Genomic DNA, 57,671 nt, shown 5'->3' with positions numbered 1-57,671 from the left:
GCAAGACCGCCATCCACCCCGGCCAGGTGCCGGTGATCAACCAGGCGTTCTCCCCCGACGAGGACGCGCTCGCCCACGCCCGGCGTGTCGTCGAGGCGGGCGAGGCGACCGGGTTCGGCATCGGCAAGGTCGACGGGGCGATGGTCGGCGCGCCGTTCTTCGAGGCCTCGCGCCGGATGCTGGCCGAGTTCGGCGACGAGCGCGGCGCGCCGGCCTGACCCCGGGGGCTCACAGCGGCACCCGCTCCGCCGCGGTCAGCGCGGCGAGCGGGACCGCGTCCCGGGAGACCAGGAACTCCGGCCGCAGCGGGCGGGTCGCCGGGTTCGTCACCGCGTTGTAGGTCACCAGCAGGATCGCCCGCCCGCGCGCGGACAGGTTGTCCGACGACGAGTGGACGATGTTCGGGTGGAACGCCACGATCGTGCCCGCTTCGCCGGTGACCCGGACCGGGGCGTGGTCCCGGCTCAGCTCGGCGACGGTCGCCTCCGGCACGGTGTAGGTCAGCTTCGCCGAGACGTCGCGCCGCCAGTCGTGGCCGGTCGGCTCGTCGGCGCGGCCGCCCGGGTCGAGCAGGCCGAGCCGGTGCGAACCGGACAGCACGGTCAGCGGGCCGTTGGTGTCGTCGACGTCGTCCAGGAAGATCGCCAGGTTGACCGCGTCGGCCCGGCGCATCCCGTCCTCGTGGTGCCAGAACGCGTAGTCCTGGTGCCACGGCCACGCCTGTCCCGCGCGCGGGCGCTTGAGGTTCACCTTGAACTGGTAGACGTACACTTCGCCGCCGACCAGCCGGGTCGCCAGGCCGAGCAGTTCGGGCAGCCGCACCAGCCGGGCCAGGTTCGGGTCGAAGCGGTGGCAGCCGTGCAGCGCGCGCACGACGTCGGTGCCCTCTTCGTAAACCACTTCGGGCCGGCGCTGCGCACTGATCGCGGCCACGCTCTCCCGCACCGCGGCAAGCCAGTTCGCGGAGAGCGGGACGGCGGCGCGGTGAAACCCGGTCGTGGCGAAGCCGGCGGTCGGATCGGTCGTCATCAGTCCCCCTGAGCCCAGTCGAGCAGTAGCTTTTCCCGTTCCGCGGCACTCATCAGCTCGATCGCGCCCACGGCTCGTGCCGGGTCCTCGGCGACGGCGGCCAGCACCCGCCGCCAGCGATCCACCAGACCCCGCACGGTGGCCTCGTCGAACAGCTCGGTGCTGTACTCGACGGCGCCCGTGATCCCGGCGGAGGACCCGTCCCCGGCGGTCTTGCCGGTCATGCTGAAGAACAGGTCGAAGCGCGACGTGGCGGTGGGCACGGCGGACGGCCGGACGTCAAGCCCGGCGAGCCGGAACTGCGCGGCTGGGGCGTTCTGCACGGCGAAGCCGATCTGGAACAGGGGGTGGCGCCCCGGCACCCGTGGCGGGTTCAGCAGTTCCACCAGCTGTTCGAACGGCATCTCCTGGTGGGCGTACGCGGCGAGGTCGGTCTCGCGCACGCGGGCGAGCAGTTCGGTGAACGCCGGGTCGCCCGCGACCGAGGTCCGCAGGACGACCGTGTTGGCGAACAGCCCGATCACGCCGTCCAGCCGCGGGTCGCCGCGGCCGGCGATCGGCGACCCGAGCACCACGTCGGATCCGGCGCCGGCGCGCGCCAGCAGCGCGGCCAACCCGGCCTGCAGCACCATGAACAGCGTCGCGCCCTGCGCCCGCGCCAGTGCGGTCAGCCGCGCGTGCAGATCGGCGTCGAGGCTGAACGGCAGGGTTGCCCCGGCGTAGGCCGGGTCCGCCGGCCGCGGCCGGTCGGTGTGCAGGCCGTGCTCCTCCGGGAGCCCGGCGAGCGTCGCGCGCCAGAACCGGAGCCCGTCACCCAGCAGCCCGCCGGGGTCGTCGACGTCGCCGAGGCGGTCGCGCTGCCACACCGTGTGGTCGGCGTACTGCACCGGCAGCGGCGGCCACTCCGGTGCGGCCCCGGCGCGGCGAGCGTCGTAAGCCGTCATCAGGTCGTGGGCCAGCGGCGACATCGACCAGCCGTCGGCCGCGATGTGGTGCAGGCCGACGACCAGGACGTGGTCGCCGGGACCGCGGGGGAACAGCTCGAACCGCACCGGCAGATCCCGGGCCAGGTCGAAGCCGCGCCTGCCGGCCGCGCGCACGCGGGCGTCGACGTCGCCGCCGGGCTCGTGCACCCGCAGCAGGTCCCCGGGCGCGGTCAGCACGCGCTGGAAGACCTCGGATCCCTCGCTGTCGTAGATCGTGCGCAGCACCTCGTGCCGGCGCACGACGTCGGTCACCGCCACCCGCAACGCGTCGACGTCGAGCGCACCGGCCAGCTCCAGCGCCAGCGGCATGTTGTAGGTGGCACCCGGCCCTTCGAGCCGGTGCACGAACCACAGCCGCCGCTGCGCGTACGAAACCGGCAGCCGGTCCGGACGGGGGCCCGGTTCCGGCAGCCGCTCCGCGGCCGGGGCGCCGGTCACCCGCCCGGCCAGCTCCGCCACCGTCGGCGCCTCGAACACCGCGCGAACCGGGAGATCGACGCCGAAGGCCGCGCGGATCCGGCCGGTGAGCCGGGTGGCCAGCAGCGAATGGCCGCCCAGTCCGAAGAAGTCGTCGTCCGGACCGACCGCCGGGAGCCCGAGCAGGTCGGCGACGAGCCCGCAGAGCAGCTCCTCGCGCTCGCCCCGCGGCGTTCGGCCATCGGGCGCCGGGACCGCCGGCGCGGGCAGCGCCGCGCGGTCCAGCTTGCCGTGCGGGGTCAGCGGCAGGCTGTCCAACCCGGCGAAGACCGAAGGCACCAGGTACTCGGGCAGGACCTGGGTGAGCCGGACACGGAGATCGGTCGCCGCGGCGGCCGCCGGGACGACGTAGGCGGCCAGCCGGGGCTCGCCCGGCCGGTCTTCGCGCAGCACCACCGCGGCCTCGTCGACGCCGTCGAGCCGGGTGAGCGCGATTTCCAGCTCGGCGGGTTCGACTCGCACGCCGTGCACCTTGACCTGGTCGTCGGCGCGGCCGACGAACTCGAGGACCCCTGCCTGGCACCGGACCAGGTCGCCGGTGCGGTAGAGCCGGGTCCCCGCCGGGCCGAAGGGGTCGGCCACGAACCGCTCCGCGGTCCGGCCGGGCTGCCCGGCGTACCCGCGGGCGAGGCCGTCCCCGGCGAGGTAGAGCTCGCCGGTGATCCCGTCGGGAACCGGTCGCAGCCCGGCGTCCAGCACGTGGGCGCGGGTGCCCCGGACCGGACCGCCGATCACCGGGCGGTCCCCCGGTGCGAGTGGCTCGCTCAGGGTCGCGGTCACGGTGCCTTCGGCCGGCCCGTAGGCGTTGACGACGGTGCGGCCGCCTTCGGCCCACCGGGTGACCAGGTCCGCCGGGAACGCGGCGGCCCCGGCGATCACCGCGCGCAGCCCGGGCACCGCCGCGGGGTCGGCCGTGGCCAGCACCGGCACCGGCACCATCGCGTGGGTGATCGCGTGGCGGGCCAACGCCTCGTCGAGTTCGCCGCCGGCGAGCGGCCCGGGCGGCGGCAGGACCAGGGTGGCCCCCGCGACCAGGGTCTGCAGGACGTCGGCGACTCCCGCGTCGAAACCGGGCGCGATCACCTGCAGTGCGCGGGCGCCGGGGCCCAGCCCAGTGCGTTCGATGTGGGCGTCGAGCATCGCCGCGAGCCCGGTGTGCGGCACGCAGACCGCCTTGGGCGTCCCGGTCGAACCCGAGGTGTGGATGACGTAGGCCGCGCTCGACGGCCGCACGCGAGGCGCCGGGACCGCGTCGGCGCACCCGGGATCGTCGACGAGCCGGGGGTCGTCGAGCACGAGCAGCGGGCGAACCTGGTCGAACACCGCGGTGCGGCGGGCCGGCGGCAGCGCCGGATCCACCGGCAGGTACGCGGCACCGGCGCGCAAGACGGCCAGCACCGCGACGATCCACTGTGGACTCCGCGGCAGCGCCACCGCGATCACGGTTTCCGGTCCGGCGCCCTGCTTCGCCAGGTACGCGGCAAGGCGGTCGGCCCGGCGGGCGAGTTCGCCGTAGGTCAAGGACCGCCCGCCCGCCTCGACCGCGACGTGCTCCGGCCGGAGCGCCGCGGTGTGCGCGATGCGCTCGGCCACCAGGGTGAACTCCCCCGCCGCGGGACCGGCGGACCGGGCCAGCACGCCGGCCCGCTCTCCGCCGCCGAGCAGTTCGACGTCCCGGATGGACCGCGCGGGGTCGGCGGCGACGGCGGTGAGCAGCCGGCGCAACCGCGTCACGAGCTCCTGCACGGTGGGTTCGCCGAACAGGTCGGTGCGGAACTCCGCGACACCGGTGAGCCCGGCCGGGCCGCCGTCCTGGTGTTCGGTGAAGCTGAGCATCAGGTCGAAGCGCGCCGAACCGGGCGGCGCCGGCTCCGGGACGACGTCGAGGCCGGGCAGTTCCAGTCGCCCCGACGGGGCGTTCTGCACCGCGACGGCGACTTGGAACAGCGGGTGGTGCGCGGTGGATCGCGGCGGCGCCAGGTGCTCGACCAGCGCCTCGAACGGGACGTCCTGGTGCGCGTACGCGGCCAGATCCGTCTCCCGGACGCGGCCGAGGAGCTCGGTGAACGACGGGGCGCCGCTCGTGTCGGTCCGCAGGACGAGCGTGTTGACGAAGAACCCGACGAGATCGTCCAAGGCGACCTCGGTGCGCCCGGCGACCAGGGTGCCCAGCGGCACGTCGGTTCCCGCGCCCAGCCGGGTCAGCAGTGCGGCGAGACCCGCCTGCACCACCATGAACAGGGTGACGCCGTGGGCACGGGCCAGCGCGCCGAGGTCGCGGTGCAGTTCGGCCGGCCAGGCGAAGCGGGTGACCGCGCCGTCGGGCGTGGCCACCGCCGGCCGCGGCCGGTCGGCGGGCAGGTCGAGCGCGGCGGGCAGCCCGGCCAGCCGCTCCCGCCAGTACGCCAGCTGCCCGGCCAGCCGCTCCTCGCCGGAGGCCGCCCGTTGCCACAGCGCGAAATCCGCGTACTGGACCGGCAGCGGTGTCCACTCGGGACGCTCTCCCCGCAGCCGGGCCGCGTAGGCCTCGGCCAGGTCACGCGACAGCGGCGCCGAAGACCAGCCGTCCCCGGCGATGTGGTGGAGCAGCAGCACGAGCACGTGCTCGCCGGTGGCCAGCGTGAACAGCCGCAGCCGCGCGGGCGGCTCGCCGGTAAGGTCGAACGGCTCCCGGACCGCTTCGGCGACCACGGCCGCGGCTTCGCGCTCCCCGGCCGGTTCGACGGAGAAGGACGGCAGCCGGCGGCCGACGACCTGGAACGGCCCGTCGGCGTCTTCGCCGAAGGTGGTGCGCAGCACTTCGTGGCGCTCGGCGACGTCGGCCCAGGCCGCGCGCAGCGCCGCGACGTCCAGGTGCCCGGTCAGCCGCAGGACCAGCGGAAGGTGGTGGGTGGCGCCCGCCCCGTCCAAGCGGTGCAGGAACCACAGCCGCTGCTGGCCGGACGACAGCGGCAGCCGGGGCGGGCGGGGCGCGGCCCGCAGGGGCTCGCCGGCCTTCTCCGCGTCACCGAGCACGGCCGCGAGGCCGGCCACCGTCGGGCTCTCGAACACCGCCCGGATCGGCACTTCCGCCGCGAACACCGCACGGATGCGGCCGACCAGCCGCGTGGCCAGCAGCGAGTGCCCGCCGAGGTCGAAGAACCCGTCCTCGACGCCGACCGCGGCCACGCCGAGTACCTCGGCGAACAGCCCGCAGAGGATTTCTTCGCGCGGCGTCCGAGGCGGTGCGCCCGCCGCGATCGCGGCGAAGTCCGGCTCGGGCAGCCTGGCGCGGTCGAGCTTGCCGATCGGGCTCAGCGGCAGCTCCGGCAGCACCACCACCGCGGCGGGCACCAGGTAGCCGGGCAGCGACGCGGCGGCGTACCGGCGCAGGGCCGTCGGGTCGGGCTGTTCCCCGCCGGTGGGCACGACGTAGGCGACCAGCTGCCGATCACCCGTGGTCGCGGCGCCCTCGGGCAGGCGGGCGACTACGGCCGCGCCCGCGACGGACGGGTGCCGCACCAGCGCGCTCTCGACTTCGCCGGGCTCGACGCGGAACCCGCGGATCTTCACCTGGTCGTCGGCCCGTCCGAAGAACTCCAGGACGCCGTCCCGGGTCCAGCGGACGACATCGCCGGTGCGGTAGAGCCGGGAGCCCGGCGGCCCGAACGGGTCGGCGACGAACCGCGCGGCCGTCAGCCCGGGACGGCGCAGGTAACCGCGGGCGAGGCAGACACCGGCGACGTACAGCTCCCCGCGCACCCCGGGGGCGACCGGCCGCAGCCGCTCGTCGAGGACGTGGACGCGGGTGTTGGTGATCGGGCGGCCGAGCGGGGCCGGACCGGCCCAGGCGGACACGTCGGGCGGCAGCACGGCCGCGGTGACGACGTGCGTTTCCGTCGGGCCGTAGTCGTTGTGCAGCACCCGGCCGGGCACCCGGCCCCAGAACCGGGCCACCTCCGCTCCGGCGCGCAGCGCTTCGCCCGCCTGCACGATGTGCCGCAGCGACGGCAGGTCCCGGTCCAGCGCGTTCGCCGTTTCGCACAGGCCCTCGACGACCGAGTTGACCGCGAAGAGCTCGTTGACGCGGTGGGTGTCGATCCACTCGACCAGCGCACGCAGGTCCGTCCGGGCCTCGTCCGGGGCGACCACCAGGGTCTTGCCGGTGAGCAGCGCGCTGAGCAGTTCGTGCGCGGAGGCGTCGAAGCTGAGCGCGGCGAACTGGGAGGTGCGGGTGCCCGGGCCACCCGGCACGTCGTCGCGGTGCCACCGGACGAGGTTGACGAGCGCGGCCGCCGGGAACACCACGCCCTTGGGCGTGCCCGTGGAGCCGGAGGTGTAGATGACGTAGGCCGGGCTCTGCGGCAGCAGCAGCCCGGTCCGGTCTTCGTCGCGGGGGTCGGTGCCGGGCCGGCCGGCCAGTTCGGCGGGCAGGGCGGGGTCGTCCAGGGACAGCACCTCGGCGGTGCCGGAGACCGCGACGGCCGTCGCCGAGGTCGCGAGTACCAGCGCGGGCGCCGAGTCGCCCAGCATCAGCTCGACCCGCGACGGCGGGTACTCCGGGTCGACCGGCACGTACGCGGCGCCAGCCTTGAGGACGGCCAGCACGGCGACGACCCAGCCCGCCGAGCGGGGCACGGACAACGCGACGAGCGACTCCGGCCCGATCCCGCGGCCGATCAGCAGGTGCGCCAGGCGGTTGGCCCGGTCGTTCAGCTGCGCGTAGGTGAGCGTCTCGTGCTCGTCGACGACGGCTTCGGCGCCCGGCGTGGCCGCGACCTGCGCTTCGAACAACGCCGGCAGCGACCGCAGCGGCGGCTCGCCGGCGGTGTCGTTCCACGTGTGCAGGAGCCGGTCACGCTCATCGGCGGCGAGGACCTCGGCGGACCCGATCCGGGCCGCGGGCCGGTCGAGCACGCATCGCAGCAGCCGCTCCCACCGGGTCACCAGCTCCCGCACGGTGTCCTCGTCGAACAGGTCCGTGGCGTACTCGACGGCCCCGGTGAAGCCCGTGCCGGGCCGCTGCGTGAGGTTGATCATGAGGTCGAACCGGGCGGTCCCGGTGTCGGCCGGCTCGGCGGTCAGCGTGATCCCCGGCAGCGCGAGCCGGGGCGCCGGCGCGTTCTGCAGGGCCAGTGCGACCTGGAACAGCGGGTGGTGGGCGGTCGAGCGGCGCGGGTTGAGCGTCTCGACCAGCGTTTCGAACGGGACGTCCTGGTGCGCGTACGCGGCCAGGTCGGTCTCCCGGACGCGGGCGAGCAGCTCGGCGAACGTCGGGTCGCCACTGGTGTCCGTACGCAGGACGAGGGTGTTGACGAAGAACCCGACCAGCTCGTCGAGGTCTTCGTCGAGGCGCCCGGCCACCATCGTCCCCAGCGGTACGTCCTCCCCCGCGCCGAGGCGCGAGAGCGTCGCGGCGAGCGAGGCCTGCAAGACCATGAAGACGGTGACGCCGTGGGCGCGGGCGGCCTCCTCGACCCGCGCCACCACCCCGGCGTCCCACGCGAAGCGGCAGGACGCGCCGCGGTGGGAGGCCACCGAAGGGCGCGGGCGGTCGGCGGGCAGGTCGAGCTGGTCCGGCAGCGCGGCCAGGGCTTCGGTCCAGTACGCCTGCTGGGTGGCGAGGTGACCGTCGCTCAGCAGTTCCCGCTGCCACAGCGCGTAGTCCGCGTACTGGACCGGCAGGTCCGTCCACTGTGGAGCGTCGCCGGCGACGCGGGCGGTGTAGGCGGTGGCGAGGTCCCTGGTGAACGGGGCCATCGACCACCCGTCACCCGCGATGTGGTGCAGTGCGCCGGCCAGCACGTGCTCGTCCGCGGCGAGTGCGAGCAGCTCGAGCCGCACCGGCGGCTCGCCGGTGAGGTCGAACGCGTGCCGCGTCGCCCGGTGGATCCGGCCCGGCAGCTCCCCGGTGGTGACCGGGGAAGTCGCCAGGGAGACGCCCGCGTCGGCGACCGGGAGGATCCGCTGGAACGGCTCCGGCCCGTCGTCCACGATGACGGCGCGCAGGACCTCGTGCCGGCCGACGACGTCCAGGAGAGCGGCGCGCAGGGCGTCCGGGTCCAGTTTTCCCTTCAACCGCAAGGCGAGCGGCATGTTGTAGGTAGCGCTGGGGCCTTCCATCCGGTGCAGGAACCAGAGCCGCCGCTGGGCGGAGGAGAGCGGGAGGTCCGCCGGCCGCGACCGCCCGCCCGGCCGCGACCGGGAGGGCCCGCCTTCGTCCAGGCACCGGGCCAGCCCGGCCGGCGTGGGGGTGGCGAACACCGCCCGGATCGGGACCTCGACGCCGAGCACCGCACGGATCCGGCTCACCAGCCGGGTCGCCAGCAGGGAATGCCCGCCGAGGTCGAAGAACCCGTCGTCGGCGCCGACCGCGGAAACCCCCAGCACCTGCGCGAACAGGCCGCAGAGCAGCTCCTCGTGCGGGGTGCGGGCGCGCCGCCCGTCCGTGGCGGCGTACGCGGGCGCGGGCAAGGCCGCGCGGTCGAGCTTGCCGTTCGCGGTCCGGGGGAAGTCGTCGAGCTCCAGCACGGCGACCGGCACCAGGTGGCCGGGCAGCCGGCTCGCGACGAACGCGCGCACCTCCGCCGGGTCGAGTCGGCTCCTGGCCGGCGTGGTCGCCGACGCCGTGGCCCCGCCCGGCAGGCTCAACCCGCCCAGTGGCCCGGCGGCGAACACGACGTCCATCAGGTCCGGCCCGCGGTCCGACACGGTCACCCGGCCGCCCAGCCCGTACAGCCGGTCCGGGTCCACGCCGTCCCGCGGCACCTCCGGCGGCCCACCCGCCAGCTCCCGGGCGAGTGCGACCTCCCCGGTGAGGCGGGCGTTCGGGATGCCGCGGACCCGGACGTCCCGCAGCCCGGCGAGCGCCGCCACCGAGCCGAGCTCCGCCCACTCGCGACACTCCACATCGGACACGTCCCGCACGGGTCCGGTGTGCAGCACGACGTCCAGGCGGTGCGCCGAAAGCTCATTGCGGAACCCCGCCCGCGGCACCCGCACCTCGACGCCCGAAAAGCCCACCTGCCCGGCGAAGAAGTCCGGATCCAGGACCAGCTCGGGCTCGTCCTCGGCGGCTCGCGCCACCGCGGCCGCGACCACGGCGGTGGCGGCGCCCCGGCCCAGCCCGATCCCGGCGCGCAACGCCGGCAGCGTCCGCAGGTTCCGGACGTCTCCGGCGAACACCCGCCCGCCCGGCGCCAGCAGCTCCCGCGCCCCCGCCAGCACCCGCTCGAGGTAGCCGGTGTCGGGGAAGTACTGCACCACCGAATTCAGCACCACCACGTCGAACCGGCCCCGCGGCAACCCGGAGAAGTCGTCCGCGTCCTGCACCCGCAGCGTCACCCGGTCCGACCAGGCCTCGGCCGCGATCCGCTTCCGGAGGCCTTCGACGGCTTCCACCGACAGATCGGTGCCCCAGTACTCGACGGTGTGCGGCGCCGCCCCGGCCAGCACCAGGCCGCTGCCGACGCCGATCTCCAGCACCCGCCCGGGGTTGTCCTCCAGCACCTGCCGGACCCGCTCGTCCCGCCACGCCGCCATCTCGGCCACCGGGATGGGTTCGCCGTCGTAGGCCGAGTTCCAGCCTTCGAACTCGGAGCCGAGGCTCGCATACAGACTGTCGTAAGTGGACCGCCAGTCCTCGACGACGGTTCCGGGCGCGTCCGCTCGCGGCGCACCCACGACGTACCCGACCAGCCGGTCGCCGCCGTGCACGGCCACCGCCGCGCGGGCGACGGCGGGGTGTGCGGCCAGCGCCGCCTCGACCTCCCCCGGCTCGATCCGGAACCCCCGCACCTTCAGCTGGTCGTCGGTGCGGCCGAGGAACTCCAGCTGTCCTCGCCGGTTCCACCGGACGCGATCGCCGGTGCGGTACATCCGCGTGCCCGGCGAGCCGTGGGGATCGGCCGGGAACCGCGCGGCGGTGAGGGCCGTCCGGTTCAGGTAGCCGAGGGCGACCCCTTCGCCGGCGACGTAGAGCTCGCCCGCCGCGCCCGGGGGCAGCGGTCGCAACCGGTCGTCCAGCACGTAGGCGCGGGTGCCGGCGATCGGGCGGCCGATCGGCGGTGGCCCGCCGGTCAGCGGCGGGCTCATCGTCGCGCACACCGTGGTTTCGGTCGGTCCGTAGGCGTTGACCATCCGCAGCGCGCCGGCCCACCGGTCGGCCAGCGCGGGCGGGCAGGCCTCGCCCGCGACGACCAGTGTCCGCAGTGGCGCGAGCGGGTCGCCGTCGGGCACGGTGGCGAGCAACGACGGCGGGACGGTCACGTGCGTGACGCGTTCGGCGGCGACCAAGGCGGACAGCTCGACGCCGGAGGCCACCCAGCCCGGCGGCGGCAGCACCACCGCGGCGCCGGAAGCGAGCGCGACGACCAGTTCCGCGACCGCGGCGTCGAAGGTCGGGGCGGCCAGCAGGAGCACCCGCGCGTCCTCGCCGGTTTCGAACCGTTCGGCCTGCGCGGTCACGAGCGGGCCGAGTCCGCGGTGCGCGACCACGACTCCTTTGGGCGCGCCGGTCGAGCCCGAGGTGTGGATGACGTAGGCGGGCGCCGAAACCGGGACCTCGACCGGCGGCGCCGGTTCGCACGCGGCTGCTTCCGCGAGGAAGTCCGGGCCGGTGACGTCCACCGCGGCCGCCACCGCCGCACTGCCCGCGGCATCGGCGAGGACGAGCGCGGGCGCGGCTTCGGCGAGGATCGCCTGCGACCGGACGGGCGGCTGCGCCGGGTCCAGCGGGAGGAAAGCCGCGCCCGCACGGGTCACCGCGAGCGCGAGCACGACCCAGTCGGGAGAACGCGGGACCAGCAGGGCCACGACGTCGCCGACGCCGATGCCCCGGCCGGCCAGCGCCGCGGCGATCCGCGCCGCCCGCTCGTCGAGCTCACCCCGGGTCAGCACGTGGTCCCCGCACGAGAGCGCGGGCTTTTCGCGATCGTCCGCCGCACGCGCGGCGAACGAAGCCGCCCACGTGCCGATCATGGTCGGCGGGACGGACGTCATCTGCGATCCCCCAAGTTTTTTCGGCCTTCACAAGCACTTTGCGTGCGCAGTCGACGACGGCGGACGAGAGCCGGCCGGAAGTCACCCCCGGTCGATCATGCCGACCGCGCGTCCCGGCGGTCAAGTGCCCCGCTGCGGCCGAACTCCCTTTCACCGTCGCTTTTTCCGCGGCGGCGTGCGTCATTCAGCCGTCGCTTAAAGACGGTCGGAAACGCCTGCCGCCGTGCTAGCGTCCGATTCGGAGGGAAGGGGGATGGGCATGTCCACGGCCACAGCCGGGTTGTACGACCTTTTCCTGCCGCGGTGGGCCGGCGACCCCTATGCGCTGTACCGGCGGCTCGGCGAAAGCGGCCCGGTGTACCGGGACGACTGGCTGCGCAGCTGGGTCGTGCTCGGCCACCGGGAGATCGTCGCGCTCTCGCGTGACGAACGCCTTTCGGGCGCGCGCATCGCCGACGTGCACGAGAAACTCCCGGCCGCGGCGCGCCAGGACATGGCGCCGCTGGCGGCCGTGCTCTCCGACATGATGCTGTTCACCGAACCACCCCGGCACACACACCTGCGGCGGTTGCTGAAACCCGGGCTCACCCCGCGGTTCGTGCACACCTTGCGCCCGGTGGTGGAACGGCTCGCCGACGAGCTGCTCGACGCCGTCGAGCCCCGGGGCGAGATGGATGTCATCGCCGACTTCGCCGAGCCGCTCAGCCGCGGGGTGATCGCCGCGCTCGCCGGCGTGCCCGGGCACGCCGGCGAGCTTCTGGAAGACTGGCAAGGACTCCTGCACGAGTACTTCACCCAGTCCACCGCCCAGTACAAGCGCATCGAGGGGCTGCGCGCGGTCTTCGACGAAGGCGCCCGCCGGCGGCGGGAGAGCACCGCGGAAGACGCTTTCAGCAAGCTGCTCGGCGCGAGCCGGGAGACCTGCACCGACGACGAGGTGTTCGCGAACTTCCTGCTGCTCATCGACGCCGGGCAGGCCACCACCACGCACCTCGTCGGCAACGCCGTGCTGGCCCTGCTCGCGCACCCCGCCGCCGCCGCGACGCTGCGCGCCACCCCGGCCCTGATCCCGGACGTCGTGCCCGAGCTGCTGCGCTACGACAGTTCGGTCCAGTTCACCAGCCGGGTCGCCGTGTCCGATTTGGACATCGCCGGGCAGCACGTCGCGGCGGGCGAATCGGTGACCCTGGTGCTCGGCGCGGGCAACCGCGACCCGCGTGCCTACCCCGACCCCGACCGGCTCGACCTGACCCGGCGCCCGGCCGACCACCTGTCGTTCGGCCACGGCATCCACTACTGCCTCGGCGCCGCGCTGGCGAACACCGAGATCGAGGTCGCCCTGCACCGCCTGCTGACCAGGACGACCGGTTGGGAGGCCGTCCGGGCCGGGCAGAACTGGCTCGACAGCATCAACTTCCGGTTTCTCGCCGAGCTTCCGATCCGCTTCGGCGTCGCACCGCGCGCACCATCCCCTTCGATCCGAGGAGAACTCCCTTGAGCGTTAACCCGTTCGACGATCCCGATGGCCGGTTCCTGGTGCTGGTCAACGACGAAGGGCAGCACAGCCTGTGGCCGGACTTCGCGGACGTGCCCGCCGGCTGGACGGTCGCGCTCACCGCGACCGACCGGCAGAGCGCCGTGGACTTCGTCGAGCGGGAGTGGACGGACCTGCGCCCGCGCAGCCTGGTCGAGGCGATGGCCGCCGACGAGGCGGCCGGGGCCTGAGTCCGGGCGCCGCTCCCGCCACCCCACGACGCGATCGGAGAATGCCCGTGCGGCTCGACGAGGACCAGCTCGACCGGTACCACCGGAACGGGTTCCTGGTCATGCCCGCCCTGTTCGGCGCCCGGGAGATCGACGCGCTGCGGGCCGCGTTCGCGGCGGACAGCGCGCTGCCCGGTCCGCACCGGATCATGGAGCCCGGCGGAACCGAAGTGCGCTCGCTCTACGCCTCGCACCGGCGCCGGCCCGAGTTCGCCGCACTGGTGCGGTCCCCACGCCTGCTGGAGCCCGCGCGGCAGCTGGTGGGCTCGGAACTCTACGTCTACCAGTTCAAGATCAACGCGAAGCCCGCGTTCGGCGGGGACCGCTGGGCGTGGCACCAGGACTTCCCTGCCTGGCAGCAGGCCGACAACCTGCGCGCACCGCGTCTGGTCAACGCCGCCCTGTTCCTCGACGAAGTCACCGAGTTCAACGGCCCGCTGCTGTTCGTGCCGGGTTCGCACCGCGCCGGCTCGCTCGGCCGCCGCGCCGGGGCCGGGCCGGGCCACCTGGATCCCGACGACATCGCCGTCGGCAAGGCACAGCTCGCGACGCTGGTCTCCGCACACGGCATGACCGCACCGCACGGCCCGGCCGGCTCGGTCGTGTTCTTCCACCCCGAACTCGTCCACGGATCGGCGGTGAACATGTCCCCGTTCCCCCGCAAGCTCCTCCTCGTCACCTACAACGACGTGACCAACCCACCCGAACCCCGCGGCCCGGCTCGCCCGGACTACCTCGTCGGCCGGGACACCACCGCGTTGACCACCGGCGGCGAGCCGTTCGCGGAGGCCCTCGCATGAGGCCGGCCCACGCTGTCGTCCTGGAAGAATTCGGCAGGCCACCGGTGCTCCGCCGGTTCGCCGTGCCCTCGCCGGGACCCGGGGAACTCGTGGTCGCCTCCCCCTACGGCGGGATCTGCGGCACCGACCTGCACCTGGCCGCCGGACACCTGGACATCCCGGTGCCGCTGGTGCTGGGCCACGAAGGGCTCGGCGTGGTGCAGGCGTTCGGGGCCGGCGCCGAGGTGGACGCCCTCGGCCGGCCCCTCGCCGTCGGCGACGCGGTGATGTGGGCGTCCTCGATCGCCTGCGGGGTGTGCGTTCCCTGCCGCCAGCACCGCGAGCCGACGCTGTGCGAGCAGCGCCGGACGTACGGGGTGAACCGGCCGCTGGCCGACGAGCCGCCGCTGTCCGGCTCGTGGGCCGACGCGATCTGCCTGCGTCCGGGCACGACGGTGGTGCGGGTGCCCGACGGCGTCGACCACCTGGGCGCGATGGCGCTCGCCTGCGCCGGGCCGACGATGATCCACGCCCTGCACGAACGCCGGCCCGTGCGGGTCGGCGAGGTCGTCGTCGTGCAGGGCAGCGGGCCGGTCGGGCTGGCCGCCGCCGCACTGGCCCAGCTCGCCGGGGCCGGCCGGGTGATCGTCGTCGGCGGTCCGGCGGGGCGGCTGGAGCTGGCCGCTCGCCTCGGCATCGGTGACGAGCACTTCGACATCACCGGCGACGCCGACGCGGCGCGGGTGCTGTCGGAGGTCGTGGCGGCGACGGGAGGTCACGGCGCGGATCTGGTCGTCGAATGCGCCGGCGCGCCGGCCGCGGTCGGCCAGGGCCTGCGCCTGGCGCGTCGCGGCGGCGCGTACCTGATCGTCGGCCAGTACACCGACGCGGGCGACACGGCGGTCAACCCCCATCAGATCGTGTACCGCCAGCTGGATGTCGTCGGATCGTGGGCCTTCACCGGCGCCCACCTCGTCGAGTACGTCCGGTTGCTGCCCACCCTGCTCGCCCGCCACCCGCTGGCCGAGCTGGTCACCACGTTCCCGCTCGCCGAGGTCGCGCAGGCGATGAGCGCGGTGGCGGCGGGGTCCGTGGTGAAGGCGGTCCTCGTCAGCTGACCGCGGCGGCCAGTTCGCTGCCGGCGGCTGTCGAGCCCGGCGGGTACACCAGGGCCAGGCCGAGTGGCGTCAGCGAGTGCAGGACCATGTTGGCCTGGCGCTGGGTGGTGATCAGCCCAGCGCTGCGCAGCACCGCCGTGTGCTGGCTGACGGCGGCGGCGGAGACGCCGAGCCGGTTGCTCAGCTCGGTCGTGCTGCGGCGGCCGTGCAAGGTCCGCATCAGCCCCGCCCGGGTCCGTCCGACCAGCGCTTCCAGCGTCGAGTCGTCCCCGACCGTCCACAGTGACCGGGCCGTCGAGGCCTGCACCGAGGCCGGGTAGACCAGCACCGGCGACGCGGACGCCTCACTGGGCACCAGCAGCTCGGGCGCGTCGAACCGGAAGAGCGAAGGCACGAGCACCAGGCCGCGCCCCTGGAGCAGGACCGACCGGTCGACGTCCGAGGACACCCGCAGCACCGGCCGTTCCCAGGACAACGCCGGGTGCAGGTTCGACAACAGGTATTCGAATCCCCGATCCGCGATGTCCTCACTCCGGGCCCGCCGTTCGGCGTCGAGGTGGGCCCGCACCCGCGGCCAGAACGGCAGGACGGCGACCCGGTGGAGCTCACGCAGCCGGTTCTCGGCACCGGAGGCGGACCCCGCGGCCGACGGCGGCAACCCGAACGTCTCCGCCGGAGCGCCGAGCAGGTCAGGAGTGCGCCGTACATGCCCGGCAACGGCTGCGAACGTACGCGTGGTCCGGCCGAACCGGCCGCGGACCACCGCACGCCACCGGTCGAACATGGCTCCACCTGCGCGATGACCGAGCAAAGAAGCCGCGTACACGGTTTCCAGCGTCGCGTTCGGCGAACTTGACAACGTTGTCTTCAGCACGTCATTGACCGTGAAGCAAATACTGAGCACCCGATTCCCCCCGCAGCCGACTCTGCCTCCCAGAGCCATGGTACGTACGAACGGGGCCGGGTGGGAAAATATTTGCGAGGTACGGAGTCGGTGATAATCCGTCACGGCCGCGCCACGGCTTCGGCTTCGCTCGCAGCCGTGCGGGTCAGCAGTGTCGCGCCGGGAGGGGCACACCTGGAACGGCCTGGTAATCGAATTCCAGCCACGCTGGTACGGCCCGAAAACGACCGATGTGCGAACAATCCGAACCGCGGAATACGGCCGCCATCAGGACAGCACAGCGTTCGGGATCGAGTTCACAGCCCCATCGCGCTGCGTACCATCCGGTCGGGCAAGCGATCCGAGACGAGGTGGGTGAGCCGGGTCATGATCGCGGCGTCCCGTCCGACCAGGTAGCGGGCACGGGGCTGGCCGTCGGTGCCCCAAGACCGCGTGGTCGCGCGGAAAGCCTTCATGAGTCCCGCGTAGCGGGTCTGCCGCTCCGGAGTCTTGGCCTCGACCAACCGGGCCGCCGTCACGATGCCGCGTTCGGTCGGCTTCGTGCGGACCGCGCCCGAGTAGGCACCGAAGCTCGGCATCGCGACCTTCCCGCCGGTGGACCCGATGTTGACGGCCATTGCTCTGCAGCAGGGCGGGCATGAGCGCCTGCTCGAGGTGCTCAGCCCGCACATCCGCGGCGGCGGTCCCGGTTCGGACGCCGGCGAGGACGTGGAAGCCGTCGGCGGCCGGCCATGGTGCGGTGGCCCGGCCGAAACTCCGGCACGACCAACGCCCGCAGCCCCGCCCGTCGCTGACCAGCCCTCCCCACCCCACAGGCTGTCACACACAGTCCACCAACGAACGCCGACGGTAGCACCCCGCAATCTCGTCCCGCCCCCGACTCACGGCTTGACCAAACGGTCGCCGGGCCATTCGGACAGGCCCTGCCGAGTGGTTTCCCAGGCTCATTCGGGGGAGGTGGCCAAGGCGGTCACACCGTTTCGGCTTCCGAGGCGCTACAAGGAGCCGGTCGGTGTCCGGCACCTCGGCAAGTTCGGGGGGCCGATGCCTTGTCGAGTTCCGGGCACCGGCGCGTCACTCGACTCGGTGAACTCGGGTCCGGGACGTCATTCCGGCCGCAGCTGGCCCTCGTGCCTGATGCTGAGGTGATCGGTCCGGCACGCCCCCCGACCGTCCCGATCGCCGGCAGTTTGGCTCGGCGGCAACACGCCCCCCGTTTGCCGCCGAGCCCTCCCACACGACACGAGGTGCCGTGCGCACGAATCACGGTCACCGCTCGGGAGCCGTGCCCTGCTGTCGTCGAGCGCCGAGAAGGTCACGTGCTGCTGCAAGTGACCGAGACGCTCCGCGGGTTACTGGACGGGGCGGACCACCGAGCCCAGCACGTCACTTTCCCCTGAGCTGAAGGTGCGCTCTCGAACGTCAGGGCCGCTGCCGGCACGGGTCGCCTCGATGATCCGGCCGTTCCCGGTGTAGATCCCGACGTGGTAGATACCGGACGCTGAACCGTCGTCCGAGTAAAAGACAAGGTCACCCGCCTTGCGCTGCGACAGAGGCACCTTGTAGCCAGTGTTGTACTGGGTTCGAGAGTCGCCACCGATGTTCAACCGGGCCCCCTGGTAGAAGGCATACTGTGTCAGTCCGGAGCAGTCGAAGCCGACCACGTTGCTGTCGTCGTGGCCTCCGGGGCTGCAGCAAATGCCCTTGGTCGGACCGTTCTGGTTGCCGCCACCCCACGAGTACGGGTATTTGCCGAGCATGTTCCTGGCGGCCGCCAGCACCGCGGCGGCTTTGTCGCCCGGATGCGTGTAGCCCCAGCAGGTGCTGTAGCCGTTGCCATTGGGGTTCTGGCTGATGCGGCTGGAGTGCAGCCAGTAGCCGCGGGCGAAGAACCATGCATTGCTACCGTCGACCGCCTGCCCGGCCGCGGTGCACAGGATCTTGATGTTGTCGTTGGTGACGAACACGCCTGACTTGGCCGGAGACTCGAAGGAAGGCGAGGTGTAACCGTTGGCGGCCAGCGGAACGACCTGTGCGACACCACACGGCACCTTGTCCGTGGCCCCGGCGAAAGCGTAGGCCGGGTAATAAACGTGGTTGACGCGGTACCACACCGGCGTGCCACCGATCGCTTCCCTCCCTTGCGCCTGGCATTCCACCGAAACGGTTTGTCCGGCTTTGAAGGTAGAGCCGGCAACGTAGGGACTGTCCAAATAGGGCAGGTTGTGCGCGGTGATCTGCGATTGGACCTGCACGTTGACGTTGACCTCGGCAGCGGCGGCCGGCAACGCTGCCACTGCCGGCGCAGCCAGTGCGACAGCCGCCACCGCCAGCGCCGAGCCGCGTCCGATCGGACTTGAAGTCCACATGGTGTACTCCCCCGTTCGAAGAAAGTGATTTCGGAGCCGGTCGACCTGCCACGGATCCTTTCTCGGCCGGTGAGCGACCAAGTGGCCAGTGGCTCACGCCGCAGAGGATCCGTCCCCGCACGTCATCGCCTTGGAACTCCTGCGCCGGCCCCAGGCACCGCGTGGCGAAGCCAGACCCCGCCCTGGTGGAGTCCGGCTTCGCTGCTGTCAGAGGGTGACGCAGGCCGCCGCGGTCGCTCCCAACGGTGCGCCGCACAGCAGTGTCCCCTTGTTGAACTTGCCGTTCAGCGCAACCTTGTACTTCAGCACCGCCTTCGCGCTCGTCCAGTGTCGGCTGCCGGTGAAGATGTTGAGGCGGCGCGCCGTGCCGTCGGTCACCGAGACCGTCGCGTCTCGGACCAGCACCTGGGAACCGCTGTCTGTGTAGACATCGGCGGCGAAACACGTCACCGAGTTGCAGGTGCTCTTGATCGACGCGTCGGCGGGCGCCGCCGTCAGCGTCAGTGCCGCTCCGGCAGCAGCGATCGCTGTGACGGCGGACAAAATGCGCTTGCTCATTAAAGCTCCTTGGGACTCCGAATTTCCTGGCCGGCCCAATCCTGGTGACAAATCGACGGTGTGAACCAGGTGGCAAATCGGTCATTGACCGGTTCCGGCCATCGGACGCGGATAGGCCATCCCGGGAGAGTTACCGCCGTCGATCTGCGGGAAGTCGGCGATGGGCTACGCCGGACCGGCGCCTCGCGGTTGTCGAACCGGAGCACGGGGACGTCCCGTCATGCCGCCGAGAGCGCATTGCGACGAGGCCGAGCCGACTCGGGCAGACCCACGAGTCGAAGACGCGGACCTGGAACCAGCACCGTCGGGCACGCAGCGGCCTCTACAGGGGTCTGTTGCGGCGAGTCAAGATCACCGTGGACCGGAGTACCCGACCTGGTTCGTCCGAACGGAGCAGTCCGCTCGCCGGCGTCAGGCACGGCTATGATTCTGCGCGCGGGATCACCACTTCGGGGACCGATCCGCGTATCGTCCGGAAAGCAACCGCTTAGTACGCTCGCGGGCAAGTACCCGCTTCTCAACGACGAGGAGGTCCTCCGTGACCGATTCCGCTTCCCGTGTCGCCGTGGTCACCGGTGCCGGCCGAGGTATCGGTGCCGCCGTGACCGCGCGGCTGGCCGATGACGGCTTTGCCGTCGCGCTGCTCGATCTCGACGAGGCCGGCGTCAAGAAGGGCGCCGAGGCGATCGTCGCCAAGGGTGGCAAGGCTGTCGGAGTCGCGCTCGACGTCAGTGATGCCGAACAGGTCGAGGCGGCCGTCGGCCGGGTGGCCGATGAGCTCGGGCCGCCCGTGGTGCTCGTCAACAACGCCGGCATCACCCGGGACAACCTGATCTTCAAGATGACCGAGCAGGACTGGGACTCCGTCCTCGGCGTGCACCTCAAGGGCTCCTTCCTGATGACCCGCGCGGTGCAGAAGCACATGACCGAGCAGAAGTACGGCCGGATCGTCAACCTGTCGAGCACGTCCGCGCTGGGCAACCGCGGCCAGGTCAACTACTCCGCCGCCAAGGCCGGCATGCAGGGCTTCACCAAGACCCTCGCCATCGAGCTGGGCAAGTTCAACGTCACGGCGAACGCGATCGCGCCGGGGTTCATCGCCACCGACATGACCGCCGCGACCGCCGAGCGCCTCGGCATGGGCTTCGAAGACTTCAAGGCGGCCGCCGCGTCGCAGATCCCGGTGCAGCGCGTCGGCACGCCCGATGACATCGCGAACCTGGCGTCGTTCCTGGTCAGCGAAGGCGCCGGGTTCATCTCCGGCCAGGTCATCTACGCCGCCGGCGGACCGAAGGACTGAGGCCGATGCGCGAGTTCGAGAACCTCGACGCCTTCGCCGCCGCGGTCGGCGAACACCTCGGGTACAGCGAGTGGCTGAAGGTCACCCAGGACCGGGTGAACCAGTTCGCCGACGCCACCGACGACCACCAGTGGATCCACGTCGACGAGCCGATGGCGACCGCCGGCCCGTTCGGCGGCACCATCGCCCACGGCTTCCTGACGCTGTCGCTGCTTTCGGCGTTCGGCCCGAAGATCTACAAGGTCAACGGCATTAAGATGGGCATCAACTACGGCCTCAACAAGGTGCGCTTCCCCCAGCCGGTGAAGGTCGGCTCGAAGGTGCGCGCCGGCGCCGAGCTCGTCGAGATCACCGACATCCCCGGCGGCAAGCAGGCGGTGTCGAAGTGGACGGTCGAGATCGACGACGAGGCGAAGCCCGCCTGCGTCGCCGAATGGGTGACGCGGTTCCTCGCGTGACGTCCGAGGAGCGGCACTTTCCCTATGAAAGTGCCGCTCCTCACCTCTCCGTACTGCATACCGACTAGTCGGTATGCTTGCCCCCACGGAGCTTGAGGAGGCTGGATGAACCCGACCGACCCGCCGGGCCTGGACCTGGGCCGCCTGCGCGCCCACCTGGACGCGCACCGGCCCGGCCTGGTCGCCGGACAGCTGTCCGCGGACGTCGTGGAGGGCGGCCGGTCGAACCTCACCTACGTGGTCGGCGACGGCCGCTCGCGCTGGGTGGTGCGCCGCCCGCCGCTCGGGCACGTGCTGCCCACCGCGCACGACATGACCCGCGAGTTCCGGGTGATCTCGGGCCTGCGCGACACCGCCGTGCCGGTGCCCGAAGCACTACTGCTCTGCGAGGACGCCGACGTCATCGGCGCGCAGTTCTACGTCATGAGCTTCGTCGAGGGCACGCCCTACCGGACCGCGGACGAACTGGCGCAGCTCGGCGAACAGCGCACCCGCGCCATCGCCGACGCGCTGGTCGACACGCTCGTCGACCTGCACGCCGTCGACCCGGCCGCGGTCGGCCTCGGCGACTTCGGCCGGCCCGAAGGCTTCCTGGAGCGGCAGCTGCGACGGTGGAAGAAGCAGCTCGACGCCTCGCGCAGCCGCGACCTGGACGGCATCGAGGAGCTGCACGACCGGCTCGCCGCCGCGGTGCCGGTCTCCGGGAAGCCGTCGGTCATCCACGGCGACTACCGCCTGGACAACGTCCTGGTCGACGGGAACGACGAGATCTCCGCGGTGCTCGACTGGGAGATGTCGACGCTGGGCGACCCGCTGACCGACCTCGCGCTTCTGGTCGCCTACGCCGAGCGCGACAAGGTGTCGCTGCAGTTCGTCTCCAACGCCAGCTCCGCGCCGGGCTACCCGAGCACCGACGAAGTCGTGCGGCGCTACGCCGAACGTTCGGGCCGGGACGTCTCGCAGCTGAACTGGTACGTCAGCTTCGCGTTCTTCAAGCTCGCCGTGATCCTGGAGGGCATCCACTACCGCTACACGCAGGGCAAGACGGTCGGCGCGGGCTTCGAAGGCGTCGGGGCCGGTGTCCCGCTGCTCATCTCGCACGGCAACGAGATTCTCAAAGAGGAGAAGTAAATGGACTTCGCGTTCGACGAGAAGACCGAGGAGCTGCGCGGGAAGCTCCTCGAGTTCATGGACTCGCACATCCACCCCGCCGAAGGCGTCTTCGAGCAGCAGCTGGCCGAACGCGACGACCCGTGGGCCATCCCGCCGGTCATGGCCGAGCTCAAGGCCGAGGCGCGCAAGCGCGGCCTGTGGAACTTCTTCCTCCCGGGCGAGCACGGCGCGGGCCTGACGAACCTGCAGTACGCGCCGCTGGCGGAGATCACCGGCCGCAGCATCCGGCTCGCCCCGACCGCGCTCAACTGCGCCGCGCCGGACACCGGGAACATGGAAGTGCTGGCCATGTTCGGCAACGAGCAGCAGCAGAAGCAGTGGCTGGAACCGTTGCTGAACGGGGAAATCCGCTCCGCGTTCGCGATGACCGAGCCGGACGTCGCCTCCTCCGACGCCCGCAACATCGAGACCGCGATCCGCCGCGACGGCGACGAGTACGTCATCAACGGCCGCAAGTGGTACATCTCCGGCGCGATGAACCCCGCGTGCCGGATCTTCATCGTGATGGGCAAGACCGACCCGGACGGCCCGCCGCACAAGCAGCAGAGCATGATCCTCGTCCCCCGCGACACCCCGGGCCTGACGGTCAAGCGCGGCATGCACGTCTTCGGCTACGACGACAGCGACCACGGCGGCCACGCCGAAGTCCTGTTCGAGGACGTCCGCGTGCCGGTCGAGAACCTCATCGCCGGCGAGGGCGACGGCTTCGCGATCGCCCAGGCGCGTCTCGGGCCGGGCCGGATCCACCACTGCATGCGCGCCATCGGGATGGCCGAGCGCGCGCTGGAGCTCATGTGCAAGCGCGCGATCTCCCGCGAGGCGTTCGGGAAGCCGATCGCGCAGCAGGGTGTCGTGCAGGACTGGATCGCCGAGTCGCGGGTGAAGATCGAGCAGCAGCGGCTGCTGGTGCTCAAGACCGCGTGGCTGATGGACACCGTCGGCAACCAGGGCGCGCACACCGAGATCCAGGCCATCAAGATCTCGACACCGGCCGCGGTCGAGTGGATCCTCGACAAGGCCGTGCAGGTGCACGGCGCGGGTGGCGTCAGCCAGGACTTCCCGCTGGCCGCGATGTGGGCCGGCAACCGCACGCTGCGCCTGGCCGACGGGCCGGACGAAGTCCACAAGCGCTCACTCGCCCGGCGTGAGCTGAAGAAGTACCTTTCGGAGGCCGCCAAGTGAACGCCGAAGACCTGACGCGCCAGGCCCGTGAGTTCCTGGCCGCGCACGACCCCGCGACCACGGACCGGATGGACTTCCTGCGGGCCCGGTTCGACGCCGGCCTCGCCTGGATCCACTTCCCCGCCGGGCTCGGCGGGCAGGACGCGCCGCGCGCGCTGCAGTCCGCTGTGGACAGTGTGTTCACCGAGGCGGGCGCGCCGGACAACAACCCGCGCCGGATCGGCATCGGGCTCGGCATGGCCGCGCCGACCATCCTCGCCTTCGGCACGCCGGAGCAGCGCGAGCGCTACCTGCGTCCACTGTGGACCGGCGAGGAGGTGTGGTGCCAGCTGTTCTCCGAGCCGGGCGCCGGCTCCGACCTCGCCGCGCTGGGCACCCGGGCCGTGCGCGACGGCGACGACTGGATCGTCACCGGCCAGAAGGTGTGGACGTCGGGCGCGCACGAGTCGCAGTGGGCGATCCTGGTCACCCGCACCGACCCGGACGTCCCGAAGCACCAGGGCATGACGTACTTCCTGTGCGACATGACCGCGCCCGGCGTCGAAGTCCGGCCGCTGCGCCAGATCACCGGCGAGGCCGAGTTCAACGAGGTCTTCCTGACCGACGTCCGGATCCCCGACACCCAGCGCCTCGGCGCGGTCGGCGAGGGCTGGAAGGTCGCGCAGACGACGTTGATGAACGAGCGCGTCGCCATCGGCGGGCACGTCCAGCCCCGCGAAGGCGGGCTGATCGGCATCGTCACCAAGACCTGGCGCGAACGCCCCGAGCTGCGCACGCCGGAGCTGCGTGACCGCCTGGTGCAGCGCTGGGTCGAGGCCGAGACGCTGCGGCTGGCCGGCACCCGGCTGCGCCAGCAGCTGACCGCCGGCGCGCCCGGACCGGAGGGCTCGGCCATGAAGGTCGCGTTCTCCGAGCTGAACCAGGCCCTGACCGGCCTGGAGGTCGAGCTGCTCGGCGAAGAGGGCCTGGCCTACGACGACTGGACGTTCCGGCGCCCGGCGATCGTCGACTTCACCGGCCGCGAAGCCGGCTACCGCTACCTGCGCGCGAAGGGGAACTCCATCGAGGGCGGCACCTCGGAGGTCCTGCGCAACATCATCGCCGAGCGCGTGCTGGGGCTGCCCTCGGAGCCGCGCGTCGACAAGGACGTCGCCTGGAAGGACCTCCCCCGATGACCGACCTGCTGTATTCCGACGTCGAGGAAGACCTCCGGGCCTCGGTCCGGGACCTGCTGAAGGACAAGGCCTCGGCCGAGGCGCTGCTCGCGCGCGTCGAGACGGCCGAGGGCTACGACCTGAAGCTGTGGCGCACGCTGGCCGAGGAGGTCGGCGTGGCCGGGCTGGCGGTGCCCGAGGAGCTGGGCGGGCACGGCGCGTCGGCCCGCGAGGTGGCCGTGGTGGCCGAGGAGCTGGGCCGCAGCGTCGCGCCGGTGCCGTTCCTGGGCAGCGTGGTGCTGGCGACGACGGCGCTGGTGCGCGCTTCGGCGGACGAGTTCGTCCGCCGGCTGGCCTCGGGTTCGGCGATCGGCGCGCTGGCCGTGCCGCTGTCGACGGCGCCGGGCGCGGGCTTCCCGTCGTCGGTGACCGTTGCCGACGGCAAGCTCAGCGGCCGGGTCGGCACGGTGGCCGACGCGTCGGTGGCGGACCTGCTGGTCGTTCCGGCGGCGGGCCCGGACGGCCCCGAGCTGTACGTCGTCTCGGCGGCCGATGCGACGGTGACGGAGCTGGTGTCGTTCGACCTGACGCGCCGGGTGGCGGACGTAGCGCTCTCGGACGCGCCGGCTCAGCTCGTGGCGTCCGGCCCGGAAGCGGCTTCGGCGCTGGAGGAGGCGCTGCTGTTCGGGGCCGGGATCCTGGCGTCGGAGCAGACGGGCGTCGCGGAGTGGGCGTTGACGGAGACGGTGTCGTACCTGAAGGGCCGCTACCAGTTCGGGCGGCCGGTGGGCGGGTTCCAGTCGCTGAAGCACCGGCTGGCGAACCTGTACACGGACCTGGTCCTGGCCCGCGCGGCGGCTCGGTACGCGGCGGATTCCCTGGCCACGGGGACCGACGTGCCGATCGCGGTGTCGGTCGCGCAGGCCAGGGTGGCGCCGATCGCGGTGCACGCCGCGGAGGAGGCCATCCAGCTGCACGGCGGCATCGGGATGACGTGGGAGCACCCGGCGCACCTGTATGTGAAGCGGGCGAAGGCGGACGAGCTGGCGCTGGGGACACCGGGCAAGCACCGGGCCCGGCTGGCCGAGCTGGTCAACCTCCCGGCCTGACGCACCGGGCGGCCGGGGAGTTCGCGCTCCGGCCGCCGCACCGCTCGTTGGCCGGTCGCCAGCGCCCCAATGTGGCGTTCGGGGCGGCGGACGCACCCAACGCCACATTGGGGCGCTTGGGACCGGTGGGCGCACGCAGCCGCCGCGGCGCGCTCAGCCTGGCTTTCGTGAATCTCCTTCGGTTTTTGGCCGAATTTTCGCTCATCTGAGCGAAAATTCTGTGAGCCACACCACCCGCCGGGCAAAAGGGTGGGAAAAGTGCCCGCGTTCCCATGGTTTTCCCCACCCCGCAAGACCTAGCCTGGCGCCATGGAATTCGCCGTCGTGCCGACGGAAGCCGGTTCGCTCGAGGAATTGACCGTTGTCGTCGGCGGACATCGGCACAGCGCGCTCGCCGCCGGGCCCGAAAGCGGTGAGCTCGTCCTGCTCCTGCACGGCTGGCCCGAATTCGCCGAGTCCTGGACCGAGCAGCTGCACGCCCTCGGCGAGGCCGGCTACCGGGCCGTCGCCGTCGACCAGCGCGGGTACGCCCGCGAGGCGCGGCCCGAAGGCGTCGAGCACTACTCCATCGAGCACCTGGTCGGCGACGCGCTCGCCTTCGCCGGCAGCCAGGGCGCCGACCGGTTCCACCTGGTCGCCCGCGACTGGGGTGGCATGGTCGCCTGGGCGCTGGCCACCGCGCACCCGGACCGGCTGCGGTCGCTGACCGTGCTCTCCACCCCGCACCCGTCCGCCCTGCAACGCGCCGCCGCGACCGATGACGGGCAGTTCCACGACCTCGGCTACATCCGCTTCTTCCGCCGCGGTGTCGGCAAAGCCGAGAAATTCCTCTTACGCGACGAAGCCGCGCAATTACGCGCTGTCTACAACCGCCGAATCCCGGTCGAAATCGTCGAACGCACCGTCGCGCGCCTTTCCGAACCGGGTGCGCTGACCGCGACCTTGAATTGGTACCGCGGCGCCACCAACGACGTTTTCGACGTCCCGGCCGGCCGGATCACCGTCCCGACGCTCTACCTCTGGGGCAGCGAGGACCCCTACCTCGGCCAGAGCGCCGCCGAGCTGACCGTCCACCACATCGACGCCGAGTACCGCTTCCAGATCGTCGAGGGCGCGAGCCAGTGGATGGCGATGGAGGCCCCCGACGAGGTCATCGCCCTCCTCCTCGACCACCTCCGCCGCCACTAGCCGGTCTTGCGGACCAGCCCGGTGTAGCCGACGAGCGCGAGCGTCGCCAGGGCCCAGATCGCGGCCTGGACCAGCCAGATCGCCACGGTGAACACCTGGCCCGCGCCGATCCCGGTGTTGAGGTCGCACCGGCCCCGCACGCCGGGCGACAGCGGCAGCCCGCGCTCCAGGCCGACGCCGATCAGCTCGACCGGCGTGCACGGCGTGCCGGCCCGGGCGCCGAAGTCCGCCGTGCGTTCGGCGGCGAGGTGCCCGCCGGAGCCGGCGTGCCCGGCCCACAGCCCCAGTGCGCCCGCCGCGAGCACCGCCAGCAGCAACGCGGCCGCGGTCCGCCGCGCGCGATAGCCGTAGCCGGCGAAGAAGCCCCACAGCCAGTGGAACCGCCGGGCCGGCCAGCCGCCGATGGTCCGGGGCGCCCACCGCTGGAGGTCTCGTTGCTGGGCGATGAGGATCCGGCGGGCGTTGCCGTCGTGGCCGGCCGCCCGTTCCGCGGCCGCGAGCCGCTGGTACGGCCCGGGCCGGTAGGACGCCGTGTGGTCGCGGATCAGGCGCAGCCACTCGTCCCACTCGACGTCGGCGAGCGAGCCGAACCGGAAGCCGTCGACGACCACCTGACCGGCCGGGCCCACCACCTCGGCGGGGAAGAAGATCGGCCCGTCGACGACGGCGTCTTCGAGGCTCACGAGCAGCTCGTCGCGGTGGGTCAGCTCGGCGCCGGTGAAGCTCAGCTGACCGCCGACGTGGGCGCCGAGCAGGTGGATCGTCGCGTACTCGCCGGCGCCGCTCCCCCGCAGGCCGGTCACCGCGAGGCTGTCCCGGACCCGGAAGCGGTCCGCGAACAGCGCCGGGCCCGCGTCGTTGGTGACCTCGGCGCCGGTGAAGGTGGCCGAGCCGTCGACCCGGGCCGCCCGCAGGCTCAACGCGCCATGCTCGGACGAGCCGGTCGCCGTCACCCCGCTCAGGTCGAGGTAGGTGCCGACGCGCAGGTCGTCGGCGCTGAAGGCGGGCCCGGACGCGTTGGCCAGCTCCGCCCCGGGCAGCCGCAGCTGGCTGCCGATCTCGGCGTTGTGCAGCCGCAGCGCCCCGTCCGTCCCGGCGCCGGAGACCTGCGCGCCGGTCAGGTCGAAGTTGCCGCCGACGTGCAGACCGTCGGCGTGCAGTGCCGGGCTGCGGTCGTTGGTGAGCCGGGCTTCTTCGCAGTACAGCTCGCCGTCGATCCGGGCGCTGAGCAGGCGGACAGTGCCCGGCTCGCCGGACCCGGCGGCGGTCAGCTCCCGGAAGTGGACGTTGCCGCCGACGCGGAGCCGATCGCCGCTCAACGCCGCCCCGGCATCGTTGGCCAGCTCAGCGCCGTCGAGGGAGAGGTTGCCGCCCACGTGCCCGCTGAGCAGGCAGAGCGCGCCGTACTCGCCCGAGCCGCGCGCCTGCATCCCCTCGGCGGAGAAGCTGTCGTCGACCCGGATGCCGTCGGCGCTCAGCCCGCGGCCACGGCCGTTGGTGACCACGGCGCCGTCGAGGTCGACCTGGCCGCCGACGCGCGCGCTGGTCAGGTCGATCGCGGCGTCGCGGCCGGCGGTCACGACGACGCCGGCGCAGCGGAGGTCCCGGGCCTCGAGGCGGTCGGCCTCCAGGCCCGGCCCGCTCTCGTTGGTGAGCACGGCCTCGACGAGGTCCAGCGCGCCGCCGACCCGGGCGCCGAGCAGGCGGGCCGCCCCGGCTTCACCGGCCCCGGTCACCGTCGCGCCGCTCAGGCTCAGGTCGCCGTCGACGACCAGGCCGTCGGCGCTCAGGGCCGGCCCGGACACGTTGGTCAGCTCGGCGCCGGCGAAGTCGGTTTCCCGGGCGACGCGGGCGCCGGTCAGCCGGACCGTGCCGAGGGCCCGCGCACCGGACGCCCGGAGGCCGACGCCACGCAGCGCACCGCTTTCCAGCCCGTCCAGGCCGAGCGCGGGACCGTCCGCGCTGGTGACCACCGCCCCGGTGAGGAGGACCCGCCCGGTGACCCGGGCGTCGCGGAGGCTGACGACGCCGTGTTCGCCGTCGCCGCTCGCGCGCACGCCGGCGAGCACGAGGTCGTGGTCGATCCGGACGCCGTCGCCGTCGAACCCGGCGATCCGGCTGCCGGACAGCTCGAGCCACGGCAGCCGGGCCCGGCGCGCCCCGATCGGGTTCACGAGCACGCAGCCCACCAGCGCGAGGCCCGCCACAGCCTCGACGTGGTCCAAGGTCAGGGTGCCGGCGATCCGGGCACCTTCGACGCGGACGCCCGCCGGATCCACCGGACCCCGGCGGCCGAGGAGCAGCTCCCGGAGCACTTCGGCCCGGATCGGCGCGCCGGGCGCCACCGCGCGGCCGCGACGGGCCGCATCGGCCAGCTCCCGCTCGGGCTCGGTCAGCTCGTCGATCACCGGCAGCGGCGGGAAGTCGGTCACCCGCCCATTAGACCGGACCCCCGCAGCCGAGGAACAACACCCGCAGCACTACAGCCCGGACCGACGCACAGGGCGCCACCGCAACGAGCCGCCTCGGCCAGCTCATCGATCACCGGCGGCGCCGGGAAGTCGGTCACCCACCCATCAGACCGGACCCCCGCAGCCGAGGAACAACACCCACAGCACTACAGCCCGCACCGACGCGCCCGGCGCCACCCCAACGAGCCGCCTCAGCCAGCTCATCGATCACCCGCAGCGCCGAGAAGTCGGTCACCCACCCATCAGACCGGACCCCCGCAGCCGAGGAACAACACCCGCAGCACTACAGCCCGGACCGACGCACAGGGCGCCACCGCAACGGGCCACCTCGGCCAGCTCATCGATCACCGACAGCGGCGGGAAGTCGGACACCCACCCATCAGACAGGCGGGCGCAACGCGTCCAGCAGCAGGTCCGCGTAGTGGTCCCCGACCTGGCGCGCCGACAGCGTCCCGCCGCGGCGGTACCACGAACCCAGGTGGTGCACCGAGCCGAAGAAGAAGTCGACCACCACGTCCGCGGGCTTGTCCGTGCGGAACTCGCCCGAGGCCTGGCCTTCCTCGACCAGGCCGCGGAAGCGCTCGTGGTACTTGCGGCGCTCGGCGCGGACCGCCTTCTGCTTGTCCGGGGACAGCTGGTGCATCGACTGCAGGAAGATCGTGTTGTCGTCGAGGTTGTCGATGCTGGAGACCACCACGTCGGACGCGGCGGCGCCGAGCCGTTCCCGCAGCGGGGCACTCGACGACGCGACGCTCTCCAGCTGCCGGGTCTGCTCGCGCAGGACACGGGCGTAGATCTCGTAGAGCAGGTCGTCCTTCGAGCCGAAGTAGTGGTACATCGCGCCCTTGGTGACGCCCGCGGCCTCGACGATCTCCTGGACCGACGTGCGGTCGAAGCCCTTCTTCGCGAACAGCTTCGTGGCCTGCTCCAGCAGCCGCCGCGGCACGGCGGCCTGGTCGTCGCCGGAGGCCTCCCCCGGCTTGCGGGTGCTCGCTCGCGTCACGGCAGTTGCCTCCTCTCCGGGTTCGAACGCACAGGATAACGGGCTCAGGACGCCCCGGTGAGGAAGCGCCGGGGATTGTCGACGAGCATGGCCGTGATGTCCGGTTCGGACACCCCGCGTTCCCGCAGCGCGGGCAGCACGTCCCGGGTGATGTGCAGGTAGTGCCAGTTCGGCGTCAGCACCGGGAGCTGGTCCGCGGGCAGCCAGTCGATGTAGCAGCTCGCGTCGTGCGAGAGCACCATGCTGCCCGCGTAGCCGCGTTCGCACATCGCGACGACGGTGTTCACCCGCTCTTCGAACGGCAGCAGCAGGTCGAGGCCGAACCGGTCCATGCCGAGCAGCGACCCGCGGTCGGCGAGCTCGATCAGGTAGCCGAGGTCGGTCGAGTCGCCGGAGTGCCCGAGCAGCACGCGGTTCAGGTCGACGCCTTCGGACTCGAAGACGTTCTGCTGCTCCAGCCCGCGCCGCGTGCCCGCGTGCGTGTGGGTCATGATCGGCGTGCCGGTTTCCTTGTGCGCCTTGGCGACCGCGCGCAGGACGCGCTCGACCCCGGGCGTGACACCGGGTTCGTCGGTGGCGCACTTGAGCAGCCCGGCCTTGACGCCGGTGCCGGCGATGCCGTCGCGGATGTCGCCGACGAACAGCCCGACCAGCGGGTCCTCGCCCTGCAGCAGCGTGCCCGGCCCGCGGAAGTGCAGGTAGTGCGGCACGTCGTTGTAGGTGTAGAGCCCGGTCGCGACGACGATGTTGAGCTCGACCTCGGCGGCGACCCGCTGCACGCGCGGGATGTAGCGGCCCAGGCCGATCACCGTCGGATCGACGATGGTGTCGATGCCGGCGGCCTTCAGGTCCTTGAGCCGCCGGATCGCCTCGGGGACGTGCTCGTCCTCCTTGAACCCCTCGTGTTCGGGGTAGTTCTCGACGAACTCGGGGCTCAGCACGAAGAGGTGCTCGTGCATCAGCACCTTGCCCAGTGCTTCCGGCGCGATCGCGCCGCGGACGGTCTCGACCACGCCGTTACCCCCGAGCCCGCAGTTCGCGGCGCAGGATCTTGCCGCTGGTGGTCTTCGGCAGCTCGTCGAGGACTTCGACGGTGCGCGGGTACTTGTAGGCGGCGAGCCGTTCCTTGCACCACGCGACCAGCTCCGCGGGATCGGCGTTCGCGCCGGGCGCGGGGCTGACGTACGCCTTGACCGTCTCGCCGCGGTATTCGTCGGCGACCCCGACGACGGCGGCCTCGCGGACCGCCGGGTGCGTGTACAGGACGTCTTCGACCTCGCGCGGCCAGACCTTGAAGCCGGACGCGTTGATCATGTCCTTCTTGCGGTCGACGACGTAGACCCAGCCGCGCTCGTCCATGAACCCGATGTCGCCGGTGAGCAGCCGCCCGCCGGGCAGCGACTCGGCCGTCGCGTCCGGGCGGTTCCAGTAGCCGGAAACGACCATCGGGCCTTCCACGGCGATCTCGCCCGCCTGGCCGAACGGCAGCTCTTCCCCGTCCTCGCCCAGGATCCGCACGATCGTGTCCGGCACCGGGAGGCCGATGGAGATCGTGCCGGACGCCGGGTCGATCGGCGCTTCGAGCGTGCCAGGGACGACGACGCAGCCCGCGCTGGTTTCGGTGAGGCCGTAGCCGTTGTGGATGTAGTGCCCGGTCTTCGCGCGGAAGGCCTCGACGACGGCGGGCGGCAGCGCGGCGCCGCCGGAGTAGAGCAGCGCGAACGACGAGAAGTGGTCGCGGCTGAAGGACGGGTGCGCCATCAGCGCCATGTAGGCCGTCGACGGCCCGACCGTGTACGACGGCCGGTGCTCGAGGAAGGCGTCGAGCACCACCCCGGCGTCGAAGCGGTAGGCGAGGGCGAGCGTGCCCTCGATGTCGATCGCGGAGCCGAGTTCGCAGACCATGCCGGTGATGTGGAACAGCGGCGCGAGCCCGAACAGCGTCGAGCCGGCGGGCAGGCCGCTGAACGAGCCGAGCCCGGCGGCGTTGGTGCCGAGGTTGCCGTGGGTGTTGGTGGCGCCCTTCGGTGTGCCGCTGGTACCGGAGGTGTAGCTGATCAGCGCGACGTCGTCGAGCGCGAAGGCCGGCTCCGGCGGCTTCGGGCCCGGGGTGGCGGCGGCTTCGAGGAGTTCGGTCGCGCCCGGGGTCTCTTCGCGGATGACCTTGCCCAGCACGCGCTCGTCGTCGCGCGTCTGGAACTCCAGTTCGCTGGTGGTGAGCGCGATGCCGATGTCCTTCGCCGTCTCGGCGATGAAGGCGTTCCAGCCGCGCTGCGAGCACACGATCGCCTTGACCCCGGCGTCGGTGAGCACGTGGGTGAGCTCGCGGTCGCGGTACATCGGGTTGACCGGGACCACGATCCCGCCGGCCTTCCACGCGCCCAGCAGGGCGATCACGAACTGCGGGATGTTCTGCAGCACCAGCGCGAGCCGGTCGCCGCGCGCGAAGCCGTGGGCGCTCAGGTACCGCGCGACGCCGTCGGAGAGCTCGTCGACCTCGCGGTAGCTCAGCCGCGCGTCGAAGTACACGATCGCCGTCCGGTCGGGGACGTGGTCCGCGGCGCGGCGGAAGGTCTCCGGCAGGGTCGTCGGCTTCGCCGGTTCCGCGGCCCGCACGCTTTCGTCGTAGCTCGCCAGCCAGGGCTTCGCGTCGTACCAGCTCACTCCGTGACCTCCTTTGGACACCGACCGGTCGGTATGCGAACGCTAGGAGGCCGCGGCGGCCGCGTCAAGGCCCGGCTTCGCGGGAATCGCAGAAGCCGCCTTTCACCGCGTAATACGGCTGCCGGTTCGGAATGGTTCAGCTTCTCTCTTTTCCCCGCCGAACTCTGGACAACTCCCTGGTGGAGCCGCCACGATGACCTCCGCGGCCGGCTCGGCCGCACCATTCGGAAAAACCGCGCGCTGCCCGTGTGGTCCCTCTCTGTTCACGCTAACTTGGAGTGATTCATGCCTGCTACCGGTGGACGACACCGCCTCTCGCGGCGGACGAAGATCGCGACGGCGGCCCTCGGCCTCGCGATCGCGGCGGGGGCGCTGGTGATCGCGACGACCGTCGGCGACCCCGGCGCGGCGAACGCGGCGACCGGCAACCGGATCAGCTGCCCCGACGTCGCTTCGCAGCTGCCCGCCATCCCCGCGCAGGCCCAAGCCGAAGTGCAACGCAACCTGGACCTGCTGAACACCCAGATCGCCGAAGCGAACAACCGCCTGGCCACCACCGTCGGGCAGGGCGGCCCGAACTTCGTCCAGAACGCGATCCTCGGGCCGCTGGCCGACAAGCGGACGTCGACGATCGACCGGATCGCCATCGCCATCGGTCGCCGGGGCGAGAAACCGCAGAACCTCGGCGGCCTGGCGACGTGCTCGCTGGGCGGCCAAGCGGCGCCGGCGTCCTCCACTGCCCCGGCACCGGCCCAGCCGACCAGTGCCGCGGCGGGCGACGCCGGGCAGATCACCTGCCCCGACGTCGCCTCGCAGCTCCCGGCCATCCCCGCGCAGGCCCGAGCCGAGGTCGAGCGGAACCTCCAGCTGCTCGACACGCAGCTCGCCGAAGCCAACAACCGCCTGGCCACCACTGTCGGCCAGGGCGGTCCCAACTTCGTGCAGAACGCCATCCTCGGCCCGCTCGAGGACAAGCGCGTCGCGACGATCAACCGCATCGCGACCGCCATCGGCCGCACGACCGACAAACCGCAGGGCCTCGACGCGCTCGCGCCCTGCAGCCGTTAACGGGCCAAGAGGCCGCTGATCCGCAGGAACCCGCGGGTCGTCATGGAGACGAACACCTCCGTGGCGGTGACCGGGTCGAACGAGAACGTCGTCGGGTCGTTCGAACCGGTCCCCCACGAGATCTTCAGGTTGCTCACCGGCGCGGAGCCCTGAGTCCCCCGGTAGAAGACGGCGACGGTGTCCGGCAGCACCAGCGTCGCGTCCAGCACGAAGTTCGCGACGATCTCGCCGAAACGCTGCGGAGTCGGCCAGACCAGCGAAACCCAGTCCGCCGGCCGCGGCCGGCTCACCGCCGGCAGCGTCGCGGTCGCCGGCTTGAGGTAGAAGTTCGACCAGCCGGTGGCGGGGTTGCCGTCGAGCATCGCCGCCGGCAGCGTGTCCGGGGCGCCCGCATAACTCGCGTTCGCGGCCAGGACGACCGGCACCTCGGGCAGCTCCACCGCCCGCGCGCCCGGGCCGTTGCGCTGCCCGAGGTTCGTCCCCGGCACCGTGGTGCTCCCCGAGGTCAGGCCCGGCGCGCTCGCCGTCACGGTGATCGGGCCGCGGCCACCGGTCGCGGCGACGATCGCGACGGCCTGGCCGCGGAAGGTGGCGACCGTCGGCTGCTGGTAGCCCTGGGCCGACTCCTGGCGTCCGTTGTCGACCCCGGCGAGCCGGCCGGGTCCGCCGACGGTGAACCGCAGCGCCAGCTCGGCACCCGGCACCACGACCCCCTGGGCGTCCACAACGGACGCCGTCACGAACGCCATCGCGCCTTCCCCGCGTGGTGCGGCGCTGAGCGTGACCGCGCTCGGCGGCCCGGCCGTGACGAGCTCGTCGCGGGCCACTTCCCGGCCGTCGGCCCGGGCGATCGCGGTCAGCGTGCCGCGTTCGAACGGCACGGTCCAGCTCAGGTGCAGCTTGCCGGTGCCGCCGTTCGGGCTGGTGTAGCTGCCGGACGGGTCGTTCTTGTCGTCGCCGGTCGGCTCGCTCGTCTCGAGGTAGGCCCGGCCGTCCACAGTGGCCTTGCGGTCGAAGGTCTTCGTGCCCAGCGAACGGCCGTTGAGCACCAGCTCGACGGTGTCCACAGTGGAGTAGACCCAGACCGCGACGGGCTCGCCCGGGGCGTGGCCGGTCCAGTCCATCGGCGCCAGGTGCACCATCGGCGCGGTGGTCCACTGGCTGCGGAAGAGGTGGAAGGCGTCCTTGGGCAGGCCCGCGCTGTCGACCGCGCCGAAGAAGGACGTCTTGACCGGGAAGGCGTCGTAGGGGGTCGGCTCGCCGAGGTAGTCCTGCCCGGCCCAGAGGAACTGGCCCTGGCAGAACTTGCGGTCGCGGTCCTTCTTCAGCGAGTACTCGCCGCTGAACGTCCAGGAGGCCAGGTTGTTGTCGTAGGACGACGCCGCCCGCTTGCCCGGCACGTGGTTCTCGCCGGTGTTGAGCAGGTCGGGGTCCTGGTACACCCCGCGCGTCGAGGTCTCCGACGACGACTCGGACTCGAAGAAGAACTTGTCCGGGTAGGCCGCGTGCAGCCCGTCGAGCGACTGCGCGGTGTTGTAGTTGACGCCGAGGCCGTCGAGCTGCCGCAGGATGAGGTCCTGCGGCGAGCCCGGCGCGGGCACGCTCCGGTAGCGGTCCGAGCCCATGATCACCGGCCGGGTCGGGTCGATGTCACGCACGGTCTTGATGAGCGCCGCCGCGATGGCCGGGCCGCCGGCCATCGACGCGTCCGGCACCTCGTTGCCGATCGACCACAGCACGACCGACGGGGAGTTCTTGGCCGCGTGCACCATTTCGGCGATGTCGCGCCCGCTCCACTCGTCGAAGTCGCGGTGGTAGTCGAACTCGAGCTTGCCGGTCCGCCAGCAGTCGAACGCTTCGACCATCAGCAGGATCCCGAGCCGGTCGCAGAGCGTCACCAGCTGCGGGTCGGGCGGGTTGTGCGCGGTGCGCAGCGCGTTGACGCCCATCGCGAGCATCAGCCGCAGCTGGTGCTCGAGCGCGGCCGGGTCGATCACCGCGCCCAGCGCGCCCTGCGACGCGTGGAGGTTGACCCCGCGCAGCTTCGTCGGCACGCCGTTGAGCGAGAACCCGTTGTCGGGGTGGAACGTGAAGTGGCGGAAGCCGAAGTCGGTGGTGGCCGTGTCGCAGCCCGCGACTTCGGTGCGCACCCGGTAGAGCGTGGGCGTGCCGGGCGACCACCGTTGCGGATCGGGCACCGTCTGGGTCGTGACCGCGGTGGCGGTTCGTCCCGGGGCGATCGTCACGGTCGTCGCGCCCTTCGCCTTGACCCGGCCCGCCGAGTCGCTGACGGTCGTGCGCACCACGGCCGTCACCGGCGCGCGGGAGTCGTTCACGACGTCGGTGGCGACCCGGACGGTGCCGCGGCCCGCGGCGATGCCGGGGGTCGTGACGAAGGTGCCGTGCCGGGCGATGTGCACCGGCTCGGTGACGACCAGGCGGACCCGGCGGAAGATGCCGCTGCCGGAGTACCAGCGGCTGCTGGGCAGCGGGTTCACCGCGCGCACGGCGAGGACGTTCGGGGTGCGGCCGTCGGTGTGCAGCCGGCCGGTGAGGTCGAAGGCGAACCCGGTGTAGGCGTACGGGTGGTGGCCGAGCAGTTCGCCGTTCAGGTGTACGTGCGCGTCCGAATAGACGCCGTCGAACTCGACCGAAACGCGTTTGCCCGCCGCTTCGGGCGGGACGACGAACGTCTTGCGGTACCAGCCGAGACCGCCGCGGAAGAACCCGGACCCGCTGAAGGTGCCCTTTTCCACGGGCGGGAGTTCGATGCTCCAGTCGTGCGGGACGTCGACGACCTGCCACGTCGAGTCGTCGAACTTCGGCTTCGCGGCGTCGGCGAACCGGCCGCCGGGGTCGGTGACGCCGTCCGGGTTGGCGAGGGCGAACCGCCAGCCCGTGCCGAAGTCGGTGTCGCGGTCGAGCCGCGCTTCGGCTGCTTTCGCGACCGGCGCGAGGGCCGACGTGACGACGACGGCACCAGCTCCACCGAGGACCGTTCTTCGACTCAAGTCGTGCGACATCGGGCGTTCCCTCCCAGCAGCGGATTACGGCGGGGAGCACTATCGCACGAGGATTTCCCGCCCAACACGGCTTTCGACGAATTCAACCAAGGCTGACTGGCCCGTGCGCCAAGCGACCGCTTAGTCTGAACCCCGACCCGAGGAGGCGGCCATGTCCACGGTGGATGGTGTGCGGTACGCGACCGGCGGCGCGGTCGCCACGCTGACGTTCGACAAGCCGGACCGGAACAACGCGATGGACGTGCCGATGCAGGCCCGCTACGGCGCGCTGCTGCGGGAAGCCGACGCGGACCCGTCGGTGCGCGCGGTGGTCGTCACGGGGGCGGGCAAGGCGTTCTGCCCGGGCGCGGATCTGGGGCTGCTGGACGACATCGCGGCAACTCCCCCGGCCACGGGCGGCGGCCACGAGAACTTCCGCGACGTCCTGGCGGCGTCCTCGACGGGCGTCCCGGTGGTGGCGGCGATCAACGGCGGCTGCGCGGGCCTCGGGTTCGTGATCGCGTGCTCGGCGGACGTCCGCTTCGCCGCGGCGGGCGCGAAGTTCACGACCGCGTTCTCGCGCCGCGGCCTGATCGCGGAGTACGGCGTCGCGAAACTGCTGCCCACTTTGGTGGGTGGGGGCCGGGCACGGGATCTGCTGCTTTCCGGGCGGACTTTCACCGCGGAGCAGGCGTTCGACTACGGCCTGGTCCAGGAGGTGGTTCCGGCGGAGGAGCTGGGGTTGCGAGCCCACGCGTACGCGACGGAGTTGGCAACTTACAGCGCACCGCGGTCGATGGCGGTGATGAAGGCGCAGTTCGCGCGGGAGGCGCTGCTGCCGCTGGACGAAGCCGCCCGCGAGGCGACGGCGTTGATGGTCGAGTCGTTCGGCCGTCCCGAACTGGCCGAGGGACTGGCCAGCTGGAACGAACGCCGCGAACCGAAGTTCCCGCCCCACCCGGCTTCCTGACCACCCTTCAAGCGCCCCAATGTGGCCTTCGGTGCGTCTGACGCACCGAAGGCCACATTGGTTGCGTCAGACGCAACCAAGGCCACATTGGGGCGCTTGGGACCGGGTCAGCCGTGGGTCCACTTCTGGGCCGCGCTCTGGTTGCAGTCGTAGATCTGCAGCTGCGTCCCGTCGGTCGTCGTGCTGCCCGGGTCGTCCAGGCAACGGCCCGACTGGGGGTTGACCAGCGAGCCGGCCGTGCCCGGCTGCCACTTCTGGGCACCCGAGGAATTGCACTGCCACAGCTGCACCTTCGTGCCGTTCGCCGTGCCGCTGTTGCTCACGTCCAGACACCCGCCCTGGGCCTGGAAGCTGCCGTCCGGTGCCGCGAACCACTTCTGGGCGCCCGTCGCATTGCACGTGTACAGCTGGACGTGCGTGCCGTTGGCCGTTCCGCTCGTCGCCACGTCCGCGCACTTGCCCGCGACACCCGAAGACAACGCCCCCAGGTGTGGCATCGTCCCGTCGTAGGACGGCGGCGGGTTCGACGCCGCCCAGGACGTGTTCGCCGCCGTGCCCAGCGTGAAGCCCAGCGTTCCGCCCGACACCAGCGCCGAGGTGGGCACGTAAGCGTTGTTCCACGCCGAGCCGTTCCACGACGCGCTCTGGACGTACGGCGCGTTGTCCGCCGCCGCCGGGGCGTTCACCGTCAGCGTCGCGCCGCTCGGCAACGTCACCACCGCCTGCGTGAACAGCGGGCTGCCCAGCGCCAGGTCCGCCGTGCCCGGCGTCATCGGGTAGAAACCCAGCGCCGAGAACACGTACCACGCGCTCATCGCGCCCAGGTCGTCGTTGCCGGCCAGCCCGCCCGGCGCGTCCGTCCAGATCTGGTCCTGGACCTGCCGGACGACCTTCTGCGTCTGGTACGGCTGCCCGACGTAGTCGTACTCCCACGGCAGCTCCAGGCTCGGCTCGTTCCCGAGGTCGGCCTGCGATCCGCCGCTGCCGTGGAACCCGGCCAGCACGCTGTCGAGGTAGCTGATCAGCGACGCGTTGCCGCCGCGCGCGGCCGCCAGGCCCGCCACGTTGAACGGCACCATGCCGGTGTACTGCCACGACGTGCCTTCGACGAAGTTCGACCCGCTCGCCGGGTTGAAGCCGCCCGTCCAGCCACCACCGGCGTCGCGAGGCTGCATGAACCCGCTGGCACTGTTGAAGGTGTTCTTCCAGTTCTGCGCGCGCCCGGCGTAGAACGCCTGGTTCGCGGTGTCCCCCAGCGCGCCGGCGAACGCCGAGAGCGCGAAGTCGGCGGTGTCGTACTCGAGCTGCGTCGAGACCGGGCCGTAGAAGTTGCAGCACTGGTAGGTGCCGTTGGCCGGCAGGTAACCCGGCGCGTTGGTCGCGTTGAGGCCCGGCCGGACGTTGTTGAGCGTGCTCGCTTCCTTCAGCATCGCTTGCAGTGCCGCGGAAGTGTCGAAGTTCCGCGCGCCGAAGGCGTAGTAGCTCGCGAGGATCGCTGTGCCCGGGTCACCGACCATGACGTAGGTTTCGCCGTTGTTCTGCGACCACTTCGGCAGCGTGCCACCCTGCGCGTAGTCCGCGATCATCGACTGCGCGATGTCGCTGGTCTGCGCCGGCGCGACCAACGCGGAAAGCTGCGCCTGCGTGCGGTAGATGTCCCAGCCGGAGAAGTTGGCGTAGTGCGCCGAGTGTCCACTCGCGACGGTGTGCACCTGGTTGTCGAACCCGATGTACTGGCCGTTGCGGTCGGAGAAGACGTTGGGGTGCAACAGCGAGTGGTACAGCGCGGTGTAGAAGACGCGCTGCTGCGCCGCGGTGCCGCCGGCGACCTGGAGCCGGCCGAGCAGGGAGTTCCAGCTGTCGTGCGCGGCCTGCTTGGTCGCCGCGAAGTCGAACGCCGGGATGTCCGCCGCCCGGTTCGCTACCGCGTTCGCCGTCGACACGTAGGAAATGCCCACCTTGGCCTGCACCGTGCGGTTGGTGGTCGTGTCGAACCGGACGTACGCGCTGCCCGGGCCCGCGTCCGGCGCGGCCTTGGCGGTCGCGGTGCCGTGCAGCTTGCCCGGCGACGCCTTCGGGGTCACCGCGGCGGCCGCCGCCGTGCCGCTCGAGCTGAACGGCCGGTCGAACACGACGTCGAAGTAGAGCGTGTAGGTGAACCCCGCGCCGCAGAAGTGCCCCGAGGTGACCGAGCCGGAGACCTCGGTCGGGCTGACGACGGTCCAGGCCTGGTTCGACGTGCCGTTCTGGCTGCCGTTGAGCTTGAACTGCAGGTTCGCCTGCGTTGTCGAGGGGAACGTGAACCGGCCGATCCCCGACCGCAGCGCGGTGGTCAGCTCGGTGTTCACGCCGTTGGCGAGGTTCACCGAGTAGGCGCCGGGACTCGCGGATTCGTTGCTGTGGCTGAAGGAGACGCTCGCGCCGGTGTTCACGCCGCCGACCGTCGGCAGGATCGGGACGTCACCGTCGGCGCCGCAACCGGGCCCGGACAGGTGCGTCAGGCTAAAACCGGTGATGGACGAGTCCTTGTACTCGTACCCGCCGCCGTCGGGCCGGCTGGGGGTGTCGGGGCTCCACTGGAGCATGCCGAACGGGACGTCCGCGCCGGGGAAGTCGTCGGCGGCGTTGGACGTGCCGATGAACGGGTTCACGAGCGACGCCGGATCGGTGACGAGCGGCGCCGCGGACGCGGGGACGGGGATCAGCCCGGTCAATGCCAGGGCGGTGACGGCGGAAAGCCGCACGAGGGTACGCAAGACCATGTCACTTGTCCTTCGCCGTTGAGCACAAGTTCAGCCGGTTGCGAATCGGAACGGTCCTCGCGCGCTGACACCGTTGTCAACGGTCCGTGGTGATCCTGTCGCGTTCCGGACACGGCCGGGTGAAGCCGATGACTTTTCCCGGCCGCCGACGTCAGTACTGAAGTCCGCGAACCGGTTCAAAGGAGACAACCATGGCGAAACTGCTTTACGGCTTCAGCTGCTCGATCGACGGTTTCATCGCCGGCCCGGGCGGGGACATGTCCTGGCTGACCCCGTACCTCGGCCCGAACCCGCTGGTCGACGAGCTGATCCCGGAGATCGGCGCGCTGCTCGTCGGCCGCCGGACCTACGGCGGCGACGACCCGCACCGCGGCACCGAAGGCGAGGGGAAGGCGTTCGGCGGCGGCTGGGAGGGCCCGCAGTTCGTGCTGACCCACCGGCCCGCGGCTCCCGCACCGGGCGTCACGTTCGTCGACAACCTTGTCGGCGCGGCCACGGCGGCCAAAGAAGCAGCCGGCCCGAAGTACGTCAACGTGCTCGGCGCCGACGTCGCGCGGCAGTGTCTCGAGGCCGGTCTGCTCGACGAAATCCTGGCGCTGCCCGTCCCGGTCCTGCTCGGCGACGGCGTGCGGATGTTCGACCGGCCCGGCGGAAAACCCATCGGGCTGGAACTCGTCAGGCCGAACTGGTACCGGGTGGTCTAGGGCCGCAGCCCGAACGAGGGGCGGCCCAGCAGTTTTGGCAGCACGGCGTAGGCGTCCGGCACCCAGTCGCACAGCCGCGCCCGGGTCTCGCGCGGGTCGATGACGTCTTCCACCGAGAACCGCTCCGCCGTGCGGAACGGCGACCGGACCGCGTCCAGGCGGGCGCGGATCTCCTCGATCCGCGCCTCCCGGTCGTCGGCGGCGTCGAGTTCCGCGCGGTACGCCGCTTCGATGCCGCCTTCCACCGGCAGGGAACCCCAGTCGCCCGAGGGCCACGCCCAGCGGCGGACCAGCCGGTGCCGGTTGACCTGGCCCGCGCCGCCGACGCCGAACACGCGCCGGACGATCACCTCGGCCATCGGCACCCGCGCCTGGTAGACCGCGGTCACCGCGCGGGCGCCGTGGCGGATCGCGCCCGCGCGTTCGGCGGCCGCGCCGATCACCATGCCCGCCTGGTCGGTCAGCGACACCAGCGGCAGGTGGAACGTCTCGCAGAGGTCGACGAACCGGGTCATGACGTCGGCGCCCTCGGGGGTCAGCGTCGCGCCGCGGTACGGGTCGGTGGCCAGCACGCCGACCGGGTGTCCGTTCAGTCGCGCCATTCCCGCGTAGGCCGAGCCACCCGACACCGCGTAGTCGAACACCGAACCTTCGTCGAAGACGCCGTCCAGCAGCGGCCGCAGCCGGTAGGGCTGACGCCGGTTGCGCGGCACCAGCGACAGCAGGGCCTCGTCGCGCCGGTCCACCGGGTCCACAGTGGAACCGACCGGCGGCACGGAGTCCACCGAGGACGGAAGGTAGGACAAGAACTGTTTCGCCACCGCGAAAGCCTCGGCCTCGGACGCCACGATCCGGTCGACCGCGCCACTGCGCCGGTGGACCCCGGCGCCGCCCAGCTCCTCCTTGGTGAGCTCCTCCCCCGTCGCGTGCTTGACCACCGGCGGTCCGGCGACGAACAGCTGCCCGGCGCCTTCGACGAGGATGTTCAGGTGCGACATCACCGCCCGCGCGGCGCCGAGCCCGGCGACCGGGCCCAGGCAGAGCGCGACCACCGGCACCGTCGAAAGGTTGTCCACCACGAGGTCCCAGCCGGGGTTGACCGGGACGTAGGTGAACCCGTGCTGCTCCAGCATCTTGACGCTGCCACCGCCGCCGGTGCCCTCGATCAGCCGCACCATCGGCAGGCCGAGCTCGTTCGCGAGCCGCTCGGCGTGGACCTGCTTCTCCATGATCGCGGCGTCGGCGGCGCCCCCGCGGACAGTGAAGTCGTCCCCGCCGATCGCGACGCGCCGGCCGTCGAGCCGCGCGGTGCCGATGACGAAGTTGGCCGGGGTGAACTCCGCGAGCGAACCGTCCACATAGGACGCCGTGCCGGCCAGCGCGCCGATCTCGTCGAAGCTGCCGGGGTCGGCGAGCGCGGCGATCCGCTCGCGGACCGTCGACCGCCCGGCCGCGTGCTGGCGGGCCACCTTTTCCGGCCCGCCCATCCGCTCGGCCAGCGCACGCCGCCGCGCGATCTCGTCGACCTCCGGCTGCCAGCTCATTCGGCTTCGAGCGCCGCTTCGACCTTGCGCTGCAGCTTGTTCATGCCGCCGAGCCACCGGTCGGTGTCGGTGGCCCGCGCCGCGTAGTAGCCCGCGACCTCGGGGTGCGGCAGCACCAGGAACCGCTTCTCCTCGATGGCCGCGAACAGCGCGTCCGCGACCTGCTCCGGCTCGATCGCCGAGGCCCCCATCAGCAGCTGACCCGCGGTGCCGGTGCTCTCCAGCATCGCGGTGCGGACACCCTGCGGGCAGATCGCCTGGACGGTGATGCCGCGGTGCTGGTAGGTCGCCGCCAGGTACTCGGCGAAGGCCAGCGCGCCGTGCTTGGTCACCGAGTACGGCGCCGAACCGAGGCTGGTCAGCAGACCGGCGGCGGAGACCGTCGCGATGAAGTGGCCCTGGCCACGTTCGAGCCACGCCGGGAGCAGCTGGTTCGCCGCGCGGACGTGGGCCATGACGTTGACGTCCCAGGTGCGCGCCCAGACCTCCTCGGGGCTTTCCGCGCCGCCGAAGGGCGCGATGCCCGCGTTGGCGCAGAAGACGTCGATCTCGCCGAGGGTGCCGCGGGCGCTGTCGATCAGCTTCGCGACGCCGTCGACACTCGCGACGTCGCCGACGAACGCCGTCCCGCCGACCTCGGCCGCGACTTCGGCGGCCTTGTCCCCGTCGAGGTCGGCCACGACGACCTGGGCGCCGCCGGCCGCGAACCGGCGGGCCAGCGCGGCGCCGATGCCCCCGCCGCCCCCGGTGACGACGACGCCGGTCACAGGCCACCGCCGAGGGTGACGCCACCGTCGAGGACCATGGTCTGGCCGGTGATCCAGCCGGCGTCGTCCGACAGCAGGAACGCGACGGCGCCCGCGATGTCGGCCGGCACGCCGAGGCGCTTCATCGGGTAGGCCGCGGACACCTCTTCTTCGCGGCCTTCGTACAGCGCGGTGGCGAACTTCGTCTTGACGACGGCGGGCGCGACGGCGTTGACGCGGATCTTCGGCCCCAGCTCGGCGCCGAGCTCGACGGTCAGCCGGATCAGCGCGGCCTTGCTGACGCCGTACATCCCGATGCCGGGCGACGCGCCGAGCCCGGCGACGGAGGCGACGTTGACGACGGCGCCGCCGTGCTCGCCCATCCACGCGTCGCGGGCGCGCTTGGTCCAGCCGAGCGGCGCGAGCACGTTGACGCCGAGGATCTTGGCCGCGGCGGCCGGGTCGATGTCCAGCGTCGGCCCGTAGACGGGGTTGATGCCGGTGTTGTTGACCAGGTAGTCGAGCCGGCCGAAGGTTTCGATCGTCTTGGCGATCGCCTCGTCCTGGTGGTCGGTGTCGTCGGCCTTGCCGGGCACGAACATGGCGACGTCCGGGCCGCCGAGCTCGTTCACCGCCTCTTCGAGCGCCTCGGGCTTGCGCGCGGTGATGCACACCTTGGCGCCGCGCTCGACGAGCGTCTTCGCGATCCCGAGGCCGATGCCCCGGCTCGCCCCGGTGACGATCGCGACGCGATCCTTGAACGAGTTCACGGCAGTGTGTCTCCTTCGCTGTGGTGCCCGGCACATACCAAGCGGTCGGTCAGGGGTCCATTATGCGCGATCCGGCCATCCTCTCAAGCCGACCCCGGTCACACCGGCCGTGCGGGCAGCGGCGGCGGGCGGCCACCCGGGCCACCCGCCGCCGGCGCGTCAGCGGGTCAGGAACTCCTCCGGCCGCAGCGCCCGGTTCACGATCCGGACGTCGCCGATCCAGCCGTGGAACACGTTGTCCAGCGCACCGCCGTACTCGTGGCCACCGAGCAGCCACGGGAGGCCGAGGGAAGCGATGCCGACCGAATCGGTGAACGGGTTGTCGGCCACCGGCGAGCTCTCGACGTAGAGCTTGGTGTGGTGCCCGTCGTTGACGACCGCGATGTGCCACCACTGGTCCTCGGCCAGGCCGTGGCTCCAGTTGGTGGTCGGGTAGGTCTGGCTGAGCGGGTAGTGGTTGAACTGCACCTCACGACCGTTGTTCGTGGTCATGAGCTGGGCCACCGGCTCCTTCGGGTCGGTGTTCTTGCCGTGCTTGCCCGCGTCGCCGGACGCGCCGCGCCGGACCAGGACCGGCATGTTGCCGTTGTTCCCGCCGTCCCAGTCGCGCGGGATCTTCACGAACGTCTCGATGGTGTAGCCGCGGTCGAACTTCTCGGTGTTCAGCGGCGCCCGCGTGCCCGTGGTCAAGTACGCGCCGTGCAGCGGGTTCCGGCCGCCCGCGAACCGGAGGCTGGCGTGGCCCGGCTGGTCGGGGTGGTGGTCGTCGGTCCAGGTCAGGGCGTCGGGGGCGGTGCCGGCGACGGACTGCAGCGTGAGGTCGTTGCCGCGACCGGAAAGGTCGCGCACCCGCTGGGTGGCCGTGACCGGGCTGCCGTTCGCCCCGACGTTGTCGAACCGCCAGTACGCGAGCGTGCCCGGGACCAGTACCTTGCCCGCCGGGCGCGCCGGGCGGGCCGGCACCGGGATGAAGCCGGCGAAGCGCTGCTCGAAGTCGAACGGGATCGAGAACCGGTCGACGGCGGTGGTGAGCCGCGACTCCAGGACCTCCATGCGGTTGCGCTTCGCGGGGTCCTTCTCGAGGATCCACGGCGAGATCGTCTCGACGTCGATGGTGTTGCGCTCGAGGTCGAAGTGGTAGAGGCGCAGCATGCCGCCGCCACTCATGTACCGGTTCTGGTAGTTGGTGATGTGCAGGTGCACGTCGTGGCCGGCGGTGTTCTGCTTCGTCACCCGGCCCGAGGGCCAGTAGTGGCCGTTGAGCGTGAGGAAGATCTGGTCGTTGTCCTTGATCAGCGTGTCCCACACGGTCTGGCCGTAGCCGCTGAACTCGGCGTTGCGCTCGGGGTCGCCGGACTCGTACGGGTAGACCTCGTCGCCGTAGGTCGGCGCGACGATCTCGTGGCAGGTGAGGATCACCGGCAGCTTCGGGTGCTTCTTGATGACGTCGTTCGCCCAGGCGAAGCCCGCGGCCGACGTGCGCCAGTCCATGGCCAGCAGCAGCCACTCCTGCCCGGCCGCGCGGAAGACGTGCGCGGTGTTGTAGCCACTGGTGTCGGCGCCGACGAACGACTTCTGCCGGCGGAACCGCTGCGGGCCCATCGTCTGCAGGTACGGCGTGCTGCCGCGCGTGTCGTCCCCGGAGACGTCGTGGTTGCCCGCGAGGACGCTGTAGGCGACGCCGGCCGAGTCGGCGATCTCGAACGTCTTGCCGACGGCCTGGAACGAGGTGACGTCGGCGTCCTGCGTCAAGTCGCCGAGGTGGGCCAGGAAGACGATGTTGGCGTCCGGCTTGCCGCTGTTGTCGATCACGTACCGCAGCGACGCTTCCTGCGGCTCCGGGTTGAGGCTGTTCTGGCTGCCCCAGTAGAGGTACTGGGTGTCGGGCATCACGGCGACGGTGAACTGGCGGCTCTCGCCGTCCGGGCGCCACCGGCCGCGGCCTCGGTTCGTGGGTTCCGCGGTGTCCGCTTCGGCCGGTGTGACGCCGAGCGCGCCCAGCGCCGTCGCGCCGACACCGGCCAGCCCCGCGTTGCGCAGGAAGGACCGTCGGTTGGGGCCCGCCTGGTTTTCGCGCATGATCTGCCTCATCAGGTTTCCGGGGAGAGTTCTCGAGCGCCCCGGACGCTATGCGCGCGTGCTTGAGCCCGTGCGAACACCAGATGTCGTGCGCACGGCGACAATTCTTGTCCGGTCCTAGTCCATGCCGCGCTTTCCCGGTGCCCAGAACGGCTTCACGACGACCGAGCGGCGCGGCCAGCCGCGGTCGGACACCAGGTGGCGGCGGGCGGCCTGGCACACGCGCGCCTCACCCGCGACGTAGGCGACGCCCGGCTCCGCCGGCAGGTCGAGCGCGGTGAGGGTGTCGAGCAGGTTGTCCGTCCAGGTGACCTCGCGGGGCATCGGCAGCCGGTCGGCCGCCTCGAGGACACAATGGACTGCCGCGTCGGCGGGCAGCGCGCGCAGCATCGCGCCGAACGCCACCGAAGCGGTCGCGTCCCCGGCGAACAGGTGGTACGGCGCGTCGTCCTGCGGCACGAGCCGGCCCTCGGGCTTGAGGAAGGAGACCCGCTGGCCCGGGCGGACCTCGCGGGCCCAGCGCGCGCCCGGCCCGGCGCCGGGGTGGTCGAGGACGCAGAGGTCGAGGTGGTCGTCGTACTCCCAGATCGAGTACGTGCGCAGGGTCAGCGTGCCGACGCGCACCCGGATGTGCTGGCCCGGCGTCCAGCGCAGGCCGGGCACGCCGGTGAGCCGGATCCGGCGCATCCGCGCGGTGACGTCCTCGACCGCGTCGACCGTGCCGGACAGGAAGAGTTTGCTCATGGCCCGCACTGTGCCGGTTAATGTGCACATGAAGTCAAGCGAGCTGACCATCGGGCAACTCGGCCGTCGGTTCGGGCTGGCGACGCACGTGCTGCGGCACTGGGAAAGCGTGGGTCTCCTCGCGCCGGCCAGGGACGCCGGCGGGCAGCGCCGCTACGGCGAGGACGACCTGTTCCGCATCGCGCTCATCCTGATGAGCAAGGAGGTCGGCGTCGGCCTGCGGGACGTCGCGGAGTTCCTGGCCTCGGGCGGGGACAAGACCGTGCTGCGCCGGCACCTGGGCGTGCTGGAGCGCCGGATCGAGGAGGCGCAGGCGGCGAAGGAGCTCATCGAGCACGCGCTGGAGTGCCCGCTCAAGCTCGAGGACTGCCCGCACGCCCCGGCGGAGATCACCGCTCGCATCCCGCCGCCGTGAGGCCGGGGCGCCACCGGTTCGGCGGCGCCCCGGCTCGGGCTACTTCGCCTTGTGACCGGCCGGCGCGTGCCCGTTGGCCGGGCTCGGCTTCGGCGGCGCGGGCTTGGCCACCGGCTTCGTGGCCTCGTGCTTGCCGGGCGCGGCCGGCGTCTCGGCCACCGGCTTCGCGGGCGGTTCGGTCTTGTCGCCGGGCTCGAGGTGGTCCTGCTCGACCAGCGGGTTCGACCGCCGGACCTGCACGACCGCGACGACCGCGGCGGCCACCACACCGGCCGCGAGCAGCCACGGCCAGCGCGACCGCCGGCCGCGTTCCCCACGCGCCACGCTCTTGGCTTCCTCCAGCGCGACGGCCAGATCCCGCTTCGCGGTCGCGACGGCCTTGCGCCGCTTGCGCGACGACTCCCCCGTCGAGCCCGCCACCACCGCGATGGCCAGCGCGGCCTTCCGGCCGGGATCGCGCATCTTGCCGGCCCGCGCCAGCACCTCGTCCCGCGCGGCGACGGAGTGCTTCAGCACGTCACGGCGCGAGGAGCGCGTGCTCTTGTCGAAGTCCTTCGTGGCCGAACGACCGACCTTCGCCAGTTCATCGGCGCTCTCGGAGAGCTTCCGGTCGGTGATCTCCACCGCCCGCGCGGCCGCGGCCGCCCCCACGCGCGCGGCTTCCGCGGCGAGATCCCGAACGCCGGCAGCCGCCGTCTTCACCGATCGTCCGACCGGAGCATCGCCCTGGGTCATGTGATCACCTCTCACTAGTCCGGCAGGCAGGGCCTGCTCAGCCTCACACCTGTGGGCTACCCACCAATCGGCCGGTCGGAACCTCCGACCACCCGTTGGAGTCGGTCACCCGGTTCGGCACGGTCCGCGGAGCCTCCGGCTGAACTCGCAACCGTCGCCGTCCCGCGGCGGCTCGGGTTGGACCGGGCCCCGGGCTGGGGCAGGCCGAGCCGGCCGGGCCGAGCCACCTCGGAGGCCGGGCCGGGCCGAGCCGGGTCGGGGGCCGGGCCGAGCCGGGTCGGGGGCCGGGCCGAACCGCCGCGAGGCCGAGCCGGGTTGGGGGCCAAACCGCCGCGAGGCAGGGCCGAGCCGTGCCGAGCCGGCGAAGTCGAACGTCGGCCGGCTCAGGCCCGCAAGTCGGGCAAGCTCGCACCCCGCTGCCGACGCCAGGCGTCACCCGACTCAGCGTGGTCAGTCGAACTGCTCAACTCAGCCCACTCGGCGTCGGTGTCGACGCGGTGCTGCCACGCCTCGCGGCCGAACTCGTACGCGTCGCTGCCCACCAGCAACCGCAGCGGCGGGTCGTCCAGCGCCGCGACCGTCAGCACGAGGTCCGCGACCTTGCGAGGGTCGCTGTTCGCGTGCTGCTCGAAGTCGGCCATCGCGCGGGCCGACGCGCCGACCGTCGCCTCGTACGGCTCGCTGACCGGCGGGTTCGCCATCGACGCGCCGCCCCAGTCGGTGCGCATGCCGCCCGGCTCGAGGACGGTCAGCTTGATCCCCAGCGGCGCCACCTCCGCGGCCAGCGCTTCGGTGAACCCACCGACCGCCCACTTCGCGGACTGGTAGGCCGTCATGCCGGGGCTGCCGACGCGGCCGCCCACCGACGAGATCTGGATGATCCGGCCGCCGCCCTGGCGGCGCAGCACCGGCACCACGGCCTTCGTCACGTAGACCGTGCCGAGGAAGTTCGTCTCGATCTGGCGGCGGAAGACGTCCAGCGTGGTGTCCTCGAGCGACACCCGGTCGCCCTGGCCCGCGTTGTTGACGACGACGTCCAGCCGGCCGAAGGCGGCGATCCCGGCGGTCACCGCGGCTTCGGCCGCCGCGGCGTCGGTGACGTCGAGCGCCTCGACGTGGATCCGGTCGCCGTAGCGGGCCGCGAGGTCGTCGAGGGCCCGCGGGTCGCGGGCGGTGGCGACGACCTGGTGCCCGGCGGCGAGCGCCTGCTCGACGATCCGGCGGCCGAGGCCGCGCGACGAGCCGGTCACGAAGAACACTGAACTCATGGGAAGCTCCTCATTTAACGCAACGTCCGTGCGTTAACTCGAACATAACTCCGCTGCCGAGTTAAGTCAAAGCGCTTGCGTTATCGTGGGCGGCGTGACTCAGCCACGGCAGCGCGCCCGCTCCGACCAGGACAAAGAGGTCCGCAAGACAGCCCTGTTGACGGCCGCCCGCGAGCTCGCGGGCGAGCGCGGCGTGCGCGAAGTCACGCTCACCGAGGTCACCACCCGCGTCGGCCTGCACCCCTCGGCGTTGCGCCGGTACTTCGAATCCCGCGAGGAGCTCCTGCTCGAGCTGGCCGAACAGGGCTGGGCCGGCTGGCGGACCCACCTGCTCGCCCTGATCGACGGCCGCCGCCTGAGCGCCGACGAGGTCGCCGACGTCGTCAGCCGCTCGCTCGACGAGCTGCCGTTGTTCTGCGACCTGCAGACGCACGTGGGCCTCAGCCTGGAAGGCGCGGTCCGTCTGGAGCGCGCCCGCCAGTACAAAACGGCGGCTTCCGAAGCGTTCGACGCGATGACGGCGGCACTGGTCGAGACCGGCGCCGGCCTGGACACCGAAGGAGCCCGGACGGTCCTGACGGCGGCGATGAGCTGCGCGGCCTACCTGTTCCAGCTTTCGCGACCGTCACCGACGCTGCGGCAGCTGTACGAGGAGGTGCCGCGGTGGGCGCACAGCGCGTTGCGCTTCCGGGAGCAGCTGACGACGTTGCTCACGGCAGTGGCCCGCGGCGCACGGGGTGACCGGTAGCGTCTTCCCGTGACGCGAAAAGCTTTCTGGTCCCTGGCAGCCGGGGTGACCGCCTTCGTGGTCGTCGTCCTCGCCGCGCTGCTCCTGGTGCCACCACTGCTGTACCCGCGGCTCACGGACGCCGAGCTGCGCGCGGTGTCCACCGCGGATGCCCGGATCCAGTTGCAGCAAGCGCAGTCGCAGCTGCAGAACAACGTCCGCGCCACGCTGCTGCAGGCCGTCGCCGGGCTGCTGGTCATCGCCGGCGCCGTGGCCACCTGGCGGCAGGTGCAGGTCAACCGGGAAGGCCAGGTCACCGAGCGGTTCACCCGCGCGATCGACCAGCTCGGCAGCGACAACATCGACGTGCGGATCGGCGGGATCTACGCGCTGGAGCGCGTCGCGAGGAACTCCGCGGCGGACCGGCCGCAGGTGCAGTACATCCTGGCCGCGTTCATCCGCCGCCACGCGCCGTGGCCCGGGGAGAGCGCGCCGGACGCCGGATCGCTGCCGTGGCTCTACGTCCGGGCGCCGGACGTCCAAGCCTGCGTGAACGTGCTCTGCCGCCGGACTCCGGCGCCGGACGCACTGCGGCTCTACCTCTCCCGCGTCGACCTCCGCAGCGCGAACCTCGACCACGGGAAGCTCCTCGACGCGCAGATCCGCCACGCCAACCTCGCCCGTTCCTGGCTGGTCGGCGCGAAGTTCGACAAGTCCGACCTGTGCCACACCGACTTCGGCGGGACGCGGGCGATCCAGGCCCGGTTCGTCGGGTCCGTGCTGCGCGGCGCGAACTTCGCGGACGCCGACGTCGCCGGCGCGGACTTCCGGCGGGCCGACCTGCGCGGCGCCGACCTGCGGGCCCGCAACCTCGACGAAGCCGATCTGACCGGGGCCCTCGTGGACGAGAAGACCGTCTGGCCCGAAGGGTTCGACCGCGAGGCCGTCCGACTGGCCGGCTGAGCCGTCAGAACAGCTCGATCGAACGGTCCTTTCCGGACATGTCCCACCGCAGCAGGTTGCGGGTGCTGCGGCTGGTGGCGAACTCGAGCAGCACCGCGGTCATCGAGCGGCGGGTGCTCCGCCAGACGTCGGGAAGGCTGCTGCTCTGGTACACCACGTGCCAGCCGTCCGGGTCCGCCGTCCGCGGTGACCAGAACAGCACTCCGCCGGCCGCGTCGTCGGCGAACGGGATCACCCCGCCCGGCTGCGGGAAGGCCGCCGGGATCTCCGGGTAGTACTCGCGGCCTTCGTTGACGTTCGCCAGGTGGCGGGTGAAGTCCTCGGTGAACCGCCGCAGGCCCGCGGTGTTCTGGATCGGGTTCCAGAGCCGGAGCGAGTCGCGGAAGAAGCACGACGGGAACCGGGCCATGAAAGCCTGGTAGTCGGCGGGAAACGGCGTCTTCAGCCGCTTCTCGACGTGGTCCCAGTCGTACTTCGGCGCGACCGCCCCGGTCCAGCCCACGGCTTCGGCGATGCGGTCCACGACGGTGTTCGGTTCGTCCCCCATGGCGGAATCCTGGCAGGGGGCGGCCCCGCGGGACAAGGACTCAGCCCGCGCGGTGGATGACGATGTCGTCGAGCCGGGTGCGGGCGTGGATCCTGACCTGCTCGCCGCCGGTCTGCTGCGGCAGGGTGTTGCGCACGGCGCCCTTGGTGCTGTCCGCGTCCACCGACGCGGTGCTGCCTTCGCTGACGCCGATCTCGATGCCGCCGGCGGCGTTCACCAGCTCCGCTTCACCGCGCGACAGCACGCCGATGCGGATCGGGCAGTGGCCCGCCTTGGCCACGACGTCGCCGTCGGCGCGGTCGACGTCGAAGCTGCCGCCGGCGCCGGTGAGGCTGACGTCGGAGTGCGCGTGGCCGATCCAGAGCGCCCCGGAAGAGCCCTCGTACGTGAAGACGCCCTCGGCCTCGCCGACGCGGACCGCGGCCGCGCCGCCGTCGATGTCGGCGGCGCCGGTGACCCGGCCGACCGCCACCCCGCCGGCCGCGAGGCGGCCACGCAGGGCGGCGACCTGCTCGAGCTGCACCTGGCCCGAAGCCACGGCCAGCGCGCAGTCGCCGAGCGGGCCCGCGGCGCGCACGTCCGTCCACGCCGTGTTCAGCGCGAGCTTCGAGCCGGCCGGCACCTCGATCGTGATGGCGACCGAGCCGTTCTTGGCCCCGGACTTGGTCGTCTCGACCGACAGCTGCCCGTCGGCGAACTCGACCCGGGTCTGCTCGGCGACCTTGACGTCGGACTTGCTGCCGGCGTCGATCGGCTCGACCCGGACGACGGTGTCGGCCCGCTCGCTCGCCGCGACGTGGATCCGGGCGCCGGCGGTGGTGAGGGTGGCGGTGATCGGGGCGGGGGTGGTGAAGACGGTCATCGTGTCGCTCCTGGGGTGCGGGTTCGTCCTGATGGGAACCACGATCACGGAGCGGCCTGACACACCCCTGACACCGCACGGCCACCGCCGCGGCAGGCGGAGTCAGCGCGCGGGCCGCCGAGTCCACATGAGACCGACCGCCACCACACCGGCCACGCACGGAGCCAGCCCGGCCCAGCCCAGCACGGCCGGGAAACCGGTGTCGCCCGAGGTGTCCCGGACGAGCAGCACGGTCAGCGCGACCCCGGCGCCGAGCACGAGCAGCACGGACGCGGCCGGCGGCGCCCACCGCTTGCCCGCCCGCACCACGCCGATCGTCGCGAGCCAGCCGAGGACACCGAGCGCGCCGACGACCGCCAGCAGAACCAGTGACGTGCTCACGGCCTGGTCGACCTGCGCGCCGGTGTAGGCCGGGTAGCCGGCCCGGATGTGCCCGGCCAGCAGGTCGCGGTCGGCGAAGGGGTAGACCGCCGCCGCGACGGTCAGGACGAGCCCGGTCCCCAGCGCCGCCTGGACGCGCCCGCTCATCCCTGTCCCATCGCGAGCCGGGTGAACGCCGCGAGCGCGTGGTCGATGGGGTGCGGCTGCGGGCGGCCGGCGTCGTCGAGCTCGTTCCAGCGCTGCCGGTTCACCGCGAGGGCCAGCTGCCGCCGGTCTTCGGCGTGGGTCATGGCGAGCGCGCCGCCGCCCCAGACCGTGCCGCCGTGGCCCCAGAAACCCGGCCCGCCGGGGGTTTCCGCCGGGTGCAGGCCGAGGCCGTAGTCGATGATCCGGCCTTCCTGGGAGACGACCTTGACGGTGTTCCGCATCTGCGCCAGCGACTCCTGGCTGACGATCTCGCCGTCGAGCAGCAGGCGGTAGAAGCGGTTGAGGTCGGCGACGGTCGAGATCAGCGCGGCGGCCGGCCCCACCCACGACATGTCGAAGACGCTGTAGTCGCGCGGCGGGTCGAGCAACCCGAACCACGATTCGTAGAGCCGCGAATGCGGGCCCTCGACCTCGGTGCCGGTCGGGAACCCGGTGTCCCGCAGGCCGGCGCGCTCGATGACGTCGCGGGTGATGCAGTCCTCGGCCGTCGTGCCGGTGACGTGGGCCAGGAGCTCGCCCAGGAGCAGGTAGTTGGTGTTGGAGTAGAACCCCGGTGAGCCGCCCGGGTTGCCGGTCCTCGGCGCGTCGACACCCAGCCGGATCAGCTCGAGGGCGTCGAACCGGGTGAACCGGTGGTCGTCGAAGCTCTGGGGCGTGGTGTTCGCCAGGTCCGGGAACGCCTTGAGCGAGGGGTAGGCGTACGGGAGGTACTCGGCGAGGCCGCTGGTGTGGTTGATCAGCATCCGGACGGTGATCGTGTCGCCCGGGACGAGCTTCGGCAGGTAGCGCGCGACCGGGGTGTCGAGCCCGAGCCGGCCGGCCTCGACCTGCCGCAGGACGGCGGCGGCGGTGAAGGTCTTGGTGATGCTGCCGACGCGGTGGCGCAGTTCGGCGGTGACGGGCGCTCGGGTGTCGAGGTCGGCGACGCCGGCCGCGCCGCGCCAGACGTCGTCACCGTCGCGCACTTCGGCGAACACGCCCGGGACACCGGCTTCGTGGATTCTTTCGAGGGCGGCGGACAGCGCCGCGGAGTCGAGGATCTGCATGTCCGCATTATGCACGCACCGCGTGCAACAGCAAGTGCATAGGTTATGCTGGTGTCGACGAAAGGGGTGCGATGACCGGCCGCAGGCGATGGACGACCGAGGAGATCCTGGAGACGGCGGCGGAGCTGCTGCGCACGAGCGACGCCGAGTCGTTCAGCGTGCGCAAGCTCGCCGCGGCGCTCGGGACGGACTCTTCGAGCCTCTACCGGCACTTCCGCACCAAGACGGAACTGGTGCGCGCGGTCGCCGACCGGATCCTGCTGAGCGCGATGGAGGGCTACCACCCCGAGGGCGACTGGAAGCAGCGGCTGACGGGGTTGGCGCTGCGGCTGCGGGAGGCGTTCGGGCAGCAGCCCCAGATCGCGGCGATCTGGGGCCGCTACGCCTCGGGTGGCGCGGGATCCCGGCTGGTCATGGAGGAAGTGCTGCAGGCCCTGCGCGCGGCCGGCGTGCCGGACGACCAGGTCCCGGCGCTGTACCACCGGCTGGCGATCCTCATCGCGGCGCTCATCGCCTCGGAGGCGGGGGTCAGCACGGTCACGCCGGAGGAGCACGAACAGGGGCTGGAGCTGTTCCGGGTCGCGGTGCTCGGGGCGGATCCCGAGAAGTTCCCGGCGCTGGCGCACTACGGACGGGAGATCAAGCCGCTCGGAGCGGATCGGGGCGCGGCGTTCGAAGAGCTGCTTGCGGCGCAGCTGGCCCGGATCGAAGCCGCGATCCCCTGACCAGACCAGGCCCGTGGCTGGGTTGTCGTGAGTGTTCAGGGCGGGTCTAACCGCCCTGAACACTCACGACCACTGCGGCAGGGGGGGGGCGGGGCACCCCCCCACCCCCCCGGCCCGGGGGGTGGTTTGGGGTGGTGGGGGGGGGCCCCCCCCCCCCCCCCCACCCCCCACGACCGCTGCGGCAGGGGTGGGACGGGACCGTCAGCTGCCGAGCGTCACCCGCAACCCTGGCTGAAGCCGGTCGCCGTGGGCGCGGACGAGGTCGTCGCACAGCTCGAAGATCCGCTCCACCGGCAACGCCGCCGCCGTCGCCGGGTCGATCATCGCCGCGTGGCGGAGGTGCCGCGGGTCGTCCTCCAGCGCCGCGCGCACCACCAGGTCGTTGACACTCAGGTAGGTCCGGTTCACCGCCGCCAGCTGCGGCGGCAACGCGCCGATCCGGGTCGGCCGGACGCCGGTCCCGTCGACCAGGCACGGCACCTCGACCGTCCCACCCGACGGCAGGTTCTCGATCAGCCCCCGGTTCACGACGTTCCCGTACACCGTCCGCGGCGTGCCGGTGACCAGGCTGTGCACGATCTGCGGCGCGTACTCCTCCGTCCCCTCCACCGGCAGCGGCCCATCGGCCGCGACCGCCAGGCGAGTGCGTTCGTACTCGGCCTCGTTCTCCGCGACGATTTCCAGGTACGCGCCGATCGGCAGCCGCAGCCGTTCGACCTCGGAAGGATGCCCGAGGTACCACGGCACGTACTCGGCCGAGTGCTCACTGGTCTCCGTCGGGTAGTACCCGAGCCGCCGGAACATGTCGAAGCGGACGCGGCGCCGCAGCTGCTCGTCGGACGCCGCCAGCTCCCGCAGCCGCGGGTACAGATCCGTGCCACCGTGCTCCAACCGCAGCACCCACGCCTGGTGGTTGACGCCGGCCGCGACGTACGTGACCTCCTCGAACGGCACCCCGACCAGCGCCGCGAGCCCGTGCACCGTCCAATACACCGAATGGCACAGCCCGACGACCCGGGTCAGCCCGGTGGCCTCGCTCAGGTACTGGACGTTCATCGCCATCGGGTTCGTGTAGTTCAGCAGCCACGCCTCCGGGCACACCTCGGCGATGTCGCGGCCCAGCTCCGCCAGGAACGGGAACGTCCGCAGCGCGCGGAAGATCCCCCCGATGCCGAGGGTGTCACCGATGGTCTGCCGCACGCCGTACCGCGCCGGGACCTCGAAGTCGGTGCGGGTGGCCGCCCCCATTCCGATTTGGACGATGTTCACGACGAAGTCCGCGCCCGTCAACGCTTCCCGCCGGTCGAGGGAGGCGGTGAACACCGGCTTCACACCCCGGACCGCGGCGATCCGCCGGGCTGCGCCCAGTGCCGTCGCCAGCCGTTCCGGGTCGATGTCGTGCAGGGAGATGTGCACGCCGTCCAGCTCGGGGTAGGCGAACAGGTCGGCCAGCAGGCCCTGGGTGAACACGACGCTGCCCGCGCCGACGAAGGTGATCTTGGGGCTCATGTGCGGTCCGATCCGGTGCGTTCGAGGTGGACGAGGACGTCGTCCCACGTGGCCTGGCCGGCCGTGCCGCCGGCGGCGCGGACGGAACAGCCGCCGCAGACGACGCCGCAGCGCAGCGCCGTCGCGAGCGGCAGCCCGGCCAGGACGCCGGCGAGGAACCCGGCGTTGAAGCTGTCCCCCGCGCCGACGGTGTCGACGGCGGCTGCCGGGACGCCGGGCGCGAAGGAGAATTCGCCGTCGCGGCAGGCAAAGGCACCGTCGGCGCCGTCCTTGACCACGACGGTCGGACCGAGCGAAGCCAGCGCCGCGGCGGCCTCCCGCGCGCCGGGCGCACCCGCCAGCCGCATGGCCTCCGCGGCGTTGGGGAGCAGGAAGTCCGTCTCCCGCAGCAGGTCACCGACGTCCCACCGGCCGGCCGGGTCGTCGTTGGTGTCGACGGACGTGCTCGCCCCGTGCGCCCGTGCGGTGCGCAGCAGCGCGGGCAGGTCGGCGGCGAGGTTCGGCAGCAGGAAGTACGACGACGCGTGGACGTGCCGCGCCTCGGCGAGCAGCGAAGGCGGGACGTCGGCCGCGGTGGTCGTCGTGAGGGTGCCGGGCGCGGTGACGATGGCACGGTCGCCGTCGCGGGTCAGCACCGTGGTCAGCGGCGTCGGCCGGTCCGGGTCGGTGCGCAACGCCGTCGTGTCGACGCCGCGTTCCCCGAGGGCGGCGCGGACGAACCGGCCGCCTTCGTCGTCGCCGACGCGGCCGGCCATCGCCACCTTCAGCCCGAGCCGGGCGGCGCCGGCGGCGGTGATCGCGCCGGAGCCGCCGAGGGTGAGGGTGCCGGTCGCGGCGAGCTGTTCACGCTGGCCGAACGCGAGGTCCGTCCGCAGTGGACCGACGATGACGTCCGGGTTGGCGTCGCCGACCACCAGCAGGTCGAAGCGGTGCATGGTCAGCCCTTGAGTCCGCTGGAGGTGATGGACTGGACGAACGTCTTCTGCGCGCCGAGGAAGGCGAGCAGCACCGGCGCCACCGTGATCACATTGCCCGCCATCACCGCGGCCCAGTTCGTGTGGTGCTGGCCCTGGAAGGTCGTGAGGCCCAGCTGCAGGGTGTAGGTCGTGTCGTGGTTGAGCGCGATCAGCGGCCAGGTCAGGTCGTTCCAGGTGCTCAGGAACGTCAGCACGGCCACCGTGCTCAACGCGGGCCGCGACAGCGGCAGCACGATCGTGAACAGCACGCGCAGC

At 72.3% G+C, this 57,671-nt stretch carries 45 protein-coding genes (2 of these 45 running past the window's edge); 19 read left to right on the top strand and 26 right to left on the bottom strand.

The genetic code is table 11. The annotated features are described in order from the left end of the window. On the top strand, positions 1-218 hold the 3' portion of the coding sequence (locus M8542_RS09310; protein WP_257919629.1) for an HpcH/HpaI aldolase/citrate lyase family protein. The gene continues 649 nt to the left of window position 1, outside the view; only the last 218 of its 867 coding nucleotides appear in the window; the start codon falls outside the window, past its left edge; its stop codon occupies positions 216-218. A 10-nt stretch (positions 219-228) separates the two neighbouring features. Here the strand turns inward: M8542_RS09310 and M8542_RS09305 are convergent, their stop codons facing one another. Together M8542_RS09305 and M8542_RS09300 are read right to left on the bottom strand one after the other, a co-directional pair. Next, positions 229-1,029 (bottom strand): phytanoyl-CoA dioxygenase family protein, encoded by an 801-nt coding sequence (locus tag M8542_RS09305; protein WP_257919628.1) that lies wholly within the window; start codon positions 1,027-1,029, stop codon positions 229-231. Continuing rightward, the gene (locus tag M8542_RS09300) at positions 1,029-11,471 is read right to left on the bottom strand and encodes a non-ribosomal peptide synthetase (protein ID WP_257919627.1); all 10,443 of its coding nucleotides are present in this window, start codon (positions 11,469-11,471) and stop codon (positions 1,029-1,031) included. Before M8542_RS09300 ends, M8542_RS09305 begins: the two co-directional genes overlap by 1 nt. A 259-nt stretch (positions 11,472-11,730) precedes the next feature. On the opposite strand from M8542_RS09300, the gene M8542_RS09295 reads away from it, so the two are divergent. The 4 genes from M8542_RS09295 to M8542_RS09280 are packed head-to-tail and all read left to right on the top strand — an operon-like array spanning position 11,731 to position 15,132. Further along, on the top strand, positions 11,731-12,969 hold the full coding sequence (locus M8542_RS09295; RefSeq protein ID WP_257919626.1) for a cytochrome P450: 1,239 nt from the start codon (positions 11,731-11,733) through the stop codon (positions 12,967-12,969). Next, the gene (locus M8542_RS09290; protein WP_257919625.1) at positions 12,966-13,196 is read left to right on the top strand and encodes an MbtH family protein; all 231 of its coding nucleotides are present in this window, start codon (positions 12,966-12,968) and stop codon (positions 13,194-13,196) included. Before M8542_RS09295 ends, M8542_RS09290 begins: the two co-directional genes overlap by 4 nt. Before the next feature lie 47 nt (positions 13,197-13,243). Further along, positions 13,244-14,035 (top strand): phytanoyl-CoA dioxygenase family protein, encoded by a 792-nt coding sequence (locus M8542_RS09285; RefSeq protein WP_257919624.1) that lies wholly within the window; start codon positions 13,244-13,246, stop codon positions 14,033-14,035. Continuing rightward, positions 14,032-15,132 carry a zinc-binding dehydrogenase gene (locus tag M8542_RS09280; protein ID WP_257919623.1) on the top strand — a complete coding sequence of 367 codons (1,101 nt, stop codon included), beginning with the start codon at positions 14,032-14,034 and terminating at the stop codon, positions 15,130-15,132. The genes M8542_RS09285 and M8542_RS09280 overlap by 4 nt, the downstream gene beginning before the upstream one ends. Here the strand turns inward: M8542_RS09280 and M8542_RS09275 are convergent. From M8542_RS09275 to M8542_RS09260, 4 genes are all read right to left on the bottom strand, one after another. Beyond that, positions 15,125-15,916, bottom strand: a complete 792-nt coding sequence (locus M8542_RS09275; protein ID WP_257919622.1) for an ArsR/SmtB family transcription factor — start codon at positions 15,914-15,916, stop codon at positions 15,125-15,127. The two genes, M8542_RS09280 and M8542_RS09275, sit on opposite strands and share 8 nt — an antisense overlap. Before the next feature lie 416 nt (positions 15,917-16,332). Beyond that, positions 16,333-16,653, bottom strand: a complete 321-nt coding sequence (locus M8542_RS09270; protein ID WP_257919621.1) for a hypothetical protein — start codon at positions 16,651-16,653, stop codon at positions 16,333-16,335. Between the two features lie 735 nt (positions 16,654-17,388). Then, positions 17,389-18,405: a C40 family peptidase gene (locus tag M8542_RS09265; RefSeq protein ID WP_257919620.1), complete on the bottom strand. Its 1,017-nt coding sequence runs from the start codon at positions 18,403-18,405 to the stop codon at positions 17,389-17,391. A gap of 207 nt (positions 18,406-18,612) precedes the next feature. After that, positions 18,613-18,963, bottom strand: a complete 351-nt coding sequence (locus tag M8542_RS09260; RefSeq protein ID WP_257919619.1) for a hypothetical protein — start codon at positions 18,961-18,963, stop codon at positions 18,613-18,615. Between the two features lie 538 nt (positions 18,964-19,501). Here M8542_RS09260 and fabG point away from each other — a divergent pair. From fabG to M8542_RS09225, 7 genes are all read left to right on the top strand, one after another. Further along, positions 19,502-20,263, top strand: coding sequence for a 3-oxoacyl-ACP reductase FabG (fabG, locus tag M8542_RS09255; RefSeq protein ID WP_257919618.1), 762 nt, complete (start codon positions 19,502-19,504; stop codon positions 20,261-20,263). A gap of 5 nt (positions 20,264-20,268) precedes the next feature. Then, positions 20,269-20,721, top strand: coding sequence for a MaoC family dehydratase (locus tag M8542_RS09250; RefSeq protein WP_257919617.1), 453 nt, complete (start codon positions 20,269-20,271; stop codon positions 20,719-20,721). Positions 20,722-20,826: 105 nt separating this feature from the next. After that, positions 20,827-21,852: a phosphotransferase family protein gene (locus tag M8542_RS09245; protein WP_257919616.1), complete on the top strand. Its 1,026-nt coding sequence runs from the start codon at positions 20,827-20,829 to the stop codon at positions 21,850-21,852. Further along, complete coding sequence (locus tag M8542_RS09240; RefSeq protein ID WP_257919615.1) at positions 21,853-23,076, top strand: acyl-CoA dehydrogenase family protein; 1,224 nt, start codon at positions 21,853-21,855, stop codon at positions 23,074-23,076. Further along, positions 23,073-24,251 (top strand): acyl-CoA dehydrogenase family protein, encoded by a 1,179-nt coding sequence (locus tag M8542_RS09235; protein WP_257919614.1) that lies wholly within the window; start codon positions 23,073-23,075, stop codon positions 24,249-24,251. The genes M8542_RS09240 and M8542_RS09235 overlap by 4 nt, the downstream gene beginning before the upstream one ends. Further along, complete coding sequence (locus M8542_RS09230) at positions 24,248-25,339, top strand: acyl-CoA dehydrogenase family protein (protein ID WP_257919613.1); 1,092 nt, start codon at positions 24,248-24,250, stop codon at positions 25,337-25,339. Before M8542_RS09235 ends, M8542_RS09230 begins: the two co-directional genes overlap by 4 nt. Positions 25,340-25,648: 309 nt before the next feature. Next, on the top strand, positions 25,649-26,527 hold the full coding sequence (locus M8542_RS09225) for an alpha/beta fold hydrolase (protein WP_257919612.1): 879 nt from the start codon (positions 25,649-25,651) through the stop codon (positions 26,525-26,527). Here M8542_RS09225 and M8542_RS09220 read toward each other — a convergent pair. From M8542_RS09220 to M8542_RS09205, 4 genes are all read right to left on the bottom strand, one after another. Beyond that, entirely contained in the window at positions 26,524-28,959 is a 2,436-nt protein-coding gene (locus tag M8542_RS09220; RefSeq protein WP_257919611.1) for a translocation/assembly module TamB domain-containing protein, read from the bottom strand. The two genes, M8542_RS09225 and M8542_RS09220, sit on opposite strands and share 4 nt — an antisense overlap. Before the next feature lie 418 nt (positions 28,960-29,377). Further along, positions 29,378-30,001, bottom strand: coding sequence for a TetR/AcrR family transcriptional regulator (locus tag M8542_RS09215; protein WP_257919610.1), 624 nt, complete (start codon positions 29,999-30,001; stop codon positions 29,378-29,380). 44 nt (positions 30,002-30,045) lie between these two features. After that, positions 30,046-31,014 (bottom strand): phosphotriesterase family protein, encoded by a 969-nt coding sequence (locus tag M8542_RS09210; protein WP_257919609.1) that lies wholly within the window; start codon positions 31,012-31,014, stop codon positions 30,046-30,048. Between the two features lie 4 nt (positions 31,015-31,018). After that, positions 31,019-32,665, bottom strand: coding sequence for an AMP-binding protein (locus M8542_RS09205; protein WP_257919608.1), 1,647 nt, complete (start codon positions 32,663-32,665; stop codon positions 31,019-31,021). A gap of 285 nt (positions 32,666-32,950) precedes the next feature. Here M8542_RS09205 and M8542_RS09200 point away from each other — a divergent pair, with 285 nt between their 5' ends. Continuing rightward, on the top strand, positions 32,951-33,733 hold the full coding sequence (locus tag M8542_RS09200; protein WP_257919607.1) for a hypothetical protein: 783 nt from the start codon (positions 32,951-32,953) through the stop codon (positions 33,731-33,733). On the opposite strand, the gene M8542_RS09195 is transcribed toward M8542_RS09200, so the two are convergent. After that, positions 33,730-36,756: a glycoside hydrolase family 2 TIM barrel-domain containing protein gene (locus M8542_RS09195; RefSeq protein WP_257919606.1), complete on the bottom strand. Its 3,027-nt coding sequence runs from the start codon at positions 36,754-36,756 to the stop codon at positions 33,730-33,732. The genes M8542_RS09200 and M8542_RS09195 overlap by 4 nt on opposite strands. 151 nt (positions 36,757-36,907) lie before the next feature. Between M8542_RS09195 and M8542_RS09190 the strand changes: the two genes are divergently transcribed. Beyond that, complete coding sequence (locus tag M8542_RS09190) at positions 36,908-37,705, top strand: enoyl-CoA hydratase-related protein (protein ID WP_257919605.1); 798 nt, start codon at positions 36,908-36,910, stop codon at positions 37,703-37,705. Between the two features lie 107 nt (positions 37,706-37,812). On the opposite strand, the gene M8542_RS09185 is transcribed toward M8542_RS09190, so the two are convergent. Further along, a complete protein-coding gene (locus M8542_RS09185; RefSeq protein ID WP_257919604.1) occupies positions 37,813-40,467 on the bottom strand; it encodes a lectin in 2,655 nt (884 codons plus the stop codon). Positions 40,468-40,658: 191 nt separating this feature from the next. Between M8542_RS09185 and M8542_RS09180 the strand changes: the two genes are divergently transcribed. Further along, the gene (locus tag M8542_RS09180) at positions 40,659-41,171 is read left to right on the top strand and encodes a dihydrofolate reductase family protein (RefSeq protein ID WP_257919603.1); all 513 of its coding nucleotides are present in this window, start codon (positions 40,659-40,661) and stop codon (positions 41,169-41,171) included. Here M8542_RS09180 and M8542_RS09175 read toward each other — a convergent pair. The 5 genes from M8542_RS09175 to M8542_RS09155 form a co-directional block, all read right to left on the bottom strand. Then, positions 41,168-42,715 carry an acyl-CoA carboxylase subunit beta gene (locus tag M8542_RS09175; protein ID WP_257919602.1) on the bottom strand — a complete coding sequence of 516 codons (1,548 nt, stop codon included), beginning with the start codon at positions 42,713-42,715 and terminating at the stop codon, positions 41,168-41,170. The two genes, M8542_RS09180 and M8542_RS09175, sit on opposite strands and share 4 nt — an antisense overlap. Continuing rightward, positions 42,712-43,482 carry an SDR family oxidoreductase gene (locus M8542_RS09170; RefSeq protein ID WP_257919601.1) on the bottom strand — a complete coding sequence of 257 codons (771 nt, stop codon included), beginning with the start codon at positions 43,480-43,482 and terminating at the stop codon, positions 42,712-42,714. Before M8542_RS09170 ends, M8542_RS09175 begins: the two co-directional genes overlap by 4 nt. Further along, entirely contained in the window at positions 43,479-44,231 is a 753-nt protein-coding gene (locus tag M8542_RS09165) for an SDR family oxidoreductase (RefSeq protein WP_257919600.1), read from the bottom strand. The genes M8542_RS09170 and M8542_RS09165 overlap by 4 nt, the downstream gene beginning before the upstream one ends. Before the next feature lie 159 nt (positions 44,232-44,390). After that, on the bottom strand, positions 44,391-46,310 hold the full coding sequence (locus tag M8542_RS09160; RefSeq protein WP_257919599.1) for a LamG-like jellyroll fold domain-containing protein: 1,920 nt from the start codon (positions 46,308-46,310) through the stop codon (positions 44,391-44,393). A gap of 117 nt (positions 46,311-46,427) precedes the next feature. Then, positions 46,428-47,054 carry a siderophore-interacting protein gene (locus M8542_RS09155; RefSeq protein ID WP_257919598.1) on the bottom strand — a complete coding sequence of 209 codons (627 nt, stop codon included), beginning with the start codon at positions 47,052-47,054 and terminating at the stop codon, positions 46,428-46,430. Between the two features lie 28 nt (positions 47,055-47,082). Between M8542_RS09155 and M8542_RS09150 the strand changes: the two genes are divergently transcribed. After that, complete coding sequence (locus tag M8542_RS09150; protein WP_257919597.1) at positions 47,083-47,469, top strand: MerR family transcriptional regulator; 387 nt, start codon at positions 47,083-47,085, stop codon at positions 47,467-47,469. A gap of 39 nt (positions 47,470-47,508) precedes the next feature. Here M8542_RS09150 and M8542_RS09145 read toward each other — a convergent pair whose 3' ends face one another. Both M8542_RS09145 and M8542_RS09140 read right to left on the bottom strand, forming a co-directional pair. Then, positions 47,509-48,204: a hypothetical protein gene (locus M8542_RS09145; RefSeq protein ID WP_257919596.1), complete on the bottom strand. Its 696-nt coding sequence runs from the start codon at positions 48,202-48,204 to the stop codon at positions 47,509-47,511. A gap of 383 nt (positions 48,205-48,587) precedes the next feature. After that, entirely contained in the window at positions 48,588-49,472 is an 885-nt protein-coding gene (locus M8542_RS09140) for an SDR family NAD(P)-dependent oxidoreductase (RefSeq protein ID WP_257919595.1), read from the bottom strand. Between the two features lie 94 nt (positions 49,473-49,566). On the opposite strand from M8542_RS09140, the gene M8542_RS09135 reads away from it, so the two are divergent. Further along, positions 49,567-50,220, top strand: a complete 654-nt coding sequence (locus tag M8542_RS09135) for a TetR/AcrR family transcriptional regulator (protein WP_257919594.1) — start codon at positions 49,567-49,569, stop codon at positions 50,218-50,220. 9 nt (positions 50,221-50,229) lie between these two features. Continuing rightward, complete coding sequence (locus tag M8542_RS49895) at positions 50,230-51,162, top strand: pentapeptide repeat-containing protein (protein ID WP_308210247.1); 933 nt, start codon at positions 50,230-50,232, stop codon at positions 51,160-51,162. 4 nt (positions 51,163-51,166) lie between these two features. Here the strand turns inward: M8542_RS49895 and M8542_RS09120 are convergent, their stop codons facing one another. The 4 genes from M8542_RS09120 to M8542_RS09105 form a co-directional block, all read right to left on the bottom strand. Beyond that, on the bottom strand, positions 51,167-51,709 hold the full coding sequence (locus M8542_RS09120; protein WP_257919593.1) for an SMI1/KNR4 family protein: 543 nt from the start codon (positions 51,707-51,709) through the stop codon (positions 51,167-51,169). Between the two features lie 40 nt (positions 51,710-51,749). After that, positions 51,750-52,571: a DUF4097 family beta strand repeat-containing protein gene (locus tag M8542_RS09115; RefSeq protein WP_257919592.1), complete on the bottom strand. Its 822-nt coding sequence runs from the start codon at positions 52,569-52,571 to the stop codon at positions 51,750-51,752. Between the two features lie 102 nt (positions 52,572-52,673). Then, positions 52,674-53,099, bottom strand: a complete 426-nt coding sequence (locus tag M8542_RS09110; protein ID WP_257919591.1) for a hypothetical protein — start codon at positions 53,097-53,099, stop codon at positions 52,674-52,676. Next, positions 53,096-54,205, bottom strand: coding sequence for a serine hydrolase domain-containing protein (locus M8542_RS09105; protein ID WP_257919590.1), 1,110 nt, complete (start codon positions 54,203-54,205; stop codon positions 53,096-53,098). Before M8542_RS09105 ends, M8542_RS09110 begins: the two co-directional genes overlap by 4 nt. A 71-nt stretch (positions 54,206-54,276) precedes the next feature. On the opposite strand from M8542_RS09105, the gene M8542_RS09100 reads away from it, so the two are divergent. Next, positions 54,277-54,930, top strand: coding sequence for a TetR/AcrR family transcriptional regulator (locus tag M8542_RS09100; RefSeq protein ID WP_257919589.1), 654 nt, complete (start codon positions 54,277-54,279; stop codon positions 54,928-54,930). A 201-nt stretch (positions 54,931-55,131) separates the two neighbouring features. On the opposite strand, the gene M8542_RS09095 is transcribed toward M8542_RS09100, so the two are convergent. The 3 genes in view from M8542_RS09095 to M8542_RS09085 are tightly spaced (at most 2 nt apart) and all read right to left on the bottom strand, a layout consistent with a single transcriptional unit that may run on beyond the window. Beyond that, positions 55,132-56,439, bottom strand: a complete 1,308-nt coding sequence (locus tag M8542_RS09095; protein WP_257919588.1) for an alpha-glucosidase/alpha-galactosidase — start codon at positions 56,437-56,439, stop codon at positions 55,132-55,134. Further along, complete coding sequence (locus tag M8542_RS09090) at positions 56,436-57,374, bottom strand: carbohydrate kinase family protein (RefSeq protein WP_257919587.1); 939 nt, start codon at positions 57,372-57,374, stop codon at positions 56,436-56,438. Before M8542_RS09090 ends, M8542_RS09095 begins: the two co-directional genes overlap by 4 nt. A 2-nt stretch (positions 57,375-57,376) precedes the next feature. Next, positions 57,377-57,671, bottom strand: the end of a protein-coding gene (locus tag M8542_RS09085) for a carbohydrate ABC transporter permease (RefSeq protein WP_257919586.1). It continues 578 nt past the right edge of the window; the window shows 295 of its 873 coding nt (coding positions 579-873); its start codon lies beyond the right edge, outside the window; its stop codon occupies positions 57,377-57,379.

This window comes from Amycolatopsis iheyensis (assembly GCF_024703995.1).
Lineage (GTDB): Bacteria > Actinomycetota > Actinomycetes > Mycobacteriales > Pseudonocardiaceae > Amycolatopsis > Amycolatopsis iheyensis.
This window is presented reverse-complemented; position numbering and strand designations above follow the sequence as displayed.

What these genes read in the sequence shown, in the direction of transcription:
- M8542_RS09250 (WP_257919617.1), top strand. Translation starts at nt 20,269, where the DNA reads ATGCGCGAGTTCGAGAACCTCGACGCCTTCGCCGCCGCGGTCGGCGAA.
- M8542_RS09305 (WP_257919628.1), bottom strand. Translation starts at nt 1,029, where the DNA reads ATGACGACCGATCCGACCGCCGGCTTCGCCACGACCGGGTTTCACCGC.
- M8542_RS09225 (WP_257919612.1), top strand. Translation starts at nt 25,649, where the DNA reads ATGGAATTCGCCGTCGTGCCGACGGAAGCCGGTTCGCTCGAGGAATTG.
- M8542_RS09240 (WP_257919615.1), top strand. Translation starts at nt 21,853, where the DNA reads ATGGACTTCGCGTTCGACGAGAAGACCGAGGAGCTGCGCGGGAAGCTC.
- M8542_RS09275 (WP_257919622.1), bottom strand. Translation starts at nt 15,916, where the DNA reads ATGTTCGACCGGTGGCGTGCGGTGGTCCGCGGCCGGTTCGGCCGGACC.
- M8542_RS09175 (WP_257919602.1), bottom strand. Translation starts at nt 42,715, where the DNA reads ATGAGCTGGCAGCCGGAGGTCGACGAGATCGCGCGGCGGCGTGCGCTG.
- M8542_RS09185 (WP_257919604.1), bottom strand. Translation starts at nt 40,467, where the DNA reads ATGGTCTTGCGTACCCTCGTGCGGCTTTCCGCCGTCACCGCCCTGGCA.
- M8542_RS09150 (WP_257919597.1), top strand. Translation starts at nt 47,083, where the DNA reads ATGAAGTCAAGCGAGCTGACCATCGGGCAACTCGGCCGTCGGTTCGGG.
- M8542_RS09180 (WP_257919603.1), top strand. Translation starts at nt 40,659, where the DNA reads ATGGCGAAACTGCTTTACGGCTTCAGCTGCTCGATCGACGGTTTCATC.
- M8542_RS09270 (WP_257919621.1), bottom strand. Translation starts at nt 16,653, where the DNA reads ATGGCCGTCAACATCGGGTCCACCGGCGGGAAGGTCGCGATGCCGAGC.
- M8542_RS09110 (WP_257919591.1), bottom strand. Translation starts at nt 53,099, where the DNA reads ATGAGCGGGCGCGTCCAGGCGGCGCTGGGGACCGGGCTCGTCCTGACC.
- M8542_RS09265 (WP_257919620.1), bottom strand. Translation starts at nt 18,405, where the DNA reads ATGTGGACTTCAAGTCCGATCGGACGCGGCTCGGCGCTGGCGGTGGCG.
- M8542_RS09115 (WP_257919592.1), bottom strand. Translation starts at nt 52,571, where the DNA reads ATGACCGTCTTCACCACCCCCGCCCCGATCACCGCCACCCTCACCACC.
- M8542_RS09190 (WP_257919605.1), top strand. Translation starts at nt 36,908, where the DNA reads ATGTCCACGGTGGATGGTGTGCGGTACGCGACCGGCGGCGCGGTCGCC.
- M8542_RS09295 (WP_257919626.1), top strand. Translation starts at nt 11,731, where the DNA reads ATGTCCACGGCCACAGCCGGGTTGTACGACCTTTTCCTGCCGCGGTGG.
- M8542_RS09100 (WP_257919589.1), top strand. Translation starts at nt 54,277, where the DNA reads ATGACCGGCCGCAGGCGATGGACGACCGAGGAGATCCTGGAGACGGCG.
- M8542_RS09260 (WP_257919619.1), bottom strand. Translation starts at nt 18,963, where the DNA reads ATGAGCAAGCGCATTTTGTCCGCCGTCACAGCGATCGCTGCTGCCGGA.
- M8542_RS09090 (WP_257919587.1), bottom strand. Translation starts at nt 57,374, where the DNA reads ATGCACCGCTTCGACCTGCTGGTGGTCGGCGACGCCAACCCGGACGTC.
- M8542_RS09195 (WP_257919606.1), bottom strand. Translation starts at nt 36,756, where the DNA reads ATGTCGCACGACTTGAGTCGAAGAACGGTCCTCGGTGGAGCTGGTGCC.
- M8542_RS09120 (WP_257919593.1), bottom strand. Translation starts at nt 51,709, where the DNA reads ATGGGGGACGAACCGAACACCGTCGTGGACCGCATCGCCGAAGCCGTG.
- M8542_RS09230 (WP_257919613.1), top strand. Translation starts at nt 24,248, where the DNA reads ATGACCGACCTGCTGTATTCCGACGTCGAGGAAGACCTCCGGGCCTCG.
- M8542_RS09200 (WP_257919607.1), top strand. Translation starts at nt 32,951, where the DNA reads ATGCCTGCTACCGGTGGACGACACCGCCTCTCGCGGCGGACGAAGATC.
- M8542_RS09145 (WP_257919596.1), bottom strand. Translation starts at nt 48,204, where the DNA reads ATGACCCAGGGCGATGCTCCGGTCGGACGATCGGTGAAGACGGCGGCT.
- M8542_RS09280 (WP_257919623.1), top strand. Translation starts at nt 14,032, where the DNA reads ATGAGGCCGGCCCACGCTGTCGTCCTGGAAGAATTCGGCAGGCCACCG.
- M8542_RS09155 (WP_257919598.1), bottom strand. Translation starts at nt 47,054, where the DNA reads ATGAGCAAACTCTTCCTGTCCGGCACGGTCGACGCGGTCGAGGACGTC.
- M8542_RS09160 (WP_257919599.1), bottom strand. Translation starts at nt 46,310, where the DNA reads ATGCGCGAAAACCAGGCGGGCCCCAACCGACGGTCCTTCCTGCGCAAC.
- M8542_RS09140 (WP_257919595.1), bottom strand. Translation starts at nt 49,472, where the DNA reads ATGAGTTCAGTGTTCTTCGTGACCGGCTCGTCGCGCGGCCTCGGCCGC.
- M8542_RS09095 (WP_257919588.1), bottom strand. Translation starts at nt 56,439, where the DNA reads ATGAGCCCCAAGATCACCTTCGTCGGCGCGGGCAGCGTCGTGTTCACC.
- M8542_RS09245 (WP_257919616.1), top strand. Translation starts at nt 20,827, where the DNA reads ATGAACCCGACCGACCCGCCGGGCCTGGACCTGGGCCGCCTGCGCGCC.
- M8542_RS09105 (WP_257919590.1), bottom strand. Translation starts at nt 54,205, where the DNA reads ATGCAGATCCTCGACTCCGCGGCGCTGTCCGCCGCCCTCGAAAGAATC.
- M8542_RS09300 (WP_257919627.1), bottom strand. Translation starts at nt 11,471, where the DNA reads ATGACGTCCGTCCCGCCGACCATGATCGGCACGTGGGCGGCTTCGTTC.